Source organism: Chloroflexota bacterium (assembly GCA_020850535.1).
In the GTDB taxonomy this organism is placed as follows: domain Bacteria; phylum Chloroflexota; class UBA6077; order UBA6077; family JACCZL01; genus JADZEM01.
Genome location: JADZEM010000068.1, coordinates 56,214 through 113,884, shown reverse-complemented (window position 1 = coordinate 113,884; position 57,671 = coordinate 56,214). Strand labels below are relative to the sequence as shown.

Genomic DNA, 57,671 nt, shown 5'->3' with positions numbered 1-57,671 from the left:
CTGAGGGCGAGCAGGTCGGCGATGTGCTCCTCCTGCTGGCCCAGCCAGTCGGCGTAGTCGTCGAGGAAGTACCACCCCGCATGCTGGTCGCGCCCGAGCTCGTGGCGCACGAGGTACCGGCTGAGCACGACGCCTATCAACTCGCTGGCGCTCCGGCCGCGCTGCGCCGCGCGCAGGACGATGTCGCCGGAAACGTCGTTCGCGTCGCCGATGAACCGCTCCGCCAGGGCAGACAGCTCGGCGTCCGAGATGCCCAGGTGCAGATCTCGCAGGCGGCTCACCACCATCGACTTCAGCAGCCCGGTGGGGGCGCGCGAGGAGATGATCAGGTTGCGTCCCTGGGTACTGACCTGCTTGTAGCGGATGATCCGAACGCCCTGCTCGATCAACTGGCGCCGGTCGAGCAGCTCGTCGTAGTTGGTCACCCAATTCGCCAGGTTGTGCGTCTCCTCGAAGATCCGCGCGGTCGTCGCGTCGCGGAAGTCGAGTTGGCGCGCCGGGATCAGCCGCTGCTGCGCGGTGGGATCCCAGTCCGGTCTGAAGAAGGAAGCGATCGCCGTGAGGTAGGACCAGCCCTCCGCGCGCTGCACCGGGCAGGTGAGGTACACCACCGACTTCATGTCGCCCGCCGCAACGGGGCGCCGGCGCGACCACTGGGACGGGTTGAGCGTGTCGGGATCAGCTGGGCGTGCGTCCTCAGGGTACCACTCCAACCGTGCGTGGCGCGCGATCACGTCCTGGGAGAACACGATGTCGTCGGGGCAGCCGTCGCGCGGGTCCGGCGCCGGCGCCTGGTCGGCCGAGATGCCGATGCGCAGCCGGGCCATGAAGTCACGGGTCGTCTCGCTCGCGACGATCGCGTCACCGTCGGCGTCGGAGGCATCCACGATCTGCTCGTAGAGCCACGCCAGTTGCCTCGGGTCCCGGTGCCGCAGCACCACGTGGCAGCGGACGTCTTCCTCGTCTTGGTGCAGCGTCGCGAGCTTGCCGACGACGGCCAGCGGCAAGCGCGACGAATCGCAGTTGTAGAGCACCACCGACAGATTCGCCTGCTCGTGCGGGTGCAGCGCGAGGTACCGGCGGACGAGCTCGGCAACGCGGCCGGCCCCTTCGGCCGGATTCTCGTTGGTGTCGTCGGCGCCGGCATCGACGGCGAACGGCGACTCGTGGAGCGTGTAGTCGCCCGCAGTGTCGGTCAGAGCCAGGAGCTCCGGTTGGTCACCCTCCCAGCCGAGCGCCACCTCCGGATAGTGCGGGTGCGCCAGTTCGTCGCGCAGCTCCCGGAAGAACAGACGCGGGTCGCCAAACTCCAGTTGGGGTGTCTCGATGAGGTACCGCACCAACGCGGCGACGCGGCGGGCCTTGCGGCCCATGGCTGCCAAGCGCAGCGGGTGCCATGGAGGCACGATGGCCGTGGAGCGGCCACCCTGTACGGCGACGGTGCCGACCTGCAGGAGCGGGCGCAACAAGAGTTGCCGCGTCCGGTCGCTCGTGGCCTCGCGGCAGAGGGCATCGAGGAGTTCGCCGTACGCGCGCACCTGCCGATCGAGGAGGGCCGACGCCAGGCCATCGGCGACAAACCCCTGGATCGCCTCGCCGTAACTCTGCGCGAACCCGTCGAAGAGGTCTGCCAATCGCCGACCCGTGGCATCAGTGATCAGCGCTCTTTCGCGTGCCTGCCGCAGGTTGTCCCGCCAGAGGCGTGCGAGATCATTGGCCGGTCGGTACATCCCGACCAACGAGCCGCGGTCTTGGCCGTAGGCCGCCATGAGCGTGCGGACGTTCCACAGGTCGACGCTCTGCGCCGCGCCCTTGCTACTCGTCGGCTCACGGTCGGCGCGGCACACCACGAGCGGGTGGGCCGCCAGCCGCTCCCAGTCGTTCGCCAGCTCGCTCGCGACCCACTGCGGATTGAACCGCCAGATGAACTGCGCCGCGGACCGGTCTACGTCCCCCGCAGCCGTCTCGAATTCGAGGCTGACGATGAACTTGAGCTGCAAGGCCGCCCGCGCCTCCGAGTGATTCAGCGATCCCCGCCGCCTCCAGGTCTCCACCAACTCGGGGAAGTTGAAGAGCTCGCCGACGTTCCAGACCACCTTTTGGTCGAATAGCTCGGGCAGACCGCCGTAGCGCCGCGCGAAGTACAGACCCGCTTCGAAGTTCAGGTCGCGGAAGTCGCGCCGGAAGCGTCGCTCGCACGTGATCGTCAGCGTCCGGCGCGTGCTCGGCGTCTCCCAACTGAAGCCCTCCAGGCACGCCACGAAGCCGGCGAGGAAGTCATGCGTCTCCTTGGGCGTGCCGAAGATGAAGCGGTCCCACGCCGACTTTAGCTTGCGGTCCTCGCGGAGCTCGTCCCGGTGCGCGTCGTAGAAGTCGCGGTCGTCGTCGAGCGCCGCCTCCGTCGTCCGCCGCACGCTCAGACGCTCGAGGTACTCCCGCTCGGCGTCCGTGAGCAACTCGGGGTCGCGCTCGCCGTAAAACTCGAGCGTCGCCTTCCCGAGGTTGAAACGCTCGCGCCGGAGACCGTCGAACAGTGGCTTGATGTCCTCCCAGTCGCTCTCCGCCAGCCGCGCCGATGTTTCGGTCCAGCCACCCGGGGCGGCGATGAACTCGCCGACGACCTCGTGGCATTCCTCGGGGATGTCGTCCTTGACCCGCTCGAAGGCTGCACGCAGCTCGTCCTCCGTCAGGACGACGCCAGAGGGTGTCTGCTTGACCAGGAAGCACGCACGTTTGGCGTAGACTGTGGCGTACTGGGCCCGCCACTTTGCGGCTTGGCCACGGGCGCGCGGCGCGATGCGGCTGAACTCGCCCGCGTTCTTGGGCCAACCCAGCGCCGGCAGCGCGCGGTCGAGGGCGTCGGGCACGGTGAGGCCCTCCTCGTCGATCAGCGTGCGCGTCCTCAGCACGTAATCGGCGAAGCGGTCCAGCGACGCGAGGTGCAGATCCTCTAATCCACGCAGCGCCCGCTCCCACCACCTCGGCTCGTCATCGGTAAGGACGAGGCCGGCACCGGCCACCTGAACCCACAGGTCGGTATCGGCCCGCAGGTCGGGGGCACCCACTGGTGTCAGCTCGCGGAGGGATTGCTCCTCGTCGTCACCCGTATTGGCAAGCAGGAGCGCGGGCTTGGGGCAGGGTGCGTTCCGGAAATAGGTCGCCCGCTCGGTGGTCAGCACCTCGGGCGGCAGCCCGAAGCCGTCCACGAGCCCGACCGGCAGCTTGATGTCGCACTGGGCCGACAGGTCAGAGTCGGCCAGGACGGCTCGTGCAATCGCCGCCGTCTGTGCTCCGGTGAGGCAGTCGATGATGAAGCGCGCCGTGCCGCCGGTCGTTTCGGTTCCGTCAATCGCGCCCACGGATCCGGTTCCGCTGGGCGGACCGTTGCCTGCGGTGAGTCCGTCGGGGCGAGTCAACCTTTGCTGGAGGTGGAGCACTGCCACGCGGCCGATGAGGTCCTCGCGTGTCAAGCGGGAAGTGGCGGCCCCCGCCGGCGCCTGACTCCCGTCCGGCCCGTCCGGTCCGCGAGATACGCCCGCTGCCACCGTCGTTGTCATGCGCCCGCGCCTCCATAGGGGTTCTCGACGTAGGCGCACGCGTCGGAGAGCCGGCGCAGCAGTCCCAAGCTGCCCAGCCGCTGCTCCAGCCGCCGTCCGTTCGCCTGGAACGCCTTCCGATCGAATTCGTCGGCCGGGAGCACGCGCTCGGCCTCGCGATCGCCGATCACCAGACCGTACTTCTCGAACAGGCTCGCCAGGAACTCACCGAACTCCATGCGGCGTTCGACGGTCGCGAACAAGAGCGTCTTCATCAGTTGGTCGGTCGGGGCGTACCGGAAGCGAGTGGTGCCGCGGCGCGACACGAGCCCGATCTCCCGGCCGTAGGTGCGGTGCACCTGCGCCGCGTGCTGCTGGTGCCCCTTCCGCGCGACGCGCCTGAGCTCAGCCAGCAGCAGCTCCGGGTCGTTGGGACCGTCGTAGTCGTCCCCCCACCAGACCGCCTCCTGGAGCACCTGCCGGCACTGCGCGAACGCGCCCGACCCCTCTGCGCACCTCCACGCCTCCGATCGCTTGATGCGCTCCACGAACTGCTCGACGGCGTTGGTGGACTGGGCGTCGTTCTGGCCGTAGCTCCGGAGTGAGAGTTCGCGGACGAGCGTCTTTTTGGGCGCGACGATCTCGCAGATGAGACGGGGCGGCCTATGCTGACCCGCCCATGTCGCCCCGACTGACAGGTGGTAGCGCAGCAGGTGCAGCGTCCCCAGCGTCACCAGGTGCGGGTAGCCATCGAACGACGGCAGCCGCAGGCGGAAGATGGCCAGCCAGTCACGGGCCAGCGCGTCGAAGACCGGATGTCGGAGATACGGCAAGTAACAGCTCTTGCTCTCGCGCTCCTGGTCCTCTTCCCCTTCCGGCTGCAGCGCGGCCACCAAGCGATCCCAGCGGTTGTTCCCCGCGACCATCTCGCGGAGGTGCGGGACGAGCTCGTCCCGCAGCGTCGAGCGGGCCAGCATCAGGTACAGGAGTTCGCCACTGCGCCCGAAGTTGATGTACTCGCGGCTCGGCTGGCCGGTGGCCCTGGAGATGTTGAGATCGATGTACAGCGAGTGCGGGCCGAACGGGAACACGAAGCGCGACGACCAGCGCTTGTTGCTCTGTCGCTCGACGACCGCGCCGCGCACTAGACGCACCGCCTCGGCGAAGTCGTGGTAGGAGTGGAAGCGCGTGCGCAGGTAGCTGAAATCCCGCGGGGCCGGCACGCCGAGGGCTGCGTTGCGCATCCGAGCCAGCCAGTCCTCCCATGCGCGCCGGCTCTCGCCCTGCTCGTCGGCGATCTTCCCCACGTCGTCGCTGTTGAAGAGGATGTTGCGCAGGAACATGCGCTGGTGCGGCCGATACTTCAGGAGATACGGGTGGGTCTCGGCCAGGAGTCGATCCTGTCGCTGACAGGCCTCGGCGACGTTCAAGAACTCGAGGAAGATCAGCCACGGGCTCTGCGCGTCCCAAAGGCGGTGCCCCCAAAGCTGCTCGTCCAGCCACAGATCGATGCGGTGGTCCCGGTTTGGGTGCGGTTCGGCCGGCGGAGCGACGAACGGAAGGCCCGCCAGAACCCCAGGCCACACGCCCGGCGATAGAGGAATGGGGGCTACCGCCGCCTGGACTGACTGCCGGTCGGCGCCGCCGTTCGACGTCGGTGTGGCTGCCGTGCTCACCGTGTCGGTCGTGGTCGCCATGCCGTCACACCTCCCGCAATTCGAGATCGCGCACCGTCGCCCGGCCTGCCTCCTCGAGCTCCAGCAGGCGGAAGGCGAGCGTGTCGCGCTCCGGCTCCTCGCCGCCCGCCTCTCGACGCTCGGCCAGAGCACTCAGCAGCTGACTCTTGAAGGCGAGCAGATCCTCGTAGCACTCCTTGGAGAAGCTGCTCGGCAGCGCCCCTTCGGCGACGCGGCTGAGGAATTCGTACCGCGTGAGGTGCAGCGGCAACAGGCGGCGCACGTCTCGACTGAGCGTCACCTCGAGCGCGGGCATGCGGTCGCCGTCGTTGAGCACGACCTCGACCCGTTCGCCGAGGCGCGGCTCGACCGAGATGCGCTCTTCCAGCAGGCGGCTCACCCGACCCTGCGACAGAGCGAGGCTCGTCGCCAGCAGCAAATCCCGGTCGTCCGACACCAGCATGCCCGTGAAGATGCGGTTGAGTCCGCGAACCAAGCGCGACAGGATCGGGCGGTCGACTCGCCGGCCGGCCTCAAGGGCGGCGACGACCCGACCCAGGTACTCGCCGGCGTAGCGGAAGACGGTGAGCTCCCAGAGCCGCATGTCCTCCACGTCGTCATCCGTGACTTTGAAGAAGAAACCGCGGCGCTGGGCGACGAGCAAGCGCAGGAACCCGGCGCCGCGCTCTTCGCTCTCCTCCGCCCCCTTCACGTACTCCCGCTGGGCCGCCCGGTAGCTCGCGTCGGCGCCATAGAACGTGTCCGACGCCATGTAGCGGTCGAAGTACTCGCGCAGTGCCTCGTCCGCTTCGCCGAAGATGAGGATGTTATCGACCCGGTTCGACGTCTCGTGGCCGATGCCGAGTCGATCGAGGGCGTCGAAGACGAGGATCGACTCGCGCCGTGTCTCAGCCAGGTTGCCGCCGAAGATGTTGCTGTACAGGCTCGCCCGGGCGGTCGTGCCGTCGCGGATGATCGTCGGCACGTCGGCGGCGCTCATCAGGCGGTCCTTCACGCCCGGATGCCCCAGGACCGCGTTGACGAGCAGCAGCAGGAGTTGGCGGATCGGCAAGTGCAGCCGATTGTAGTCGCACAGTGCCAACAGGTCCTTGAGTCGGCGCCGGACAAGCGGCGTCTCGAGCAGCTCGACGTTATGGCGGATCGGGCACTCGGGGCCGAAGAACTCGGCCTGCCCAGCGTTGAGCGCCCGGCACGCATCCCAGCCGCTGTGCCCCAAGAACGCGTCGAGCGCACGGTCCAGGAGGTCCGCAGACCGATATCGGCTGAGGTTGAAGAAGCGCAAGCCGATGCCCTCGCGCTGCTGCCGGTCCTCCACCAGCAGGGTTTCAAGGAGGTCTTGGGTACGCTCAACGGCCTCGGAGCGGCCCAGGCGCCGCCAGGTCTCGATCAGCTGACCATCGTTGCCGGCGATGAGAAACACGTCGCCGGGGCCGCAGTCCGCGAAGAGCGAAGCGCTGAAGCTCTTCAGCAAGTCCTCCTTCGCGGGATCCCACGCCCCCCCACGCTGCGGCACCCACGCGCTTAGGTCGCGCAAAACGTGGAGCGTGCGTCCTGGCCCGTCGTGGCCTGACTGACCGTCGGCAGCCCCAGGCAGCCACGTGCGCACGTAGGGCTCGGGCGACTGCCAGGCGAGCGCGTCGCCGCCGACCGCCTCCCAGACCTGCCGGCACAGGTGCGTCTTGCCGTCGCCCGCCGTCCCGGTGAGCACCACGGAGACCGGCGCCGGTCCGGTGATAGACTCGAGCACCACAGCACCAGCGGGATGGTCGAAGTGGAGCGGCTCTACCCCAGCCCGCCGCGCCGACCGACGAATGAACTCGTCGTACATGTTCTCGTTCTGGGGCACGGGCCCATACTGGCGCAGGAAGCGAATCCAGTTGCGGGGGTCGGGGCTAGAGTCAGTCATCGCGTTCACCGCACGGCGCAACCGCCCACCTTCGGTGGCGGACTAGATCGAACAAATCAGGCACCCCTCACGCTCCAGGGGCTCATCGTCAACGACCAGGCCGCCGAGGGTTTCCACAAGCGGTAGGTTCTTGCGCTGCGCGCGCTTACGGGCCTGCGCCGCCTCCCAATTAGCCTTGATTTCGGCGACGCGCTCCGGGCGCTCCAGTTCCGCGAGCGACTCGCGCTGGTTCCAGTAGAACGCCTCGCCGTGGAGGACGCTCTGCTCCTCGTACCTCTTGGCTTCTTCGAAGAGGTCCGGGTGGGTTTCCTTGAGTCGCACCCACTCGATCTTTTGCTGGTAGAAGCAGAAGAAGCAGCCCGAGCGCGTGCGGCCCCAGGCCATGTAAGGCGGGAGGCCCAGGCCGGACTCTTCGAGGATGCGAATTATGTCCGCGCGGACGAGCCCATCCTCCTGGAATGGGTAGACAGTCGTGATGTTGGGCTTGGTGGAGATGTAACCCACTCGCTTCTCATCCGCCCTTAGCGCCACGTAGTTGATGACGGGGTCATCGCCGACGTAGGCCTCGAACGGCTTGAGCTTGAGCATCTTGGTGCACCACCGCCGGTGGTTGGATGGAAGCATCCCACCGTAGACCACGAGCCAATGGTCGAAGTTGTCGACCGTGGATGTCCGGGTGACCGGCTTGCCCAGGATCGCCTCGAGTCGCGCGAGGTAGTCGAGTGTCTCAGGCAACTCCTTATCGGTGTCGTGGAAGATGTACTCCATCTGCGGCACACGGTCCCGCATGTAGATAGCGAGCGCCGCGCTGTCCTTACCGCCGGAGAGGCTCAGGATGTGGCGGATGGTGTCTGTCATCTTCGACACTCCTCACTCCTCGGTCGTGCTGTGGTCCAGGCGAGGGCAGCGGGCGCGGGGCGTCCCGGATCAAGGCGGCTCATCGGTCTCCCTCCTGCAGGCTCACGGCCGCGATGACCTTGTCCGTGGGGCACTCGTGACCCACCGATTTGTTGCGAACGATCTGGATGTAGCCCCCCACGAACGGCCGCGCCCTTGTCTCCGTGGGCATGTCGATGGGCGACAGCAGCTTGGCCCAGTCGGTGTTGTTGGCGATCGTGCGGCGCAGGGCGTCCACCTGGGTCTGGAGTTGCTGCTCCAACCGCTTGTCTGAGGCGCCCCCACTCAACTGGTCCTCCAGTGAGGTGAGCCTTGCCTCCACCATTCGTCTGAGGCGCTGAACGAGCGGCAACGTGAGCACGCACTGCTGGACGATCTTATGCCCATCCCGCGACAGCACCAAGAACGCCGCCTCGGAGTCTCCTGGCGCCTCGTCCTGGTCGAATCGCTTGCCGGTGGCACGTAGGAGACGGACGTCGACTGCCTGGTAGATGGGCGGCGCGACCGGCATGCCCACGCGGGTCAGGTCGGCGGCAAACGCTCGCTGCACTTCGAGCGCGAACGGCAGGCGTAAGCGCGCCTTGCGTTCGTGCGGGGTGGCCCGCGTGCCGTCATGAGCATCTGCCCCGTCGTGCCAGCGGCGGAACTCTCCGTACGGGACAGTCTTCACCTCCTTGGTGTTCCAGAGGACGCGGTAGCTGCGACCTTCGTGTTCGTACAGCTCGGTGCGCGGGGCATCCTTGTACCGGTCGGGGACCGGCTCTCGAATCGGGTGCAGCGTGCCGGGCAGTAGCAGGATCGATCGGCCCCGTTCGATCGTGCGACCGCCCTCCGGCGCGAACGCCAGATCGCACTGCGCGTTGATGACCATCGCCAGGTCAGGCGGCCGATGTGCCTCACCGTGCTCAGCCGCGCCGGCCAGGTCCTCACCGGCCGGGCTTAGAGCATCGGCCCCAGCCCCCTCCTTCGCAACGGCCGGCGCCGCCCCGACAGGGACGAAGACGTCGCCCAGGCTCAACATCGGATCGCCCGCGTCCACGGCCTGTGCTATAGCGTCCCCATTGGGCGCGGGTACGACATCGCCCTGCATGGTGCCGGCAGGCGCGGCGGCAGCGCGTGGGTGGCTCGTCACCGGGCCGATGTCCACGTCGAACAGCGCATAGCGGTACATCTCTGCTAATTGGGGCGAGGGTACGGTCTTGCTCGGCAGAGGTGTGAACGTCAGCGCGTCCAATCCATCCCGCTGCTCGCGCAGCGCACGGCTGAAGAGGAGGTGCCCGAAGTAGGCGCTGAACAGCCACATCAGGTAATCCCCCAGCGGCTGGCCGTCCGCTTGCAGGCTGAGACTCTGGATGTAGGCGTAGTCGCTCAGTGTCAGGGCGCTGATGCGTTCGATGAACTCATCACCCACAGTCCTGACCTTCTCGCAAAGCGCCTCGACGAACTCCTGCACGCGATGACCCGCCGGCAAGGACATAGCCAGCGTCTGCAGGTGCATCTGGAGCGAGAACTCGTCGGTGAGCTCGGCTTTCGGCACGGCGTGGAACATCCCCGCCAGCAGCCGGGAGCGGCGACGGAACTCTTCGGCGCGGGCGGTGACGCCCGGCGCCGAAGACATGAGCACGATGAGCGGCCTCGGCTGTCCGGGCGGCCAGTGTTCGTGGATATCCTTGGCCTTCCGGACGGCGGCCTCGATCGCAGCCTCGTCGTCGTCGTCCCCGAGACGCCAGTCGAGGAGGAACAACTGCGCGCCGCCGCGGGCCATTTCCTCCACGGAGGCGTTGCTCCCGTAGGGTGCGACCCACAGCCCCAGCGCGCCTCGCAGGTGCCCTTCGATCCGCGTGAGCTGCGCCGACTGCTCTTCGCGCCGCTGCCCGGCGATCGACCGCTGCCACTGGGCGTCGAATGCCGGACACCGTTCCCGGTTGGCTAGAAACGACGAGAGTACCGGTCCGCTCAGGCTCTCGGGGCCGCTGACGGTGTGTCCCAGGGCCGCCAACTCGGCCTGCGCGTCGTCCTCGAATTCCAGCAGCCCCCATAGGTCGTCAGCGTCGCGAGGGCTAAGCTCGAGGTGCTCGGGCGGGTCGTAGTAGTCATCCACGACCACCACCTGCTGGAGCCCTTGGGCGCGCAGCAGCGCCGCGAGCGGATGCTGCCCTGCTTCGGAGGGGGTGCCGGCCGGGGTCGGCACTGCCGGGTCCGCCATCACTTCATCCCCTCGAGCGTGAGAACAAACGTGTGGTAGGTCCCCTGCGGGCCCGTGGGCGGCTCGGCAAGGAACAGCTCCACCCCGTGGTACTTGGCGATCTCGCGCGCGATGAACAGCCCCAACCCCTTGCCCATGCCGGCCGGCTTGGTCGTGAAGAAGGCCTCGAAGATGCGCCCCTTGAATTCGGGCGCGACGCCGGGCCCGTTGTCAGTGACGGAGAGGGTCTTCGCCTCCGTATCGACGACGATGCGTATCCAGGAGGGGTGGCTTGGGTCGAGCGTCCGCTGCTGCCGGAGCCAGTACACCGAGTTCGCGATCAGGTTCTCCAGGATCTGGACGACCATGCCCTTGACGGCGCGAATCGGCAGTCGCGGGCGCGATGTGTGGGGTTCGACGACGAGCCGCACGTCGATGTGCTCGCGCTCAAACCTATCGCGGTGCGCCTCGATGGTGTCGCGCACCAGCTCGACGACGTCGAAGAGCTCCTTGCGCTGCCGCCCGGTCGTGCTCAGTGGATCCAGAATGCGCAGCCGCTTCTGCAGGGTCTTCAACTGGGTCTCGAGGGTGCGGACGAGCGCCTCGACCTGCCGAGGCAGTCCCACGCCCGGCGCTTCGGCGAGGGTGTGGAGGGCGTGCTCGGTCGCACGGTTCAGCTCGTGAGCGAGCATCTCCACGGTGAGGCCAATGCCCGCCAGGTTGAGCAGTTGGCCGCGCCCCGCCTCGTACTGAGACGCCAGTTCCCGCACTTCATCCATGAGGGCGTGAAGCCGGTCAACGGCACCGCTGATGGCTTCGAGCAGCGGCTGCTGCTCGTGTAGCGCCGGCACGCGCTGCACGAGTTGGGCGAGGTTCTTCCGGATTTCCTGCTCCTCCTCCTCGACGCGCCCCCCAAGCTCTTCAACTGGGACCGGCTCGCGCGGGCGGTCAGCGGCGTCCGTCTGGTTGAGGAAGGTGCGGAACTCCGTCTGGATGACGTACCGTAAGAGCTGGATCAGGGCGCGCTTTTCGTCCGAGTCGCGCAAGCCCTCGCGATTCGTCTGATCGGTGAGCGCCGGGTTCCGCACGCTGGAAATGCTGACCCGTCCGATCAGCTGCGTGCGGTTCACCTTGTACCCGGGCGACCCCAGCGCGATCCTGTCGAGGCCCAGCCAGTCGTCCTCGGGGCCGCCGTACGGCAGTACGCGGAAGCCGTCGCGGAATACCATGAGGCCGCCGCCCCACTCGTTGACCAGCCGTAGCACCAGGCGCCGGTCGCCGATGCCCTCGAGTGCCGTGAGGATGCGGCGGTTGTACCAGTAGATTTCGATGTCGAAGGGGCCCAGCGATCGGAGGACACGCGGCGGGCTCCCTGCAACGGACGCTAGGTGGGTCCCGTCGAGCGCGAAGACGCGCTCCCGGCTGCGGTAGCGGATCGTCCCCGTGACGCGCATGCCCCCGACGCCGTCGCCGGCGGCGTCCGCGGGCGGCGCTTCCTCAAACGAGGCGCGCACGGTGGCGTGGGCATTCTCCAGCAGCAGCCGGTTGAAGCGCGGGATGGAGACGGGCTCGCCGTTGTACCGGAGCTGAATCGGGAATACCGGCGTCTCGGTGAACGGATCCGTCAGCTTGCTGAACTCGTACTTGGCGAGTTCGTCGAGCCGCTCTCTGGTCCACTCCGACGTGAGACCGGAGATACGGATGCGGGTGCCCGACTCCTGAGGGCGCTCCTTCGGCGCGCCACGTCGGGGCGCCACGTGGAATTCGTCGAGCAGGGCGTCCGACTCGTGTGAGAACACCGACCAATTGATGTCGAGCACGTTCCAGTGGGACTCCCCGGCCTTGCTGGACTCGACGTGCAGGCGCGTGCCCAACCGCATCGCCGACAGTCGGCCCACGCCCTTTTCGCCGAGGATGGGCCGCTGACCCCTGGCGAGCGGTCCGTCCGAGCGCTGCTGCAGGCGCGCGGCATGCCGCGATCGGGTGCCGATCGTCAGGAAGGCGCCCCGGAGATTCTCCAGTGACATGCCCTCGCCCATGTCCGCCACGACCAGGTAATTGGCTTCCGTGAGCGCGTCCCGCAGCGTCGCCCAGTCCGCCGCCTCAACGGCCTGCCGCACCAGCGCCTTCGCACCGGGAGCGGTGGGGTCCACTGCGTCCTGCAGCGCACGGCGCAGGTGTGGCAACGCCGCGCTGGAGGCCGCGCCGTCGTGGCCGTTGCGCCCGTGTTCCTCCTCTTGACGCAGCTGTTCGGCGAGCTCGCCCACCGTCGCGTAAAACACCCGGACGACGACGTCGACCGTGGCCCGCTTGGAGCCGGCGTCGAAGGCGTTCTTGATCAGCTCCTGGAGCGCGACCGCGTCGGAGCTGATCAGTTCGGCGCCGAGATGGAGCAGCGTGCGCGCCGCGACCTTGAACGTCATCGCCTGCCCCCGGTGTGGTACACGCCATTCGTAAGCCAGTCGCCGCGTGCGGGATGGGGCACCCGGTACCCACCCGAGCCCTCGCAGGCTGAAGGTTCCCACCCGACGGCCACCCAGCCACGCCCGCCGCCGTGGCCCCGCCGCACGAGGGTCAGGGCCGCACGTCGATCCGTCCGGACGGCATCGGGAGCGAACGTGCGTTCTATAGCCATGATGCCGTGTGGCAGCCGGCGGCGCAACCCCGCCGCGTCGATGCGGAGGCGGGTACCGGGCTGGGAGGTGGACCGCTGCAACACCACGTCGTCGCCCCTTCAACCGACCGCCGGTTCCGGCGCAAGGTTGTTCTTGAGCAGGCGGGCGAGCGCCGCGAGTCGGAGCTCGGTGCGCTCAGTACCCCCGAGCGCCGCCTCGAGACGCTCCACGAGAACACCCAGTGACGGTTCGTCCTCCGCGCGGAAGCGCACGACCCGCGCTGCTTCGTTGCCATCGGCCACCGTTACGGCAATCCGCACGGCCGTCACATCGGGGGCGTCCCAGCCGTTCCCGAAGGCCGTCGCCTCCAAGCGGCAGAAGGTCCCGCCCAAGAGATCGATCTCGTCGCCGGCGCGCACCTCGTCTGCGGCCGTCCAGTAGGCGGGAGGCTTCGCGATCACAAAGCTGCCGATCTTTTCGGCCCACGCGTCCTCGGACAGCGCCGTGTCCGCAATGGACCGCGCGAAGGCCACGAGTCGCGGCTCGCGCGCCACGAGCGAAACGTGCAGGGCCCGCCGGGCGATATCAGCGCGGTCCGGTGGCCCCGCCCCATCCTCTAGACCGCGCGTCACGCGGTCGCGGATACGCTCCAAGAGCCGTGGGTACGCGGCGCGGAGGTCATCCATTGCCGCCCGCAAGGTCGTGGCGTAGAACTGCGCGTGATCGGGGTTGGCCGGCCCATCTTCCACGAACGGCTCCAAGCCGCACGCCAGCGGCAGGTCCCGGAACAGGAGAGTCGCCGGCTCCCGTGCGACCAGGAGCGCGTCGCGCACGCTCTTTGCCAGTTCGGGGATGACGCTGGTCCGGCGGGTGTAGTCCGGGAAGCCGGCGGCGAAGACGGTCAGCGGCCGCACGACGTCCAGCAGGTCCGGGCGGCGGCCGCCGGGCTGTTTCGCGGCGAAGAGCTGCGCCAGCTGGGCAAACACCTCCGCGCGCACACCCGCGATACGACATAGCTGGAACTCAAAGGACGACGGATGCTTGATCAGGCGCAGGAAGTCGGGTGCGCCGCATCTCGGCAGGAACGTGCCGTGCTCGTACACCGCGATCTCATGGGCGTGCGCGGCGACCACGATCGCCAACAGAAGGGGCGCCATGCCCGCGCGTACGCCGTACGGCCGGCCTTGCACCACTCCAAAGATCTCGGGCGCCGGCACTCGGTGCCCATCCTGCTCCTCAAGCAGCGCGATGATGCGGGCGAGGGCAGGTCGGAGGCGTAGAGGGTCAGCGTGCTCGGGGGGCTCCGCGAGCACGAATTGCCCCGCCTGCTCGCGGTGCACGTTGCCGGCGCTCAGCACGGACAGGTACATCGATTTCTCCGGCGGCGCTTTCCCAGCCGGGATACCCAGGGCGGGCTGGTCGGCCGACGAGAAGATGCCCTCGATCAGGCGCAGGCGCGCCGCGGCCGCGGCGCTGCTCAAACTCCGCCGGTTGAGCAGCTCGTTACGGACGCGCGGCGCCTTGCGGTACAGCTCGTCGCAGATCTCGGACAGTGCTGCGGAGAGCCCGCCTCGCGCGGGCACCTCGAGTCGCCTACCACCCCGCCACCATTCCACGTCGGTGCTCGTGACCCGAAAGCCGAAGAGCGCCGCGAGCCTCCGCAATAGCGCCTGCCGCGACAAAGCGACCTGGCGCGCCACCTCGGCGGCCGCGTAGGTGTCGTGCGCGAGCTCCGGCGTGTTGTCGGCGACCCACTGCCAGCAGCGGGCATCCTGGAGCTCCGCCGCGAGGTTCTGGAGGGGCGGCGGAACCGCCAGGAGGACCTCCGCGCACGAGGCGATTACGGGGTCCACCGCCAGGGCGAGCGCTGCGCGGTGTTCCTCGGGCGACTCGCAGAGCGCGACGATGACCAAGCCGTCGGCGTCGGTCGGTCGTGCCACGGCCTCCCGCAGCCCGGCCGGCTCGGCGTGGCGCACCTCGAAGTGCCGTAAGGTGCCCGTCTCGATGTAGTGGCGCCGCGCCAGCACGGGAGTCTCGTCGAGATACGGCGTCAGCTGTGACGCGGCGCGGTCCACCGGTCCGAGCGTGCGCAGCGCTAGCTCGAACGCCGCCTCCAGATTGACGCTCGTGCTCGGCCAGAGACAGTAGCCACCAGCCGCACCGCGGTCAAACAGCAGGCCGCGGCGCTTCAGCGACGCCACCGCTTCGTTCACCGCACCCGCCGACTCGCAGTCCGAGATGGCGGCTGCCAGCACAACGTTGGTGGCGAGGAGATGCTCCGCGTCGAGCACGTTGAGCACGGCCACGGCCTTGAGGACCTGCAACTCGAGGGGGTTCAGGTCGGTGGTGGCCACCCGGTCCAACGTCCCGACGATGCGCAGCCAGTGGCTGCGGTAGCTCGCGCCAGCCAACCGGTGTCCGAACACGGCCCGGACGTAGTCGTAGAAGTCCGGCAGGCGATACCAGTCCTGCCGGCTCGCCCGACGACAGGCGAAGTACTGCAGCCCGAACGGCTCAGACGAGAGGAGGAAGCTGAACAGCGAGCGCTCGTGCTGCCCAAACCGAGCGAAGAACCGGACCAACACCGGCAGCACCATCGGGTGCAGCGGGTACAACTCCAGCGGCGCCGGGCAGTCGCCCAAGGCCCCGTACCAACCGGTCGCCGCGGTCGCGCTGCGCACCGCGTGGGCAGACGCCGCGACATCATCCGGCACCCGCTCCACGTCAACGCTCAGCGCACCAGCGACGAGCGCCGCCACGTGCGCCAGGGGCTGGTCGAACGTGACCTCCTCGTACCGGCCGGCCACCTTGTCCCACTCCAGGCGCGCCGTCGATGGCAGCCGCTCCGCATAGGCGTGGAAGCCTTGGTGGAGGAGCCCCACAACGACCAGGGGGCAGTCGCCGCTCCGGGCGGCTGCTTCCGCGAGGCGCTGGAGCACGTACACGTCCTCCCGGTCCGGGTGGAGGGCGGCGTACTCGAGGAACTTGCCCAGCTCATCGAGCACCAGCAGCACGCCGGAGCGGCCGCTGTGCGCGGCGTAGTGGCCGACGCCCTCCAGTAGCTTGAGTAACTGCGAGGCATCTCCGGTCGCGGAGACCGAGGCCGCGTGGCTCCGCAACTGCTCCAGGGTCCGGTTTGGCCGGCCGCGGCCCCGCAGCCGATCGAGGGTGTGACCAATCGCTCGGGCCACGTTGGGCACCAGCGCCTCGCGTGCGCCGGTGACCAGCACGGGCACCAGTCGAGTCGTCTCCAAGCCTAGCCGGTCGCGCTCGATCTCTCGCTCGATGACCCGGCGCAGCTCGGCGAGCGGAGGCGCCTCCGGCTCACGCAGCAGGTGGGCGAGCACGAGCGCAAGAGAGGACTTCCCCGTGCCGTAGTCCCCGGTGATGCGCCACGCGCGGCGACCTGACCCCGGCCGCAGACCCTCAATCATGCGGGCGAAGACCGCCACCATGGGCGGGGTGACGACGTAGTGGCGGAGGGAGGCCACGTCGTCGAAGTCGCGCTCCAGGTGCACTGACCGGAGGTAGCGCTCCGGCACGCGCAACAGCTCGACGATGCGCGGTGCCGTCGGGGTCCGGTCCGCGGGCGTCACCCCGTCGGTGGGGAGGGAGGATGGGACCGGCGCAAGCAGCTCACCCACCGTTGCCCTCCTCCAGGTACACGGCGGCCAAGAAGTCGCGTTCCCGGACATCGCGGCGAGACACGAGACCTTGGACGGCCGATGGCTGGTAGCGGAACGGCCGTGGTGAGTCGTTCAGCGCATAGGCGTCCAGGCGGCTGCGGATGTCGTCTTCAGGGAGCTTGAACACCTGGCCTATGCTGCCCGGGGCGGTGGCCACGTCACGGTAGGCACGCGTCGCTTCAACTGGCCGATGCTGCCGCCAGTAGTCGTCCAAGCAGAACTCGAAGAGCGCCGTCGCGACCTCGGGCTTGGCTTCCCGGCGGAAGGCGTAGACCGGCTCGCGGCGCCCGGAACCATCGGCGCGGCGCTCGCCCACCTGGTGGAGCAGTTCCAACTCGGCCAATGGGCAGTCCAGCGAGTCCTCGAACCCGCCTTTGGCCGTCCGCGTCGCGATGTACGTGTGGAGGAAGATGTCCAGGTGTTGGCCCAGCGTGACCTCGGAGTGGGACACGTTGCGCCGCCGCGCTTCGCGCATGAGCGCGGCGAGGGCTTCGGTTCGCGTCAGTTCAGCGTAAGGCCATTTGTATAGGAGAAAGTCCCAGGCGAAGAGCGGGTCCTCGACGCGGGTCGCGATGTTCCAGTGGAGCAGCCAGAGCGTCCGCGCGTCCTCGAGGAACGGGTCGAAGCCGTTGTCGGCGAAGACCGCCCGCCCGAAGCGGGTGGGCTCCAGGGTCCTGTCCGGTTGCGGGGCGGCTACCCCCGTGACCTCGACCCAGAAGCGGATCGATCGGACCATGTTCTTGCCGACGCCCAGGCGCACCATGGCCCGCTCCTCGTCCGCGAACGCGGCGGGATCCTCGTCGATCGCGCGGTACGCCTTGGGCAGCCACGCGTACCGGCACGCAAAGCTCTCGTGTCCGGAGAACCTCATGGCCTGCTCCTGCTTCGGGCGCCACCAGGCGCGCACCGGCTCATACCAAGGCTCCTCGCACGGCAGCGCGGGTACCAGCGACTGCCTTCGTGATATGTTCGGCCGCGCGCTCGATTTCCTCGTCAGCCGTGAACTTTCCGGTGCCGATACGCAGCGCACCCTCCTGCAAGGCCGCAGGGAGCCCCATCGCGTGGAGTACGTGGGAGGGTGTGTCGGCGCCGGACGAGCAAGCCGCTCCCGTCGAGAGCGCAACGTGGCGGCGTAGCCGCGCGACAACGGCGTCGTTCGGGACCCCAGGGATCGATACATGTAAGTTATTGCTGAGCCGATGCTCACAATCGCCGTTGATGACCAGCTCATCGATGCCCGCGAGCAAGAGCGCCTGGAGCCGGTCGCGCTGGGCAGCCATTCGCGATTCGTCCGCGCTCATTTCGAGCCGACGCAGCCGGCACGCCTCGCCGAGCCCCACGATGCCCGGCACGTTCGGTGTCCCGTCACCCGTGCCAGGCGTATGGCCGTGTACGGGACGGAGTTCCAGTTCACGCGGGGCCACCAGGGCGCCGACGCCCTTCGGCCCGTACATCTTGTGGGCGCTCATCGTGAGGTACGTGATCTCCCAGGCAGCAAGCTGGATCGGGATCCGGCCGGCCGCCTGGGTCGCGTCGACCAAGGTCAACGCCCCGGCCCGACCGGCGATCCGCGCGACCTCATCGATCGGATAAAGCGTGCCCACTTCGTTGTTGGCGGCCATGACGCAGACCAGATCAACACCATCGCGGCAGACCGCCTCGAGCGCCGCCAGGTCTAGCCTGGCCCGCCCATCAACCGGCAGCCAAAGGACCGAAACGTCGCCCCGCGCTTCGTGAGCGGCGACGGTGTCGAGGACTGCACGATGCTCGACTGCCATGAGCGCCAAGCGCAATGGTCGGTGCTGACAACTTGAGACCGCGTGTCCGACGGCGAGGCGGATGCTCTCACTGGATCCCGACGTGAAATGCACGCCCCTCGGCTCCGCACCGACCAACGCGGCCACCTCGCGGCGCGCATCGGCGACGAGATGGGCCGCTGCTTCACCGAAGAGGTGCTCCACACTGTTTGCATTACCGAAGTCGGTGGTCATGGCCCGCAGCACGGCGGTGGCCACGCGATGATCGACTGGCGTAGTCGCGTGGTGGTCCAGGTAGATGGGGGGTGGGGTGGGCAGCCTCACGATGCGCCTCGCCTGCTGTTGCGCGCGGGGGCCCGAGCCGGATTCCGTCCGCGCGGAAGCGCGCCCGCGTAATGCTCCGCGTAGAGCGCGGCAATCTCGTCGGCTGGATACAGGAGCCGGCCGCCGCCGAGGGTGCGCATATGAGGCAGTTCTCCTTTCGCAGCCCACAGACGGATTGCCCGCTCGCTCATTCGGAACAGCGCAGCTACATCCGCCGAGCTCAGTGGCAGGGTCTCCTGCAGTCCTGGCATCAGCTTGCCGTTGGGTGCAAAGAGGCGCGCCAATACTTCGCGCCGTCGTCGGTCAGTCTCGGAGGCCGTCGCCACAGCCACTTCCTCCAGTGCCGCGATTACCGCAGTTGCCCGCGTTGCCGCCTTTGCCTAGTATAGGGAGAGGGGGGAGAGAGCACAACTAGGTATGCCAAGATGCCTCAATGCCGCGCTTGATCGGTGCCCCACGGAGAAGGCCATGAGCATTCCGCGCCACCGCACGGCGATCAGTAGGGTCGCCCTATCGCGACCGGTCTCGCTGGCCCTAGCCGATGGCCTCATTCCGACGGGAGCGACGTTCTTCGACTATGGCAGCGGACGCGGCGGCGACGTGGAGCGTATGTCGGACCTCGGGTTCGCTGCGTCGGGCTGGGACCCCGTGCATTGGCCGCACGGGGAACTGCAATCTGCTTACCTCGTCAATCTGGGGTACGTCGTTAACGTCATAGAAGATCCGCGAGAGCGTGCTGACGCCCTACGGACAGCGTGGTCACTCGCCGAGGGCGTACTCGTGGTCGCCGCCAGGATGGAGTGGGAAGCGCAGAACTTGCCGGGGGTGGGCTGCGGCGATGGCATGCTCACGATGAAGGGCACGTTCCAGAAGTTCTTCAGCCAGGAGGAACTGCGCGCCTGGGTCGACGGTGTGTTGACGGTGCGCAGCGTGGCGGCCGCCCCTGGCGTCTTCTACGTCTTCCGCGACGAAGTTCAGGCTCAGCGCTACTTCGCCGCGCGCGTTCGCCACCGCCCCGTGGTGGTGCACCGCCGCACCCGGGAAGCGGTGTACGAGGCCAATCGCGCCATTCTGGACCCGCTTCTCACGTTCGTCCAGGCGCGCGGCCGGGAACCCGAAGCCTTTGAACTAGGTCAGGCCGCCGCGGCGATAGTGGAGCGGTTCGGAAGCATACAGCGCGCTCTCGCCCTTGTCCGCCGCGCCACGGGTGACGACGCTTGGGGTGGCGCGCAGACAGCGGCGACCGACGATCTTGCTGTGTATCTCGCCCTTGCTGCGTTCGGTGGGCGCCCCAAATTCACTGCACTCCCACGCGACATCCAACTCGACGTGCGGGCCTTCTTCGGTTCATACAAGGCAGCCTGCGAGAGGGCCGACACGCTGTTATTCGGGGCCGGCAACCTGGCGGCGCTCGACCGCGCGTGTCGAGAAGCGCCCGTCGGCAAGCTTACACCTGAGGCCCTGTACATCCACGTGAGTGCGCTGCCACGCCTTAGCCCACTGCTCCGGGTCTACGAGGGCTGCGGGCGTGCCCTTACGGGCACCGTCGATATGGCGAACGTTGTGAAGCTCCACCGGTTCGAGCCGAAAGTCTCGTACCTCGTATATCCCGCCTTCGACCGCGAGCCGCACCCAGCGCTCCATATGTCCGTGAGGGCAGATCTGAGGCATCTTGACGTCAGGATCAGGGACTTCCGCAGGTGGAAGAACCCTCCAATTCTCCATCGGAAGGAGACGTTCGTCGCAGCGGACTACCCTAGGCGACAGACATTCGCCCGCCTGACTGCACAGGAGGAGCAGGCTGGCTTGTTCGCAGGTCCTGCGAGTATCGGCACACAGGACCGATGGACGGCACTCGTCACGAGCAGAGGTTTGCGCTTCCGTGGGCACCGCCTAATGAGGATCCCGACATTAGGCAAGTAGGATCTCCGCGTGGCCACGGCCCGAGTACGTCAAGACGCGCCCCAGTATGGCAACACTTGGGAAACCGTCGCGGCGGAGACGCGCTCCTAGGCGGTTGCTGGCAGCACCTAGCGGAGCAGCGTCGCCAGCACGGCTCCCAGCGCCAATGACGGCACGTACGGAAAGACAACGCCGCGCCGACGCCCGGCCCGGCACCAGGCCACGAGCGCCCAGACGGCCCCCACCAGGCTCGCCGCGACCGCGGCCTGTAGGGCGAAGAGCGGGCCCTGCCAGGCTCCGACCGCGGCCAGGAGCAGGGCGTCGGCCGGGCCGAGCGCCTCGCCTCGTTCCACCCGAGGAAGGCCGGGTGGCTTGCCGCGGACCAGCACGAACGGGAGCAGCAGCCCCCCGCCGACGGCAACGCCCAGCAGACTGTGCCCGAGGGCGGAAGAGCCTCCGACCAGGGCCGCGAGAACCAGGCCGGTCAGCAGTCCACCGCCGAGCAGCAGGATCGGCACGTGGCGCGAGCGAAGGTCCGCCACTGCGGCCACGCCGAGCAGCAGGGCGAGGGCGGGCCAGGCCACGGCCGTCGGGACCGGCGGGGCAATGTCCATCAAGGTCGCCCCACCTTCAGGTGCATCGCAGGGTTCCTAACCTGCCGATCCCGGCCCACCAGGTGACCATCAGCGTCCCTTGCCGCTCGCGGCACCGGGCCCCACCTGCCGCTCGGCCTCGCCGAAGAGCGCCGCGACGTCCTCGTCGAGGATCTCCTCGTCCGGCGTCTTCCCGGCGGGCACCTCATCCTCCGCGACGCCGTAATACCCCGCCAGCCGGGCGACCAGCTGGCGGCGGTCCTGGCGGAGTCCCGCTCCGTCGCCGAGGGCCACGCGGGCCCGGCAGAGCCCGCGCACGGCCTCGATGGCCGTTGGCTCGCGGTTCAACACCGACCAGTAGACCTCAGCCGCCTCGGCCGGTCGCTCGGCTTGCAGGAGGAGCTGCCCGAGAGCGCGGGCGGCCCTAAGGAACGTCTCCCGGTACTGCTCTTCCAGCGTGACCCCGTCCGCCGCGCTCCGATCCGACACCCAGCCGTAGGTCGGCGCCTCGAGCAGCTCGCCGGCGTACAGCGCGCAGGCCTCGCGGAGCGCGGCCTCGGCCTCGGCCGGCTCAAGGCGGGGCGCGCGTCGCACCAGCTCGAGGAACCGGTGGACGTCGGATGTCATCGCACCCGGCGCGAACCGGTACACGCCGGCCGCGTCGGCCTGGAGGGCATCGCCGGGCAGGCCCGGGCGGAGCCCGGCCAGGAGCTTTCGGGCCCGCCAGAGGGCGTTGTGGACCCGCTTGTGCATCTCGCGGGTGCCCGGGGCGTCGGGGTAAAGCCCCGTCAGCAGCCGCTCGCCTGTCACCGTCCCGGGCGGGTGCGCGGCGATGAAGGCGAGCGCCTCCCAGACGCGGGCGCCGCCCTCGCCGCCGCTGCTCGGCAGGCTGCCAGGCTCCCACTCGCGCCCGTCCACGGCGAGCCGCAGCTTGCCGAAGCAGCGGATCTCGACCATCGCGGCGGCCGGCGCCGCCGGGGCAGGGGGCGCAGGCTCGCGAGCGACACCGTTCTCCGTCGGCGCTGCGACGGTCGCCACGGCGCCGTTCCGGGCAGTCGCGCCGATCCCGGCGGTCCCAGCGCGGGGGGGCCGCTCCGAAGGCACTTCCGGGCGGTCACCGCCACCCTCCACCATCGGACCGGACGTTGCGATACCGTCGGATGCCTCACCGTCGTCCTCCGCCGCCTCGTCCGACTCATCCAGGCCGTGAGCAGCCTCGAGGGAAGCTCCGTCGTCCGACGCGGCTGTACCTTCGTCGGGCTCACCCCTTGACCCGCCCTGATCCGAGGCGACCCATCCGGGCCGGTCGTCATCTGTGCCCGCGGGGACCTGCCCGTACAGGTCGCGGGTCAGGCGCACCAGCCGGGCCAGCTGGTCGGGCGCGATCCGGTACCCGCGGGCGCCGAATGGCCGGCGGCCTTCCAGGCGCACCAGCATGTCGCCACCGGCCCCGAGCTCGGCGGCGTCCTCCGTCCCGAGCAGCCGGACCGACAGCTCGGCGTCCAGCAGCCGCAGGACCAGCCGGGTCTGGAAGTGGGCCAGCAGCCCCTCGCTCAGCTCCTCGGCCCGGCTCGTGGCCGCGAGCAGGCGTACGCCGTACGCCGGGCCGTCGCGCCCGATCGCCTCGAGCGTCGTCCCGCCGTCGTCGAGGTCGGCCAGCTCGCCGACCACCACGACCACCTCCGGGCCGCGCTCGCCGGCCCGCCGGCGCTCCAGCAGGTCGCGCAGCTCGGCGCGCGCCCGCTCCCCATCCGGGCCGGCTGGATCGACCGGCAGGGCCAACTGGTGGGGCAGGTCGGCCAGCTCGGCCGGCAGCGCCCGCCGCGGCGCGAACGTCCACAGCCGCAGCTCGTCCGGACGGGAGCGGGCCGCCAGGCCGGCGACCAGGCTGACCAGGACAGTCTCGGCCCCGCCGCCGGGCAGGCCGGCCACTAGCACGTGCTCGAGCTCCTCCCAGTTGACGGAGACTCCCTGGCGATCCGGCCGGATCCCGAGCGGCACCAGCGGCGGGGCGGCCCCCGGGGCCGCGGCCGGCCAGGCCGCCATGCCGCCGATCGCCCGCACGCGCAGGAGGGCGTCGTGGTCGGGGGTGAGCTCGGCCTCGACATCGCCCCCGAGGTGGCGGCGGAGGGTGGGTGCGGCCTCGACCACGCGTGCCACGTCCGTCAGGTCGCCGCAGACCAGGAACTCGGCCCCGCGCCCGCCGCGGACCTCGGCCGCGGTCAGGATGTCGAGGTCGCGGAACCCTTCGGCGTCCAGCGCCCGCGCGAGGGCCGCCGCGGCCAGGACCGCCGGCTCGGCCTCCTCGCCGGCGTGGGCGCGGAAGGCCAGCGCGCGGTGGGGCTCGCCCTCGGCGAAACCCTCGCGGACCGGCACCTGCTCGTCGGGCGGGGGCGGGTCGTCCAGGCGCGTGCGCCGCCCGCGTCGGCGGCGGGCCAGCAGCCCGGCCGCCCCGAGCGCCAGCACCGCCCCGGCCGCCCCGGCCGCGAGCGCCGCCTGCCGGGCCAGCGCCCGAAGCTCGGCCGCCCGCGCCTCCGCCGCCGCGGCCTCCGCGCGGGCCCGCTGCTCGGCCTCGGCCGCCTCGGCGAGCGCGGCCTGACGGGCTCGCTCGCGCGCGGCAGCCGCCTCGGCCTCGGCGATCCGCGCCTCCTCGGCCCGGCGGGCAGCCTCGGCCAGCCGGGCCTCCTCGGTCCGGCGGGCCTCATCCGCCCGACGCGCCTGTTCGGCCCGCGCCTCCTCGGCCCGCCGGGATTCCTCCGCCTGACGCGCCTCTTCCGCTCGGCGCGCCTCCTCGGCGCGGCGGGCCTCCGCGGCACGGCGTTCCTGCTCGGCACGCTCGGCCGCTGCCGCCGCCTCGGCCGCCACCGGATCGGTACCAACGTCGGTCGGCGGCGCCAGGTCCGGAATCCGCAGTCGGTGGTCGGGGTAGATGAGGTCGGGGTGATGAAGCGGCATCCCGTTCGGGGCGATCGTGCCTCGGTTGGCCTCGAAGATGCGCGGCCAGGCCAGCTCGTCGCCATAGAGGCGCGCGGCGATGCCCCGCAGCGTGTCGTACTTCGCCACGGTGTAGTAGGCCGCCCCATCGACCCACTCGACCGGCCCGGCCGGCGGGACGACCAGCACCCAGCCCGGCCGGATGTAATCGGGACGGGTCAGCCTGCCGCCCTCCGGCTGGGGTTTGCCCAGGTTGGCCTCCGCCAGCCGCGGCCACTCGTCGGGAACGCCATAGTGTTGCCGGCTGATTTCGCGCAGGGTCTCGCCGGAACCGACGACGTGGCGCGTGGGCTCGCCCTCCTGCCGGAGGGGGCCAGCGGACGACAGCCGGGCCGTCGCGACGACCCCATTGGCTTGGCCGTTGCGGGCGATCGTTCCGGCGTCCGAGTCCACACTCTCGGTTCCGTGCGCGACCGCGCCCGAATTGGTCGGTCCGTCGAGCGCCAGGGCGACGGGAGCGGGAGGCGGTGCGGCCGCCGCGGCCGGCGCGGCCCGGCCGACGACGTTGGCGATCAGCATGACGAGCATGGAGCGACGGACGACCCCGCGAATGAGCGGCGCCGAGAGGCGGTCGACGACGGTTGCCAGGGACCCTACCCAGGCGGCCGGGCCGGCCACCCGCGCGGCGAGGGCGACCAGGACCTGGAGCACGAACGACAGCACCGCCCAGGCCCAGAGGGCCCAGGCGAGCAGCTCGGCCAGGCCGAGCAGATCCGCACCGCCGAGGGCCGTCGCGTCACCCCAGGTCGGTAGGGCAGCCGGCAGCCGGGGCGAGCCGACCAGGGCCAGCAGTCCCGTCGGCACGAGCGCCAACCCGACGATCACGAGCCAGAGCTGCCCGCGCGCGGAGCGTGACGACTGGGCGACGAGCGCGATCAGGAGCGCCAGCGCGGCCGGGCTGGCGACGACCCAGCCGGTACCGACGAGCGCCGCCCGTCCGACGGCGCCAGTGGGAAGCCCACCCGGTCCCGTCGAGGCCGCGAGCCAGGCCACTCGCCATGCCGACGTCCACTCGCTCGAGCGGGGGAATCCGTCCCAGGCCAGCAGCCCGACCGGCAGCACGAGCCCGAGCAGGAGCACGAGGATCCAGCCGCGTCGCCCGAGCACCGGACCGCGCGCCGCCGGTCCGTCCCAGGCCCACGCGGTGGCCTCGTCGTCGGCCGCCTCCTTGCCGATGTAGGTACGGTCGAGCATCGCCGTCCTCCTCGCTCGGCCCCTCGAGCGGGACCGTCATTCGCGACAGCCACCCGCCGTCGTCGCCGGTCTGCCCGCTAACGCAGGATCTGCTGAATCTCCCGAACTCGGTAGGCCAGGACGTAGTCGCGCGCGATCGGCGTCAGCGTCCCGCTCCCCTCGCCCCCAGTGGCCGTCCAGCGGCCGTTCCAGGTCACCCGGACGACGACCGGGAAGCCGGGGGGCTGGGCGTTCTCGTAGTGCCATGACGTGAAGTCGTAGACGTACCTGACGGTCGACCCGCTCGGCCCCGCGCCGGGCAGGGTCCGCCGGTCGCCACGGCCGGGGCCGACCTGGCCGCCCAGCCGGCCGAGGCCGTCGCCGAAATCCCAGTCGACCCGCCCGGCCCAGCCTCGGATCTGCACGCTGAAGTCGCCGCCGAAATCGGCCGGTCGCTGCACGCGCCCGCGCTCCGTGAACTCGCCGCCGTACCCGTCGACCCAGAAGTACGTCTCGATCCCGACCAGGCCCGGATTCTCTGGGCTCGTCCGGATCGTCAGCTGCGGGATCTGGAGCTCGAAGAGCCAGTTGGCGAAGCCGGCCGCCGTGATCGGTCCTCCGCCGCCGGCCCCGGGACCGGCGCCCGCGCCGGGGTTGCCACCGGGGCGCCCGCCAGCTCCGACACTGCCTGGACGGCCGGGGCCGCTCACGTTCCACCCACCGCCCCCGGGGCGGACGCCGGCGGTCGGCCGCTGGGGCGGCGGGCGAATGCCAATCGGATCGCCTGGTGCTGCCTGGGCAGTTGCTGGCCCAAGGAGGAGCGCCCCCAGTGCTGCGCCACTCAGCACGAGGGTGCGCCGTCGGGCATCAGGCGCTGTCCGTGACTTTCCACGCGGCATCGCTCCGCTCCAGGAGGTAGTAGGTGTCCAGGATCTCGCCCGCTTGCTCCGCCATGAGGGCCCCAGTCACGGCGTCGATCTCGCGATGCCACTGGCGATACTGGACGTAGATGATTGCTTCCGTACCGGTCAGCTCCACGTAGGCGACCGGCGCTATCGACTCCACCGTGACCTCGGCCAGGCGCCCGGAGGCCTGCAACTGGTTGATGTACGCCCGCGTCCGCTCGAGCCGTCGGCCGGCCGCAACCTCTTCCATGCGGCTCGCATCGGTGCGGGCTAGGGCATCGACCGTCACGGCAAGGTACTGCTCGTAGGCGGTCTGGATTGCTAGCTCCTCCGGCTGGCCCGTCCCGTAGGGCGCATCGACCGAGCCATCCGGGCGGCGCAGCTCGCGCAGCCGCTGCATCAGCGGCCCCTCGTCGTCGGCCGCCTGGGCGACGACGGCGCTCGCCCCGAGCACCAGCTGGCCGACGACCATCGCCGCCCCGAGCAGTGCCAGGACCAGTGCCCTCGGCAGTTTGCTCTTCATCGCCTCCTCCATGTCTCGCCACGAGCTGGCCCAGGTCGCGACCTCTTGCCGCGGTGCCACGCCCGTGGTGGTTCGAGAGCCCCCTCACTCCGCCTGCGTGATGCCGGGGAACGGCCGCGCCCTTGCCGATGCACGCACCTCAGCGGTCCTGATCCCGACGATGCGGATGAACGCGAGCCGGGCCCGCCCGCGCACGCTCACCGCGACCTCCGTTCGGCTCGCTCGGACGTCGCCAGCTGGAGGGCTTTCCAGCCGACGCGACTCGACCCGAGCGAGCGCCTGCTCGGCCCGCTGGCGCGCGGTCCCCTCGACCAGCTCCACCGTCCCCTGCTCGCGGTAGCGCTGCTCGTCGACCGCCGTCGCCCCGGCTCGCGCCGCGCCGTCGGCGATATCCTGGAGCTCGCGGCGCGCCCCCAGGACGACCACCCCGTCGACGGCCAGCCCGACCACGGCCAGGAACAGCGGCAGCATGATCGCCAGCCAGGCCACGGCCTGGCCCCGCACGCCGCGCCGCGCCGCCGCACGGTGCCTCACGGGACTCCCGCCCCCCCGATCCAGCGCGCTCGGTACGGCTCGATCGGCTCGACGTGCTCGGCCGAGACCGCGACCCGTCCCCACCGCAGGACCGACACGTCGGCGCGGACCGTCGCCCGGGCCTCGCCGGCCCCGGTGCGCGGCTGGTTCGGGCGCGGGAAGTCGCGCACCGTGACGTCGACCTGCGCGTTGGCGAGCCCGTAGCCTCTCGCTACCTCCTGGCCGCTCTGGCGGCCCCACGCGACCGCCTCGGCGGCGTCCTTCGCCGACGCCGCCGCCCGGGCCGCCTCGCGGGCTGAGGCCTCGGAGGCCATCTGGACGAGCCCCACCGTCGCGATCGCGGTCGCCCCGACGACGAGCATGACGACGACGGGCACGGCGAATGCCACCTCGACGAGGGCCTGGGCGCGCTCGAGGCGCCTCATCGCCCCGGCCCTCCCGGCGGGCCGCCGCGGAAGAACTCGCCGCTGACGCGCGCCTCGGCGCGGAGCGGCACCTCGATGCGGGTCAGCCCGACGTGGACCGGCCAGGTCCCGTCGGCGGACACGACCCAGGCCTCGCCGCCCGTAGCGCCGAGCTCGATGCGGGTGTTCACGAACAGCCGACGGCCGCTCGGGCCCAAGCCGGCCTGGAGCACCTCGCGCGCTCGCCCCATCCCGTCGCCGCCCGTCACGGCCGCCCGGGCGCCTTCCTGGACGGCGGCGACCACGACGGTCCGCGCGTGGACGTAGAGGACCACCTGGACCATCGCGTAGGCCGCCAAGACCAGGATCGGGAACGCCAGGGCCGTCTCAACCAGCGCCTGGCCCCGCTCGACCTGTCGTCGCAGCCGGCGGGGTCGCCGCTCCTCGCGGCCGGAGGGCCGGGGCCGCGGCACGGCGACGCCGGCGGTCGCCCCGTCCGCGTCGGCGCTCGCCCGGGCGCGCATCACTATCCCCCGCCCCCGCCGACGGCCCCGGTCACTCGACTGAGGATCGAGCTGAAGAGCTGACTGATCCCGTTGCCGAAGGCCGTCAGTCCGGCGATCGCCAGCAGGGCGATCACCCCGATCACCAGCGCGTACTCGACCAGCGACTGGCCGGCCAGCCCGGCCGTCGCCAACCGCCGCCCGGCCGGGAGCCGGGCCGCCACCATCAGCCAGACGCAGTCCATCCACCAGCGAAGCTCGGACACCTCTGCCTCCCGCGCTCTGCCCGCCGCGTCACTGACCTCGGCGCCGCCCCGGCGCCGCCCCCGCCTCGCGCTCGCCGTCCTGTCGTCCCCACCTCCCTATCCCCCGAACCCCAGCAGCGACACCGCCGCCGGGACGAGCAGGATGATGAACAGCACCGGGAGGATGAACACGGCGACCGGGATCACCATCCGGACGTTCGCCTTGCCGCCCTCCTCGAGCACCGCCAGCCGCCGTCGGTCGCGGAGCACCTCGGCCTGGGCCGCGAGCGCCGGCCCGAGCGGCAGGCCCTGCTCCTGGGCGGCCCGCAGCGTGGTCACCAGCTGCGAGAGCTCGGGTGCCCCGACCCGCCGCGCGGCCGCCTCGAGCGCCTCGACCAGCGGGGCCTGCCCGAGCGCCGCCTCGCGGGTCGCCCGCCGCAGCTCGCGAGCCGCCGCTCCCGTCCCCTCGCGGACGACCAGCTCCAGCCCCTGCTCGACGGCGTAGCCGGCCGAGGTCGCGATCGCGAGCAAGTCCACCAGGGCCGGCAGCTCGTGGGCGCAGGCGGCCCGCAGGGTCCGCAGCCGCCGCTCCAGCTCCCAGTCCGGTGCGGCAAAGCCGAGTCCCGCCACCAGCGCCGCGATCCACGGCGTCGCCCAGCCGAACGGGAGCACCCCGAGAGAGGCCCCGAGCGGGACGAACGCACCGGCCACCAGCGCGACCGCCAGCTTCTCGCCGTAGTGCTGGGAAGCCGTCACGCCCGGTCGGGCGACAGCCAGCCTGGCCTCCAGGTCGCGGCCGCCGGCCAGCCCGAGCCGGCCGAGCAGGCTCCGCAGCAGCGCCCCGACGTCGTCGAGGACCGGCCGCAGGAGGGCCTCGAGCAGCCGCGACCGGAACAGCGGCAGTCGCTCGGCCCCGAGCTCCCAGCGGACCCGCTCGTCCACGTCGAGCCGCCGCAGCCGCTCGACCAGGTCCGGCTTCGGCCGCCCGATCGGCTGGGCCACCAGCAGCAGGTACAACCCGAGCCCGACCAGGGCCGGCCAGAGCAGCCCGCCCGGCCGGACCGCCGTCGGGTCGAACCGGCCGAGCCGCTCGACCAGCACTGCCCAGGCCGCGGCCCGCGCGGCAGGGTCGGCCAGCCAGCCGAGGTCTGGGAGCCCGAAGGGGTCGTTCACGGGTGCGCCCTCATCGGAGCACCCGCGGCTGGCCCGGCGTGCGCGCCGTCCAGAGCATCGCACCGTAGCCGACCGCGACGCTCGCCGCGCACAGCGCGAGCACCGCCTGGCCCGCGGGCGCGTCGAACACGGCCAGGTACTCCGGATTGATCCAGCGGATGGCCACCAGCAGGACGACCGGCACGGCCGCCACGACCCGCGCCGAGAGCACCGTCCGCGCCCGGTAGGCCCGCAGCTCCTCCTGGACCCGCAGTTCGCCGCGGCTGGCCTGGGCCAGCCGATCGAGGACCGGCACGACCTGCCGGCCGCCCAGGCGGTCGTTCGTCTGGAGCGCGACCGCCGCCATATCGAAGACCGGGTCGGCCAGCCGCTCCCGCATCCGGCCCAACCCCGCCGCGAAGCCGTCGAGCCGCGCGTCCTGGGCCAGGCGGGCGAACTCGGCGCGCAGGGCCTGCGGCCCGCTCCGGGCGAGGGCCGCCACGCCCTCCTCGACACTCAGGCCCGCTCGCACCGTGTCGCGGAGCTGGGCCAGGGCGTCGACCAGCGCCGCCTGGACCCGGGCGCGACGGACCTCCTGGCGACGGAGGTAGTAGCCGAGCGGCACGGCGGTGCCCAGCACCCCGGCCAGCACCGAGACGGCCGTCCAGCCGAGGGCCACCTGGGCGGCGACTGCGGCCGCCAGTCCGGCCAGCGTCGAGACCAGCACGAACTCGCGCGGCGACACGTCGGCAAGTCCGGCCCGCGCCAGCAGCCGGGCAACCGGGCCCGGGCCGGGTCGCGGCGGGCGCGGGTCGACGAGCCCGCCGTAGAGCAGCCCCAGGCCGGCCCCGAACGACAGGGCCAGCAGCAGCGTGATCAGCGGCCGCTCCATCGTCGCGTCTCCTCCGCACGCCCCCTCGGACGTGACCACCGCTCCCACCTTATGAGCCCGTGCTCCCGGCCTGCTCCCGGATCACCCCGGGGGCACGGGCGACCGTTTGCCGATCCGACTCACCGGCCGCCCTCGCCGGCGCGCGCCCCGGCCGCCGCGCCACCTCGCCGGGGGCGGGCGACCGCCGGGGGCGGGGTGTAGTCGATTCCCCGCGCCGCGATCCGCTCCAGGCAGCGGGGCTGGCGGCCGGTCCACGCCAGGCGCCCCCCGTCGTCGATCGTCCACAGGTCCTGGCCGACGATCGTCGCGCCCTCGAGCCCGGTGACCTCGAACACGCCCGAGACCCGCCGCTCGCCGCTCCGGGGGTCCAGGCGGAGCTGGACGACCAACCCGACCGTCGAGGCGATCATCTCGCCGAGCGCCTCGGCCGGGACCCGCTCCTCGGCCCGCAGCGCCAGGACCCGCAGGCGGGCCAGCGCGTCTCTAGGGCTGTTGCCGTGGATCGTCGTCAGGCTGCCGTCGTGGCCGGTGTTCATCGCGTCGAGCATGTCGAGCGCCTCGGCCCCGCGGACCTCGCCGACGACGATCCGGGTCGGCCGCATCCGCAGCGCGTTGCGGACGAGATCCCGGATCGTGATCTCGCCGGCCCCCTCGACGTTCGCCGCGCGCCCCTGGAGCGAGACCGCGTTCGGCAGCTTCGAGAGCTTCAGCTCGGCCGTCTCCTCGACCACCACGATCCGCTCGTTCAGCCCGACGATGGCGGCCCCGAGGGCGTTGAGGAGGGTCGTCTTGCCGCTCCCGGTCGGCCCGCTCACCAGGATGTTGACGCCGCCCCGGACGGCCGCATCCAGGAACTGGGCGACGGCCGCCGGCAGCGTCCCGAGCCGCACCAGCTGGTCGAGCGACTGGGCTCGCAGCAGGAACTTGCGGATCGTGACCGCCGTGAACTCCGCGGCCGGCGGGATGACCGCGTTCAGGCGCGAGCCGTCCGGCAGACGGACGTCGACCATCGGCGAGGCCTCGTCCAGCCGCCGCCCGAGCGGCCCGACGATCCGCTTCACCAGCCGCCGCAGCTCCTCGTCGTCGTCGAAGTACAGCTCCGGCAGCAGCTCCGTCCGCCCGTCGCGGACGACGAACACCCGGCTCGGCCCGTTGACCTCGATCTCCTCGATCGACCCGTCGTCGAGCAGCGGCTGGAGGATGCCGAGCTTCAGCAGCGCGTCGACCAGCCGCGCCTCGGTCGCGGCCTCGTCGGCCAGGACGACGCCCCCGGAGGTGCGGGCCACTCGCTGGTGCTCGGCGATCAGCCGCCGGATCTCCTTGCGGACCTCGGCCTCCTCCTCGGGACCCGGCCGCAGCATGCGTCCCTCGTCGAGCGTCCCCTGGCGCACGCGCCCGTCCAGGGCCGCGCGGACCGCGTCGCGCAGCGCCCGCTCGGCCTCGCGCTCCGGGCCGACCGGCCGGCCACCCGCCACCCCGCCGCGCCGCTCAGCGACCATCTGATGCCCTCTCAGGCGCCGGAGCCGAGGCTGGAGCCGGGGCCGGCCGCGGGCGCCGCTTGGGCCAGCCCGGCCGGCGTGCCGCCCACGCCCACCGAGCCGGCCGCTCCGGATCCGGCGGCAGCCGCAGCCGCCGACCGTGGACCCGGCCGGCCAGCTCCAGCAGCGCCTGGGCGGCCCCGCCGCGACCCTCGAGCACGACCGGGCGCTGGGCGGCGGCCGCCCGCTGCACGCCGCCCCAGTCGTAGGGGATCATCGCCGCGGCCGGGGTCTCCAGCGCCCACTCGATCTCCCGCCGCGCGTGGTGACGCTTCGGGTCGTGGCGGTTGACGACGAGCGCCAGTCTATCGGGCCCCGGCCGAGCCCGGAGCGTCGCGAGCAGCCCGCGCGCACGATGCAGCCCGACCAGCTCGGCCCCTGTGACGACCAGGATCGCCTCGGCCCGGTCGAGCGTCGGCACACCGAGCGACCGTTCCGTCCCGAGCGGGTCCGGGCCGAGGTCCACTACCACATAGCGGTAGCGGCGGCCCAGCTCGTCGAGCAGTTGCGCGACGAAGGCCGGACGCAAGGCCCCGCGCATCTCCGGCTTCGGCACCCCGCACAGCACGACCGCGTGCGGGCTGCGGGCGCGGTCGAGCGGCTGGAGCTCCTGGGCCAGGGTCTCCTCCCAGTCCTGGGGCGTCACGGGGTCCGCGTGGGCCAGCATGAAGGCGTTGCGGGACGGGTCGAGGTCGAGGTACGCCGCGACGCTCGGGGCGGTCGCGTCCGCCTCGACGAGCACGGTCGGCGCGATCGTGCCCAGCCCCGCCGCCACGCCGAGGGCGACCGTCGTCCGGCCCGGGGCACCCGGCGGGCCGGCGACCGCGACCAGCCCGCTCACGCGAGTGTCGTCCACCTCGGAGCCCGGGGCGGGCGGCGGCTCCTCGCGCGAGGCGGGACCACGCGCCGCCGCGACCGAGACCACCGGGCCGCCGACGGCCAGGCGGAGCGCCTGGAGGACCTCGGCCGGCTCGGCCTCGGCCGGCACCACCAGGCCCGGCAGGTCCGGCGGCGCCCCGACCGGGGCGAGCACGACGAGCGACGGCCGATCGTTCGCCAGCTCGGCGAGCAGCTCCGACGTCAGGCGGTGCAGGTCGAGCGAGACGAGCACGGCGTCGATCGCGGGGTCGCGGGCGGCCGCCAGCAGCTCCTCAGCCCCCAGGCAGCGCGCCGCGACCTCCAGGTCGTCGGCGGCCGCCAGCAGCGGGAGCAGCGCCGCCTCGGCGGCCGGGTTGCCGAGCCCGATCGCGAGCCGAGCCGGTCGGAGCCGGAGCGTCGCGCTCACTGGTGCACCCTCATCGGGACCCGCCTCCCGCCTCGCCGGGTGGCTCGGCCTCCGGCGGCAGGAGCGCCAGGTCGAGCTGGCCGGTGTTCTTGGCCTGGGCGAGCCCCACCGCCTCGGCCTCGCCGAGCAGCAGCGTCGCCCAGGCGAGCGGCGGCCCGTCGCCTCGCCCCGTCGCTACCCCCGGCAGGGACTCGCGCCCCAGCTCGACGATCGTCGCCCGGGGCACGGCCACGACCGCCCGTCCGCCCGGCCCGTTCTCGGTCGCCAGCACCCGGACGAGGTCGCCCGGTCGGAGCTGGCCGCCGACGGCCCGCTCGGGCGGGACCGCGACCGTCATCAGCACCTGGCCCGGGGCCGGGGGCGGGCGGTCGACGACCTGGGCCCGCGCGAGGACCTGGCCGGCGTAAAGCGGCGTCGGCAGCGTCCGGCCGGCCAGCGACTCCAGCTCGTCGCCACGGATCGCCGCGGCGTAGATCGCGTCGTCGACCCGGACCCGGGCAACCGCCAGGTCGCCGGGCGCGAGCCGGGCGCCGGCCGGCCGGTCGCGGGCCGCGACGACGACCGCCCGCGTGTCGGCGGTGAGTCCGGCCACGGCCACGTACCCGACGATCCCGACGAGGACCAGCCCGGCCCCGAGCAGCGCCCGCGGATCGGCGCGCCACGGCCGGCGTACCGCCCGGGCCGGCGTCAGCACCCCGACACTCATCGGCCCACCCCCCCGGCGACCAGACGGCGGTCATGCAGCAGGGAGGTACGGGGGACGGTGCCGCGGCGGGACGAACCGGCCGGCCTTTCCCCCACCAACCACGTGCCCCGCGTCGCCGCCCAGAGCGGAGCCGACGCGGGGCCGCTGGCACGGGCCGTCCGCACGGCGTCGGCCCGGCCCAGCGCGCTCGGCGGTCGAGCGGGGGCGGTGGATCGACCGGCGCGGGACGCAGCCGGCCCCACCGCGATGCGGAGTACGCTCGCCGCCTCCCGCCTCCGTGGCGCCGCCCCGGCCATCGCTCCCCCTTGAGCTCTGCCGACGCACGATCCACACATGTGGATCACATGCTGGTCTTATACGCTTGCGTGGACGGTGTACGCAACCTCCGCCGTGAGCCGTCGGTCCACCCAGCCAATCCACTTGAGGGATCGCGGCTATGCGCTATACTCGCGCGGTCCGCTCGCGCGCCGGGCCTTCGAGTCACGGGCGACGTGCGAGCGCGGCGGCTGAGGGAGCGGAACATGCTGGATGGCGAGCCGGCGCCCGGGGAGACCCTGGCTGACCGTCTCGACCGTCTCTTCCGAACCGCGCGTTCCCCCCGCGGGCGCCCGTACACGACCGGCGAGGCAGCGCGGGCGATCGCGGCGGCCGGCGGCCCGACCATCTCCCCGACCTACCTCTGGGAGCTCCGGACGGGGCGGGCGACCGACCCGCGTCGCAGCCACCTCCAGGCCCTGGCCGCCTTCTTCGGCGTGCCGTGCGGCTACTTCTTCGACGACGAGCCCGCGTCGCCGACGAGCGAGGACCCGGCCATCGTGCTCGCGCTCCGCGACGATGCCGTCCGCCGTCTCGTCGGTCGGCTCGCCGGACTGTCGCCCGCGACGGTCGACGCGCTGGTGGGAATCGTCGAGCGGATCCGAGTCCTCGAGGGACTGACCGCGCCCGGGGCCAGCGTCGAGGAACAGTCTGGACGGCCAGGTGTGGACGGCCAGCTGGCTCCCCGTCCGCGCGCCGTGGATGGCGTCGCGACTGGGCCGGACGGCCTCGCAGCGCCAACGCTGACGCCCCGCAGATCGCCAGCTACCCCCAGTCAAATCCGTCGCGGTCCAGGGCGTCAGGTCAGGTAGGCCGCGGGGCGACAGCGGATCGGCGGGGGCGGCCATGGTCGAGCGGCCCTCGGCATCGGACGGCCCGGGGGCCGCGGTCCGGGTGCGGCGTGCGCAACCCGTTAACCCCCTATGATGCAGCCAGTTTCGGACCGCCCGGCGGCGGCCTACCAGGAGGGCCCCCGGCCGAGGGAGGGACGAATCGCACGACGAGTTATTCGTGCCCCCGGGGCCGCCAGCGCTGTCGGCCGACGCAGGTGCGGGGTGTCGCCGGGGGCAGTCCGATGCCGGAGCGCGGCAACGACGAGCGTCGTGTGACTGGCGCCGCGCGAGCGCGCGGTTCGCTCAGGATCGCCGATCGGCCCAGAGCTTGACGGATCCTGGACCCGAAGCCGTAGCCAGGAATGGCTGCGAGAACGGCAGCACGAACGCCGCGTCTAGTCGCTAGACTGCGCTCCGGGCGACGTGGGTTTCGCGCCGAGGCCGAGAAAGAGCACCAGACCCTCGTCCAGGGCGTCGACCTCGCTGCTGGAGATCACGCCGAAGACACGGCGGATGCGCCGCTTGTCCACGGAGCGTAGCTGGTCGATGAGCGCGTAGGACGGTTTGGCCAGCCCACTGCGACCCGGCTGGAGGCTGGGATAGAGCGCCCCTTGGCCAGGCGTTCCGGTGACAGGAACGACGGCGGTCAGCGGAAAGCGCTGGTCAGCGATCACGTCCGGGTCACTGACGACGATGCACGGGCGGACGCCCCGCTGCTCATGGCCGACGGTGGGATCGAGCTCCAACAGCACCACAGTGCCACGCTCGAGCCTCACCGCTAGACCTCGGTCCAACCCTCGCCGGGCACCCAGCGGACGGCCGTGCCCGCCTCGAGGTCGACCAGCCCGGCGGCATCCTCCTCCGGCAGGGAGGCGACCCAGGCGCCCAAGCCAACCTCGGCCAGGTCGGCGGCCTCGGCGTGGGGGGTGCGGAGGGAGAGCTCAAGCTGAGCACGCCGTCGCCGCTCGAGCTCGTGTCGGGCCGCCTCCTGGAGGAATTTGCTCCGATTCTTTTCCAGGCGGTCGATGTCTCGAACGAGCTCGGCGGGAAGCGTGATGGTGACGCGCTCGTGGACTGCCATCGCTCACCTCGGTGTGATCCTACTTCTGATCATACCGCGCGCCGACCCCGCGGGGAGCCCGCTGCTCGTCCTGTCACCGCGCGAGCCGGCTCGCGCGGTGACGACAACGCTCGCGTCGAGGCCGACGGTGGTCGGGGATCGCGACAAGCGTGCAGCATCGGCCGTCATCGCGCCATGATCGGGCGAGGATCGCCCCAACATTGCCCTGATGGCCAGGAGTACTGACCCGCGGGCCACAGGTGCCGCACGGCCGATCTCGAGCGCTCCGCCAGCGCGGCCAATGCGTTTGAGCGGGCCGGCTCCAGAAGCCAGGCACTCGCCGTCGACGTGCGCGGAGGCCAGTACCAGCGGGGGTCCCCAGTCTGCTCTCATGTCCGGGAGCGCCAGTCGCGAGCGATGGGCGCGGCGGGCGGCCCGGCTACATCCCGCGTCCGCGGGCCCATCGGCAGCCCGGCGGGCGGGCGCCGGCTGGAGTCCCGGGAGTGGGGCCCGGGAGCGGCAGGCCGGACTGATGGATACCCCATGATGCAGCCAGTTTCGCCGTGCCTGACCAGGAAGGCTCCCGAACTCAGTTGGGGCCAATGTCGCGACGAGTCGTTCGTGCCCCCGGGGCCGCTCGCGCCGCCATCCGGCGCCGGTCCCGGTGGCACCGCCGCGCGCGGTCCGGCGCCGGGCGCACTCCGCGCGGCGCCACCGTGCGGGAAGCGCTCGGAGTCCTCGGCTGCCTTCCGCGGCCGATGGCCGGCCCGACGCCTCGGCGCCGCCCTCCCCGGCCGCCTGCCGAGGCTCCGGAGGTAGGCTGCCGACCCGAGGACAGCCGGGCGGCTCAGCAGGGCCGTGCATGTCCGGGGTCCAATCCGGGGGCGGCCGCGGCTAAACTGGGGACGTCTTCGAGGTTCGGCGGCTTCGCCCGCAAAGCCGCCAGGGGTGGTGCCCCATCCCCACGCCCGACCGGGATGCGGCCGACGCACCGACGTTGGCCCGTGAGCCTGCTCTCCCGCTCGGCGTCAAAGAGGCGACCGGCACGCGACCCGGCCGGGTCCGGGCAGGCGCGGCGACACGCGCTCCTGCCGAGGGCGAACCGGGGACGAGCAGACCGACGCACCGGCCAGGTCGCCTGGATAGCTGGTGTGCGTCCGCATGCGGTCGTCCCGTCTCGGCGAGGAGCAGCAACCGTGTGCCCATCGCCTGCTGGTTTCGCGGTGACCGCGGCCCCGTGGTGCCCGGTGACGCGGCAGTCTGAGCCCCCGAGTCCACAACGGGGAGGAACCACGGCATGGAAGGGGGGCGCGGTCGGTCGTCGCTGCCCGGCGCGGAGGCGGCATTCATCGAGTCGGCCAGGCTCACCGACTACCTGCTGAACCCAGACCACCCCGTCGGGGGCGACAAGGCGGCGTTCCTCAAGTGCTTCGGTTTCCGTCGCGAGACATGGCCGGTCCTGGAGGCGGTCCTGCTCGCCCACGCCCGGTCGGGGCTGGTCGTGGGCGAGCGGCAGACGGCCTACGGCCATCATTACACCGTCGAGGACCCGCTGCCGACGCCGGACGGTCGGAACCCGGTCGTCCGGCCCGCCAGGTGCTAGCATGGGGAACGACGCGACCGCGATTCGCGACCGCCCATCCCGGGCGGAGGAGTGAAGGCCCACAGTGAGCGAGCTGCTCCCGGAGCACGCGATGGTCGTCCTCACCCGGGACGTGCCTGGCGATACCTTACGGGCGGGCGACGTCGCGGTGGTGCTGCTGGCGCACTCGGGCCGTGAGGGCGTCCCGCCGGGATACACCGTCGAGGTCACGACGGTCACCGGCGAGACGATGGCGGTCATCGACGTCGCCGCCGACGCCGTCCGTCCGGCGGCCGAGCATGACGTCCGCCACGCCCGGGCCGTGGCACCCCGCTCGTAGCGGTGCGCAGGCCGCCGTCCCCGACCCTCTGATCGACGAGGGATGACCCACAACATCGCCTCGGCGGGGTGACCCGGCGAACTACGTATAGACACTCGGGATATCCCGATTTGCAGCCCCGCCGCGACCGCCTCCGGTCGCGGCACGAACCGTCCACCGAGGGCCCCGCTCACCCGAGCGGGGCCTTTTCATGTGCCCAGCAATCGAAAGGAGGTTGGGACGGCCCGAGGACCGCCGCGGTCCAGAAACGACGCACGCACATGCGGCCCACGCCCCGGACGGTCGCCGCTCGGCCGGGCGGCATCGCCGTGTCGAGGGGCGGCAATGAAAGGAGGACGCCATGTCGATCGCGGACGAGCTCACCAGAGCCGTGGAGAAGATCGTCGCCGAGGTCGATCCCCGGGAGCAGCCGAGGGCCGACCGGGCGTGCTGCCGAGACCACCGTGTCATCGCGCGCCGGGGGATCGAGGCCGGGCTCACGCTCGCCGTTCGTCTCCTGCACGAGCAGGCCGGTCCTGGGTCGACGCACCCGACCCCATCGGGCGGTTGCACGACGTGACGCTACGGCCGAGGACACGCCTCAACCGAGGCGACAGCGCTCATGGGAGGAGACTCGTGCAGAGACGTGCCACAACGCGATGCGCCGGCTGGGTGCGGCGCCTGCGAGCCCTGGGGGGCCGGCTCGTCGGCGCCGCGCGCCGTGCCTGGCAGATCCTGCACCGCTGGCGACGGCCGATCCCGGTCGAGATCCTGGTCGCCGACCGGGCCCGGCACCGCCGCCTGCAGCGCGACCTCCGGCTCGGCCTGCGTCGGCTGGAGCGCGCGCTGGGCGGCTCGTTCCCCAGGGACGTCGCCATCGTCGTCCAGCAGGTGATCTGCACCGATCGCCAGCTGGCCGGCTGCTACCAGCTCGGGCTCCGGCCCGGGGGCGACGGATTCGCCCTGATCCGGCTGGCGTTGCAGGTCGACGGGCGTTGGCTCGAAACGGACGAGCTGCTCGCGGCCCTCGCCGAGCAGTGCATCGGCCTGGCGCTGCATGAGGGTGGCGGGACCGGCGTGCTTGTGCCGATCGAGCTCGAGCCGACCGGGCGGTCAGCGGACGGCAGCGTGAGCGCGCTGCGCCCGGACCCGCTCGCCCCCGCCCCCGGTGCTGCCACCGTCCGGCGAATCGGGCCCGCCGCCTGAGGCGACGACCACCCCGCCGCCATATCGAAGTCGAGGAGGACATCGACCATGTCGAGATCGATTGTCGTCAAGAGCTTCGCGGACCTCCCGCGCCTGCTCGACCTGGAGGAGCTGCCGACCGGCCCGGCCGAGGATGCCGTCGAGCCCCCGCCCGCCGAGAATGTCGCCCCGGACCGAACGCCCGACCTGTCCGAGCTGCTGGCCGAGCTGGAGGCGGCGAGCGCGACGCTCGCGGCCGTCGCCCGCCAGGACCAGGCGACCCGGGCGCTGGCCTTGCGCGACCTGGAGCAGTACGACGCGCTCGCCGCGACTCTCCAGGAGGCCGAGCGCGCCCGCGACGGCGCGTGCGACCTGAAGCTGCGGGCCGAGGAGCTGGCTGATGGTGCGTTCGCCGAGGAGGCGCGGACGACGGCCGCGCACGTGGCAGGGCTCGCCGCCCGGGCCGAGGAGGCCGCCGCCCGCCTCGCCGACGCGCGCTGCGCCGAGCTCAAGAACCTCGCGGCGCGGCTGGACGTCGGTCGGCTGCTCGCCGAGCGCCGGCGTCAGGAGGAGGCAGACAGACTGAGAGCCGCCGAGGCCGAGCGGGCCGGGCGACTCTCCGGGGCCCTGGCCGAAGCGTCGGAAGCGCTCCGAGCCGGGCGACTCGAGGAAGCGAAGGCATTGGCGGGCGTCGTTAGCACCGAAGACCCGAACAACGCCGAGGCCGCTTCTCTCGTGACTATCATCGCGCAGCGGGAGGCCGCCGTCAAGAGCGTCGCCGCCGAGGAGACCCTCTGGACGGTCCGCCGCGAGCTCCGGCGCAGCCCGGCCGAGGCCGTGGCGCGCCTGGAGGGGATCGACGTCGACGGCCTGCCGACCCCGTTGGCGGCGCAGGTCTTCGGCGAGTGGGCCCGGGCCTGTTCCCGCCTCTGCCGCGAGCGTGGGCTCGCCGAGCCGCTGCGCTACGCGCCCGATCCCGGGCGCGGCGCCATCCTGGCCCGCGAGAGCGGCGGGGAGTACGTGGTCGTGAGCGCCCTCGGGATGGGGCCGGCCTGGGAGGTCGGCTCGGTCGTCGGCGAGCGCCAGGTCCGGCGGGCCCGGCCGCTCCGCTGAGACCCGGCGAGCGGTCCCGGTTGGCTTTCCGACCGAGGCCGCTCGCCACACGCTCAAGAACACTACCCGAAAGGCGAAGGGAGCCTATCGATGGACTATTTGGCGCCATACGATCGGGCGACGGTGGCGCTCTGGCGTCGCGGCCACACCGAGGTCGCCCGCCTGACGTCGCTCGGCGCCTGCCCCATCCACGTGGCGGTCCACGCCGTGCTGGCCGGCCTGCGGCGCTGCTCGACGCCGGCGGCGCTGCTCGCGTGCTACGGGACCGATGCGGCGGCCGACCTGGCGTTGATCGGCAGCGTGTTGCCGGATGCCCTGGCCGAGCCGTGCTGGCGGGTGCGGGACGCCGCCTTCTACCTCCGCTGGCTCGAGCTCGGCGATGCGGCCCCGTAGCCGGTGCTGGACCTCTCGCGCCTCGGGCCGGAGCAGCGCCGGGCGGTGCTGGCCCCGGACGGGCCGCTGGTGATCGTGGCCGGCCCCGGCTCGGGCAAGACGACCGTGCTCGCGGCGCGGATCGCCTACCTGATCCTGGCTCGTGGGGTCCCGCCGACGAGCCTGCTCGCGCTGACCTTCGCCACCAAGGCCGCCCGCGAGCTCCGGGAGCGGCTCGTCGGGCTGCTCGGCGAGCAGGGCCGGCGCGTCGACGTGGCGACCTTCCACGCCTTCGGGCTGCGGATCGTCCGCGAGTGGAGCGAGGAGTTGGGCCTCGGACCCGGCCCGGTCGCCGTCTACGGCGCCGACGAGGCCCGCGTCCTCGTGCGCGCGGCGGCCCAGCGGTGCGGCGTCGATCTCGCGGAGCGCTCGGCGGCCGAGTGGGCGGCCGATCTCGCGCGCCATCGCCTAAGCGGGCGGAGCCCGGACGGTGAGCCGCTCCGAACCCTCGCCCGGGCCTATGAGGAGCTGCTCCACCGGCGCGGCGCCGCCGACTACCCGGCCATGCTCGCGCTGCCGCTCCGGCTCTTCGGCGAGCGTCCGGCGGCGCTCCGCCTCGTCCAGGACGCCTACCGCCACGTGCTGGTGGACGAGTTCCAGGACGTCTGCGCCACCCAGTACGCCCTGCTGCGGCGTATCGCCGAGCGACACCGCAACCTCGTCGTGGTTGGCGATCCCCGCCAGGCTCTCTACGGCTGGCGTGGCGCCGACGTGCGCTTGTTGCTCCGGGTGCGGACGGACTTTCCGGAGGCGCGGACGGTCAGCCTGGGCCAGAACTTCCGCTCGACCGGCCGGATCGTGGCGCTGGCGAACGCGCTCGGCGCCACGCTCGGCGACTACGGCCCGCTCTGGACCGACAACTCACCGGGTCGGCCGGCGCAGCTCGTCGTCGCCTCGGACGAGCGCGCCGAGGCCACCTACGTCGCGGCCGAGGTCGAGCGGCTGCGGGCCGAGGGGGCGATCGGCGGCCTGGGCGAGGTCGCAGTGCTGTACCGGACGAACCGCCAGGCTCGCGAGCTGGCCGTTGCCTTCCGCGCCCGGCGCCTGCCCTACCGCGTGCGCGGCGGCGACCTCCTCGCCTGCCGTGAGGTGCGCGACGCCGTCGCCTACCTCCGCCTCGCCCACAACCCGGCCGACGGGGCGGCCCTGGCCCGCATCGTCAACGTTCCGCCCCGCCGCCTCGGCCACCTGGCGGAACACCTGCACGTCGAGCCGGCGGCGGCCGACCGGCTCCCGCACCTGGCGCGCGGCTACGGGCCGGCGGCCCTCGTCCGGGCCGAAGCCCTGGCCGCGCTGATCGCGGACCTCCACGCGCAGAGCGGGCGGCTGCCGCCCGCCCGGCTGCTCGACCTGGCACTCGAGCGGAGCGGCTACCGCGCCTGGCTCGCCGACCAGCCGGAGAGTGCTGCCCGTCTCGACAACCTGGCCGAGCTGGGCGCCCTCGCCGAGCGGGCCGACGGGGGGCTGGGCGACTGGCTCGCCGAGCTGGAACTCGGCGACGAGGCGGCCGATCCCGGCCCCGACGACGGCGCACGGGTGGCCTTCACGACGATCCACGGCGCGAAGGGCGGCGAGTGGCGGGTGGCCTTCGTCGTCGGCGTCGAGGAGGGCCTCCTGCCGTACCTCGGCCCGGCCGCCCGCGGCGTCGGCGACCGGGCAGGGGGCCGCTCGGCGGACCCGGACGATGTCGTGGCGGAGCTCCGGGTCGCCTACGTGGCGGTCACCCGGCCGCGCGAGCGGCTCTACCTGACCTGCTGTCGGGAACGACGCCGAGGCGAGCGCGTCGAGCCGCGCCGACCCTCGCGGTTCCTCCGTGCCGTCCCGGACGACCTGCTGGCGCGGGCGGCCTGACGCGGGAAGGAGCTGCCGATGCAGGCGCGGATCGACACCGCGGCGCTGAAGCGCGACCGACCGATCGCCGAGGTCGTCGCCGGCTACGGCGTCGAGCTGCGTCCGAGCGGGCGCGCCCTGCTCGGGCGCTGCCCGTTCCACGCCGACGGTGGCCGCCCGAACTTCCACGTCTACCCGGCCACCGCGTCGTTCTACTGCTTCCGCTGCCGGGTCGGCGGGGACGCGATCGGCTTCGTCGAGCGGATCGAGGGCGTCGACTTCCGCGGGGCGGTCGCGCGCCTGCTCGAGGCCGCACCGCCGATCGGGAGAGCCAGATGGATGTCGTCTCCACCCAGGAGGCGACCGACACGCCGGGCCCGGCGCGGGCCCGAGGATCGGGCCTGCCTCGCCGCCGCCGTCGAGCTCTACCACAATCGTCTCCTGACCGATCCGGACGCCCTGGCCTACCTGGCCGGCCGCGGCCTCGAGCGCGCGATCCTCGAATGCTGCCGGGTCGGCTACGCCGCCGGGGACGAGCTGGCGGCGTACCTGCGCTGGCGGGGCGTCTCGCCACGCGCGGCGCTGCGGCTCGGGCTCCTCGGGCGCGGCGGCCGCGAGCTGATGGCCGGGCGGGTGGTGGTTCCGGAGATCCGCGCGGGACAGGTCGTCTGGCTCGTCGGCCGCACGATCCGGCCTGACGCCACCGCGCCGAAGTACCTGGCGCTGCCCGGGCCGAAGCCGCTCCTCGGCTGGGAGCCGGCCGCGCGCGAGCGGACGGTGTGCCTCGTCGAGGGCGTCTTCGACTGGCTGACCCTCCGGCAGTGGGCCGTGCCGGCCCTGGCCCTGGTCGGCACCCACGCCCGCCCGGCCGCGATCGAGGCGCTGCGCCGCTTCGACCGCGTCTACCTGGCGCTCGACGGCGACGAGCCGGGCCGGCAGGCCGCGGCCGAACTCCAGCGCGCGCTCGGCCCCGCGGCCGTGACCGTGTCGCTCGGCGACGTCAAGGACGTGGGGGAGCTTGCCACCCGGCCCGACGGCCCACGCCGGTTCGCGCGAGCGGTCCTCGAAGCCGCGCTCGGGCGGATGGCGCCGGCCACGGCCGCCTGATCCACTCCGGCGTCCGCGGCACCCCGGCCCGGTTCGCCCACGCGCCGCCCGCTACAGGGCGAGCGCGCCCCACCCTGCTCGCCCTGTGGCGAGCGTCCGCCGGCCGGCGTCTCGGCGCCGGCGCTCCACTCGCGCTCACGGAAGGAGAGAGCGATGTCGTTCAGCCTGAATCGCGTCGAGCTGATCGGTCGGCTCGGCCAGGACCCCGACACCCGCTTCACCGCCGGCGGCCAGGCGATCACCCGGCTCAGCCTGGCGACCGACCGGCCCGCCCGGCCGGGCACCCAGGCCGAGACCGACTGGCACCAGGTGATCTGCTGGGACAAGCTGGCCGAGCTCGCCGGCCAGTACCTCGCTAAGGGCCGGCTGGTGTTCGTCGCCGGCCGGCTGGGTTATCGCAGCTGGGAAGGCAAGAATGGCCAGCAGCGCCGCGCGGCCGAGGTGACCGCGACCGAGCTGATCCTGCTCGACCGGCGCCCCGCGCCCGAGCCACCCGAGGACGCAGCCGCCGTCGAGAGCTCGGTTGCCGAGGGGAGCGACCCCGACGACGAGCTGCCCTTCTGAGCCGATGCCGACGCTCAGGATCCGGTCACTCGCCGGCCGGTGGGTCTGTCTGCTCTCGCTGCCCCGGCTCCACGCACGTGCCGGGTACGTCCGCGAGCTGCTGGTCATCGCCAGCCCGACGTCGCCGCGCCTGCGGCACCTGACCGTCTACCGCCGGCTCGCCGGCCCGCCGCCGCACCCCCGCCTGCCGCGGGCGGTGTGAGAGAGGTCCTTCCGACCGCCGGGAGTGGGGGCCGCGCGGTCCCGCTCCCGGCCGCGCGGGGGTGCCGCATGCCCAGCCTCTCCGAGACCCTGCCGCCCGAGCGCCGGCTGGCACTGGCCGTCCGGACCAGGACGCCGTTCCAGCTGGCCCTGGCCTTCGCCTCCTTCGCCGGCCAGTTCTACGATCGCTGCGCCTTCGACGCGCTGGCCCGCCGGGCCAGCGACCTCTACGCAGTCGACGACGGTGAGCGGGCGTGTGAGTTCCGCGCCCGCCTGGACCGTCGGCTCTGCGACCGCCACCGCGAGCCCGTCCGGTGGGACGTCGCGCCCGTCGCCGAGGACGGCCCGGCGTGACGACCACGCCCGACGCTCGCCAGGTCAGCCTGCTGCCGCCCGAGGCGGCGACGCTGCTGCACCTGGTCCGCGAGAACCTTCGTCTGCTCGCGGAGCTGGCCCGACGCTACGAGGTCGAGGGCATCGTCCCCGCGTCGGACGGGCCGACCGTCCGCAACCCGGCCGACCTGGCCGCCTACCTCGGGCCGGAGCTGTCAGGGCTTCACCAGGAGCAGCTGCGCGCGGTGCTGCTCGACGCGAAGAACCACGTGATCGCCACCTGCCTCGTCTACCAGGGCGGGCTGAACGCGACCATCATCCGCCTGGCCGACTGCTACCGCGAGGCCGTCGCCCGCGGCGCGGCCGCGGTGATCCTGGTCCACAACCACCCCAGCGGCGACCCGACCCCGTCGCCCGACGACGTCCGCCTCACCGCCGAGGCGGCGCGGGCGGGCGACCTCCTCGGCGTGGAGCTGCTCGACCACCTCGTCATCGGCCGGTCGGGCCACGTCAGCCTCCGCGAGCGGGGACTCTACACCCCCGCCGCGCGCCGGTCCGCGTGAGCGGCACGGCCGGGCGGCATCCATCGCCCGGCCGACCGCTCCCCCAGAGGAGGTGCTGCCGATGGTCCAGACCGCACCCCGCCCGACCGCCGACCCGGCGGAGCTGCCCGTCGACGGCGTCGCGGCCCGCGCCGAGCGCGCCGCCGGGCGCCTCGGCGTCCAGGTCGCCGACGTCGAGCGGCTGCCGTTCGACCTGTCCGCGCTCGAAGACGAGGGCGCGTTCATCAACGTCGACGCGCGCGGCTTCGGGCTGCTCGACCGGCGGCTCGACTGGCACGCGCTCGGGGTGAGCCTGCCGCGCGGCTCCGGCCTGGCCTTCCGCCCGCCCCGCTGCGGGCTCCTGCCGGACCGCTACCGCCTGCCGCTGCTGCGCCCGGCCGCCCGGGCCCACGCGGCGCTCCACCGCTACTCCTACCGCTTCACGCTGACCGAGACGCTATTCGAGACGCCGTCCTACCGCTGGGTGCCCTGGGCGGCCTTCGAGGCGTTCGAACGGGACTTCCGCACGGCCCAGCAGGCGCTCGACGCGGCCAAGGCGTCCGTCCTCGACCGGTACGACGCCGTGCGGGAGGAGGTCGTCGAGACGATCCTCCAGCTGGCGCGCGACTCGGCCCGCCGGCTCGAGGCGACCGGCCACCTCGTCCCGGAGGGCTTCCAGGACGTCATCACAAAGGGCGTGCTGGCCGCCGTCCCCGCACCCGATGACCTCCAGGACCGGCTGACGCTGCGCTACCGCGTCGGGGTCGTGCTGCTCGGCAGCGAGATGCTGGCCGAGCAGCGGCGGGCCCGCGAGGAGCGCCGCCAGCTCGAGGCGGTCGAGGCAGCGGCGCAGCTCGAGCAGCGCCGGCAGCGGGCGCGCGAGAAGCTCGTGCAAGAGGAGCTCTGGGCCGAGGAGGAGCGCATCCGCCGCCGGCTTCAGGCAGAAGCGGAGGATCGGCGGAAGGAAGCCGAGGTGAAGGAGCGCCTGCGCCACCTCAAGCTCGAGGCCGCCCGAGAGCGCCTCCAGGAGTCGCTGAGCCCGCTGGAGGAGGGGGCGCGGCAGCTCCACGCGGCCGTCTACGAGTCGGCGACCGCCATCCGCGCCTCGCTCCAGAAGCACCGGGCGCTCCACGGGGCCTCGGCGAAGAAGGCGCGCGAGCTGGCGCGCTGGTTCCGCCTCATGAACTGGCAGTCCGACCAGCAGCTGGAGCTGCTGCTCGGCGAGCTGGAGGACCTCGCCAGCCGGCCGACCGGCCCGCGCAAGCGCGACCCCGGCCCGATCGACCAGGTGCTCGGGGACATCGTCGCGCTCTGCTACGCCGACGCCCGGTCGCTCGCCGAGCCGCACCGGATGGCCGCCCTCGAGCTCTGACCATCCGACCCGTTGCGCCGGAGGCCCGCCGCCCAGGTGGCGACGGGCCTCGCCCGCCCATCCATGACTGGAGGCAGAGACAATGATCGACACGTCCTCGCTCGCCGCGCTCGTCGGCGAGCTCGACGTCCTGATCCGCGCGCGCTACCCGCTCCTCGCCGTTGCCACCTTCGAGGAGCTCCGCTTCCGCCGCCTGATGCTCGCCGTGGCCAGGCTCGAGCGCCACGCCGCCAAGGGACTCTTCTGGTGGTCGCGCCCGGCCGGCCTGCGCCAGGTGGCCGGCCCCGGCCTCGGCCCGTGCGAGCGACCGATCCCGGGCACCGACGACCCGCTCTCGGTGCTGGAGCACGTCGAACAGGCCGAGCGGGGGCTCTACGTCCTGGCCGACTTCGGGCCGTACCTTGCGCCCTTCGGGCAAGCAGAGCCGCTGCTCGTCCGCCGGCTGCGCGAGCTCGCCTGGGCGATCAAGGCCCGCCCCGTCACCGTCCTCTTCGTCGGGCCATCCTTCCCGGAGCTCGCGGAGCTGGAGAAGGAGGTGAAGATCGTCGACCTGGTGCTGCCCGACGAGCGCGAGGTGGCCGGCATCCTCGATCTCCAACTCGCGCGCCTCGCCGACCACCCCGATGTGCGGCTGGCGGTCGACGCCCGCACCCGCGAGCAGCTCGCCCAGGCGCTGCTCGGGCTCACCGAGACCGAGATCGAGAACGCGCTGGCCAAGGCGGCGATCGCCCGGCGGGGGATCGGCCCGGAGGCGGTGCCGCTCATCCTCGACGAGAAGCGCGCGGTCATCCGCCGCAGTGGCGCGCTGGCCTACAGCCACCCGGAGCCGGCCGACCACCTCGGCGGCTACGCCAACCTGCGCCTGCTGCTCCAGCAGGCGGCCGTGACGTTCACCCCGGCCGCCCGGGCGTACGGCGTCGAGCCGGCCAAGGGCGTGCTGCTGGTGGGCCTGCCCGGCTGCGGCAAAGACCTGGCGAAGAAGATCGCGGCCGGCATCTTCGGCCGGCCCCTGCTCGACCTCGACATGGGCGCCGTGATGGGCGAGGGCGGCGGCGTCATCGGCAGCGCCGCCACGTCGATCCGCCGGGCGCTGGCGATCGCGACGACGCTCAAGGCGGTGCTGGGCCTCTCCGAGTTCGAGAAGGGCGTCGGCGGGCTCCAGTCGTCGGCCCGCTCGGACGCCGGCGAGACGGCCCGGACGATCGGCACCCTCCTGAACTGGATGCAGGAGCAGGCCGACGTGTTCGTCTTCGCCACCGCCAACGACGTGCGCCAGCTCGCCCCCGAGCAGATCCGCCAGGGCCGCTTCTCGCACGTCGTCTTCGTCGACCTGCCCACCCCCGAGGACCGCGTGGACATCTTCCGCGTCCACCTCGCCCGGCGGGGGCGCGAGCCCGGGGCGTTCGACCTGGAGGCGCTGGCCGGGGCGGCCGACGGCTTCTCCGGCGCCGAGATCGAGGCGGCCGTCAAGGGCGCGCTGGTGGACGCCTTCATGGACGGCGGCCGCGACCTCGTGACGGCCGACGTGCTGGCGCGGGTGCGGGCCATCCGGCCGACCAGCGAGGTCAAGCGCGAGGAGATCGAGGAGCTGCGCCGCTGGGCGCGCGAGCACCTGGCGATCGACGCCGTGCGCGGCCAGCCGACCGCGACGGGCGACCGCCTGATGGAGTTCTGAACGGAGGCAAATCGTGAGAAGGTCGATGCTGGTGCCGCCTCGCCTCCCCAGGAGCGTGGACCGATGGACACACGTGATGGTCCTGCCCAGCTGAAGCGCTGCTCCAAGTGCGGCGCCCTCAAAGCGGTCAACGAGTTCGGTCGCGATCGAAGTAAGCCTGACGGACACGCCAGGTGGTGCATACCGTGTATACGCGACTACTGGCGACGCAGGAGAGAAGACCCGGAACACCGGACCCGAGCCGCACTCGCGAATGGGCGCTGGCATGCCTCAACTCGGGAACAGCGGCGGGCGCACGACAAGGCCCGCAATGGGCAGCTACGCACGGAAGTGCTCGCAGCGTACGGCCACCGCTGCCAGTGCTGCGGCGAGACGACTCGCGAGTTCCTTGGCATTGACCACATCAATGGGGGTGGCAGGCACCATCGCCGCACCACAGCGGGCGAAGGACGGAGCTTCTACCTGTGGCTGAAACGTCAGGGATTCCCTCGCGATGAGTTCAGGTTGCTCTGCCACAACTGCAACCTGGCTCGCGGGCATTACGGGTACTGCCCGCATGAACGGCTGGGAGGTTCACCCGCATGAGCAAGTACTTGGTCTTTGAGGAAATCTGCTTCCCAGACCGGCGGCTGCTGCTGGCCGCGCTGGCCGACCTGGGCTACGCCGAGGTGGAGGAGGGGGAGGCCCTCCCGCTCCACGGCTACCAGGGCGACCGCCGGCCCGAGACGGCCGAGCTCGTCGTCCGCCGGCAGCACCTCGGCCCGGCCTCCAACGACCTGGGCTTCACCCGGACGCCGGCCGGCTACGTGCCGATCGTGAGCGAGTACGACCGGCGGGTGCTCCACGGCGGCCGTTTCCTTGTCGCGCTCCGCACGGCCTACAGCGAGCGCGTCGTGGAGGCGGTCACCCGCCGCCTCCGCGGCACCGCCCGCCGCACGGTCGAGGGCAGCGTGGTCAAGATCGCGGTCCGCTACTGAGCGAGGGGGCGCGCATGCCAGAGATCGAGTTCACCATCGACCCCGAGACGGGGGCGCTGACGCTGCACGTCACGGGCGTTCCCGGCCCGGCCTGCGACGACGTCGCCAGACTGGCGAAGGAGCTGCTGGGCGAGCCCGGCGTCGAGCGCCAGACGTCCGAGTACCACCTCCGACCGCGGGTGCAGCCACAGGTTCGGCCGAAGACGGGACGGTGACTGAGCTCGCCTGGACCCTCGATCCGGCGACGGGCGAGCTGGTCCTGGAAGGACTGACAATGGAGGAGGCGTCGGCGCTCGCCGGCGACCTCCTCCCACCGGCCCGCGAGGTCGACTGCGCCCGGCCGCTCGCCGCGGCCGCGTCGAATGACGGCGACCCGGCGCTGCGTGTCGCCCGCATCTACCACGGCTTGCTGCTCGACGGACCGGGTCGTCGGAGCGTGGCGCAGCTCCAGGGCTGCCCGATCCGCTGCCCGGGCGTCATCTCCCGTCTGGCCGATGCGGCCGGGGGAGCAGCGCGGCCCTCTGCTCGAGCTGCGCATCCCTGGCACCGGGATGGCGCCCGCCGACCGCAACGCGGAGAGCGCCGGCGCTGTGGAGGCGCTGAACGGACGCATCGTCTCGCTGGGTGGAACGCTCGGCCCGCGGCCGGCAGCACTCCCGCGCGACGAGCCAGCCATGGATGGAGACGACCGTGCCATACCTGACCGTCACGATCGACGAGCGTACCGGCGCGGTCCTCGTCGAGCACCCGGAGCGCCTGGGGCGGCCACCTCGTGAGGAGCTCGAGCACCTGCTCGGCCCCGGACAGGATCTGGGGTGTGCCCGCCCGACCGGCCTCCGGCACCTGCCGCCGGCGACGCACGCTGAGCTTGCTAGTCAGTCCTGCCTGCGAACATCCGGCTACTACCACGACTCGCTGGTCGAGGGGCCGGGCCGCCGGTCATCGGTCCTGCTCGGCGGCTGCGACCTGGCGTGCCACGGGTGCTGGGTCCCGCACCTGCACCCCGCCGAGGCGGGGGTCCTGGTGCCGGTCGAGCGCCTGGCCGACGCCTTGCTGGACGCCGCGTACCGGCGCGATGGCGTTAGCATCCTCGGGGGCGAACCATTCCTGCAGCCCGACGGCCTGCTCGCCCTCGTGCGAGCACTCCGAACCAGGGGCTGCCCGCACATCGTCTGCTACTCCGGACGCACCTACGAAGCGCTGCGCCGGCGGGCGCTCGCCCGGCCCGCGATTGGTCACATCCTGGACGAGATCGAGGTTCTGATCGACGGGCCCTACGTCGAAGCCCTGGCCGAGCGTGCCGGCGCCTGGACTGGCTCCGGGAACCAGCGCGTCATCGACCTGGTGGCCACCCGCGCGCGGGGCCTCGTCGTCCCCTGGCCGGGCGCGCATGACCGCGGCTAAGCTTCCCCAACTCTCGTGTTGTGGTGCTATGATTCCTCCGTTCGAGCCGTCGACCGGACTGCTGCCGGCCGGCATCCACGGGGCAACCTGGGAGGAGCTGGTGGCCCGCTTCGGGTGGACGCCGCATCGGCTGGCGCTGCTGGCCGGGCTCAAAGCGGCGCTGGATGCGCTACGGCTCGCCGGCTGCCAGCGGGCCTACGTCGACGGCAGCTTCGTGACGGCGAAGGAGACGCCAGGCGACTTCGACGGCTGCTGGGAGACGAACGGGGTGGACCCCGCCCGGCTCGACCCCGTCCTCCTGACGTTCGACCGGCAGCGCCGCGCGCAGAAGGCGACGTTCGGCGGCGTGCTGTTCTTCGCTGACGGGCCCGCCGACCCCGCCGGGACGGCCTTCGTCGACTTCTTCCAGCGCGACCGCTCGGGGCGACCCAAGGGCATCGTCGCGCTCGACCTGCGAGCCCTGCCATGATCGCCAATGAGCTGCAACGTCGGGTGACCCAGACCGCCATCCGCGAGTTCGAAGAGGCGCTAGCGCGCCTGGACGCGGATGCCGGGGACCGCCCGGAGTGGGTCCGCACGGGGCTCCGTGCGGGGATGGAGAGCCAGCTGGCCGACCTGCACCAGGAGCTGGCGGACTACGAGGCCCTCCGCTCCGGCCGGGTGCGTGTGCTGGAGCTCGACTCGCTCGTCCAGCTGCCCGAGGCCCTGATTCGCGCGCGGATCGCGGCCGGCCTGAGTCAGAAGGAGCTGGCTCGCCGCCTGGGGCTCAAGGAGCAGCAGGTCCAGCGGTACGAGGCGCGGCGCTATGCCGGGGCCAGTCTCGAGCGCATCCAGGCCGTCGCCGACGCGCTGGGCGTCGAGATCCACGAGCGCGTCCTGTTGCCTGGCGCGGCGGGGTCGGCTCCCGATCCAGAGGCAGGATCCTAACTCGGCGGCACCGCCAGCGTACTGGAGATAACGGACTGCTCCGTGCCCGAGACCTGCGATCCGGCCGGGGGGCCTCGGCATCGCCACCGCCGTCGCTGCCTTGCTCGATCGGGCCGCAGGCACGATTGTGCACGTTGGAGACGCTCACTTCCCTCCTTGCCCCAGCCGATCACGATGGCCCGCACGCTGAGCGTTGCCGGCGCCGCTCCGTGACCATCTGCAAGACCTGAGGTCCTGGGGCTGGGCCGCTGCGCGTGGCGCGATCCGAGCCAGGGGCGCCGAACCAGGACCACGTCGCCGCGGTGCTCGGACAGCGCCACGGCTCTGGCAGCGACGGCGATGCGGCTCTGGGTCGTCATCGTCCCGCCCCGCCGCGCGGTGATTGACCGCGTGCTGCTGTTCGCCGCCGCGGAGGCGGAACAGGCCGAGGCGCTGGCCGGCGCGTTCTACCGCGGGAACCGGACGACGCCGGAGCGGTATCGCTTCTCGGCCCGGCCGATCACGGAGATCGGCGGCCCGGCGGAAGCTCGGTAGCGGGTCGTCCTGCAACCCCTCGACGCCATCCCCTGAGAGCCTCCCGCCGCGACGGCGAGACGACCGTCGCGCGGTGCCACGCCGACCCGGCGTGCCGCTGGGGCCCCACGGCACGCCGGGCACCGCTCCGGTCGAGCGCGCCACTGGCGCGCTCGACCGCCGATGACCAGCAAGGAGATGCGCATGGACCTGACGCTTGACCAGGCCACGCTCAGCCGCGCGCTGCGACTCATCGCCCGCGTCGTCCCCACCCGGTCGACGCTGCCGATCCTCCAGACGGTCCTGCTCGCCGCCGAGGCGGGCCGCCTCCGCTTGACCGCCACCGACGGCGAGCTGGCCCTGGCCACCGCCGTGGCGGCGAACGTCACTACCCTGGGGCGGGCGGCGATCCCGGCCCGCTTACTCGGCGAGTACGTCGCCCAGCTACCGACCGAGCCGCTGCGGCTGGCCCTCGACGAGAGCGGCCGTCACCTCCGGGCCCGCTGCGGTCGGTTCGCGGCCACCCTCGCCGCTGCGAATCCTGAGGACTTCCCCGTCCTCCCGGCCGCCGACGAGTCCGCAACCGTCGACCTGGATGCCCGCCGGCTTCGGCGGGCGATCGACCGCGTCGCCTTCGCGGCGGCGCGCGACGCGAGTCGACCGGTCCTGACGGCCGTCCTCTTCGACTTCGGACCGGACGGCCTGACCCTCGCGGCGGCCGACGGCTTCCGGCTGGCCCGCGCGCGGCTGCCGGAGGCGGCGGGCGCCGGGCGGCAGCTGCTCGTGCCGGCCCGCGCCGTGGCCGAGCTCGGCCGGCTGCTGGCCGAGGCCGAGGTGGCGCGCCTCATCCTCACGCCCGACGAGCACGGCGCGTTCCTGAGCGTCGGCGAGACGACCCTGTTCGCCCGCCTGATCGACGGGGCGTTCCCGGACGTCGAGCGGGTCATCCCGCGCGACGCGCGGACTCGCGTCACGGTGGACGCGGTGAGCTTCCGCCAGGCCGTGCGCGTCGCCGGGTTGTTCGGCTCGGACGGCCAGGTCCGGCCGGTCGTGCTCGAGGCCGGGCCCGAGCGGCTCCACCTGCTCTCGCGCGGCGACGAGGTCGGCGAGGCCGAGAGCGAGCTGCCCGCGACGGTGGAGGGCGATCACCAGGCGGTCGCGCTCAACACCCGCCTGCTCATCGACCTCCTCGAGTCGACCGACGGATCGCGCCTGGAGTTGTCCTGGTCGAGCCCGCAGGCACCGGTCCTCGTGCGCGAGGCCGACGCGGCCGGGTCGGACGACGTCTGGGTGGTCATGCCGCTCCACGACCCGGCCCTCACGCGGCCGCAAGCCCAGGCCGCCTGAGTGGCGTCGGAGGCGGGCGACTTGCCGAGCCACCCGCCTCCCTCTTGCACCTGGAGCATCACCATGCAACGCGAGACGCTCGAGCCGGCCGGTGCTCGTTGGCCCCGGCCGGCGGATGCCTGCGGCTGTGCCCCGCCCACCTCACCGAAAGACGAACGGACCACAGCGTCCATCGAGCCGCTGGTGGGGTCCGAGACCGTCTCCGACGAGCCGGCGCCGGAGCCGGGGCCCACACCCGACGACTCGGTCCCGCGTCGGACGCTGAAGGTCGTCTTGACGCTCCAGCCGCTGGACGATCGCGAGTACCGCGCCCTGCTGGCGGTCGCGGCCGACGGCTGCGACCCGATCCTGCGGTCAGCCACGGTGGACGGCTTGCCGGCCGCGCTCGACCGGGTGCCGGCCTTGCTGGCCGAGGCCGAGGCGCACTGGCAGGCCCGACCGCGTAACCCGACGGTCGCCGGGCCGGCCGTTGGCCGGGCAGCCCCGAGCCGACGGCGCGCGAACCCGGTCGACGACCCGTCGCCCGAGACCACGTCGCCTGTCTGCCAGTCAGCGACCGCGCCGCCAACGGGCGCAGACGCCCCGCCCACCCCGGCCGGCCCCGTCCCGCCGCGGAAACGAGCGGCGGGCGACCAGCTCACCCTGTTCGGGTGATGAAGCTCGGATGATCGCGTAGGAGGCCTGCCATGCCACGCATCTTCGTCTACGATGGCCGCCAGTTCCCGGATCCGGACCCGGTCCTCTCGGTCGAGGACGTCCGCAAGCAGCTCGCCGACTTCTTCCCGGAGCTCGCCAACGCCGAGACGCGCGAGGAGCGGCGCGGCGAGGACGAGACCCGCTACACCTTCACCCGCCGGATCGGGACCAAGGGCCGGCGGCGCGCCACGGTGGTGGAGATCCTCCGCCGGGTGCCCGAAAAGCGGCTGGCCGTCTTCGCGCTGGCGGGCGAGCTGGTCGGCCCGGACGGCGAGCTCGACGTCGACGCCGCGGCGGCCCGCCAGCCGGAGGTGAACCTGGCGACCGCCGAGGCCGAGTCGTATTCTCGGGCCACCCAACAGGCGGTCCGGGCGCTCCGCGAGCTTCGCCCGCGGTGATCGTCCGCCCGAGTGCGCTCGGGCAGGCCCTGCGACGGGTGCCGGTGCGACCGGCGTCCGTCGCCGCCCTGCTCGACGGCTACGCCGCCCAGCTCGAGTTCCGCCGGATCGTCGCGAGCCTCTTCCCCGACGAGGCGGAGGGGATCCTGGCCGCCCGTCAGCCGGGCGCGACCCGCGAGCAGGCCCGCGTGGCGGCGTTCCTGGGCCGGGTGCAGGCCGAATGGCTTCCGGTCTACGAGCTCGAGGAGTACGCGCAGGTGGTGGCCGGCATCCCGTTCGTCCGCAACGGCTGGGGCTACGACCGCGTCCACGACCTGGACCTGCGCCCCGGCGAGCTGCTGCTGTCGGCGCTCTGCGCCTCGGCCTACGACGACGCCCTCCGCCTGCCGCTCCTCGACGCCGCCGAGGCCCACGTGCCCGCCGACCTGCTGGCCCGGATTCCGGCCGGGGGGCTGTCCCCAGCCGACCTGCACGCCCGACTCGACGGCACGCCGTACGTCGCGCTCGCCGAGTTCGCCGACTGGCAGTGGGGCCAGACCGAGACCGTGTTCCTCGACCTCGACGACGAGCTGGAGGTCGACGACGCCGCGTGGAGCCGCGAGAACATGGACGAGCTGGCCGTCCAGTGGCGTCGGGCCGAGGGCATCCTCGACCGCGTCGTCGCCCTGACGCGCTGGCTCGAGGCCGACCCGCCGGCCCGCTTCGCCGCGCTGCTCGACGCCGCCCTCGACGGAGACGCCCACCTCGACTACCGACGCGCACGGAGGTCCTATGCCTGCGAGATCACCCCGGACGGGCTCGTCCCGATCCGGCCCGACGAGCCCGAGCCCGTCGCCCTACCGATCGGCACTGCCGACTGACGTCGAGCTGGAGGAGGATCCCCTGCGGCTCCGCCTCGACTTCCACGACGAGACGGTGGTGCTCCACGACTACGCCGACGGCGTCGCCCGGACCCGGGTCGTCTCGGCCCTCGACGTGGCCCATGCCCTCGCCCGCGAGCTGGACCTGACGAGCGGCCTGCTCCCGCCGGAGGCGCTCTGGTGGGCGAAGACGGCCGGCGGGACCCGCGTCGCCCTCTGGCGGGAGCCGCGGGTCTGGACGGTGCGGCTGCGCGAGAGCTACGACGCGCCACCCCGACGCCTGCGACTGCCGATGCCGGGCCTCGTCTTCGTGTGCCTGCCGGCCCGCCAGGCGCCGTACGTCTTCGCGGCCGCGCGCCGCCCGCGGACGCCCGACGACCAGCTCTACCGCTGCCCGACCTACAACGTCTTCCCGAGCGGCCGGGTCTGCACCGGCTCGCACGCCTTCCCGGCCGACCCGGGGAAGGTGCCGGAGGAGTTCTTCCGCTCCTACTTCTCGGCGACCGGCGACACCGGCCGCGGCAAGTCGCGGCGCTTCCCCGACGACGTCGGCCAGTTGTGGGCGGAACTCCACCGCCGGCCGACCTTCCCGCTCGACGACCTGGTGCCGCAGCTCACCGTCGCCGACGCCCTCCGGATCGGGGACTAGCGATCGTGCTGGTCGACTACCTGGTCGCCCGCGACGGCCCGCCGCCTCGGCGGGGGCTGGCCTACGACTACGTCCTGGCCGGCGACGGGCTGTACCTCGTCGCCGAGAACGACGCCCTCGCCGTCCGCGTGCCGGTCGCCCGCTGCGCAGTGCGGGGGCTGCGGTCACTCTACCCGTCATGCACGCTGAAGCACGGTCGACTGCCCCAGGCGGCCTGGGAGACGATCGTGGCGATCGCCGAGGCCCGCCGCCTGGACGGTCGCGAGGTGCTGCTGGTTGCCACCCGCGACGAGCTCCTCGGGTACCGCCTCGTCCGCCCGCCCCAGCTGGCCGGCCCGACCGGGGTCGTCTACCGCCCGCCGAGCAACGCCGTCCTCGAGATCCATTCCCACTGCGAGTATCCCGCCCGCTTCAGCGCGACCGACGACCGCGACGAGCAGGGCCTGCGGGTGTACGGCGTGCTCGGCCGCCTCGGGACGGACCGCCCCGAGGTCGCCCTGCGGGTCGGCGCCTACGGCCACTTCCTGCCGCTGCCCTGGGAGGCGGTCTTCGCCGGCGACCGGGGTGCCTTCCGCGACGCCCAGTTCGCGCCGGCGGAGGAGGCGGAGGGGGCCGATGGGCTACCTGATTGATCCGCTCGGCGAGCCCGGGCCGCCGGGCCGCGGGGAGCGCGGGGCGACGGTCGTGCTGGTCGGGTGCGGCGGGACCGGCGGCTTCCTCGCCGAGGCCGTCTGCCGGCTGCTGATCGGCTTGCCCTCCTACGTCTACCTGGTCGACCCTGACCGGGTAGAGGACCACAACGTCGCCCGCCAGGCGTTCGACCGCCGCGACGTCGGCCGCTTCAAGGCCGAGGTGCTGGCCGAGCGGCTCGCCCACCGCTTCCGGCGGGAGGTCGGCTACTCGGTGCTGCCCTACGACCGCGAGCTCCACGCCCGCGTCTTCGCGGGGGCCGGCGGCCTCCGGCTCCTGATCGGCTGCGTCGACAACGCCGCTGCTCGCCGCGCGATCGCCGCGACGCTCGATCATCCTCAATGGGGTCCCGGCGGCTCTCGCTCGGTCTGGTGGCTGGATAGTGGGAATCTCCGCAACGCAGGGCAGGTGCTGCTCGGCAACGCGACGCGGGCCGACGAGCTACGCGGGGCCTTCCTGCCGGCGCTCGGAAACTGCCGGGCGTTGCCGGCGCCGAGCCTCCAGCGGCCGGACCTGCTCGACGCGCCGCCCGCGCCGCGACCCGCGCCGGACTGTGCCGAGGCGGTCGCCGAGGGCGAGCAGGGCGCGACGATCAACCAGGTCGTCGCGGCGATCGCGGCGGGCTACGTCGAAAAGTTGTTGGCCGGCACCTGCGCCTGGATGGCGTCGTACTTCGACCTCGACGACGGGACGCTCCGCTGCGTGCCCGCCGACCCGAAGGCGGTGGCCGAGATTGCCGGACTGCACCCGAACGCCGTCGCCCGGCCGGCGAGGCCGGCGAGGCCTGGTTGACAG

Annotated in this window: 53 protein-coding genes; 29 read left to right on the top strand and 24 right to left on the bottom strand. The window is 72.5% G+C overall.

Annotated elements, in window-relative coordinates:
* Positions 1-3,553: 3,553 nt before the first annotated feature.
* From IT306_10475 to IT306_10435, 9 genes are all read right to left on the bottom strand, one after another.
* Complete coding sequence (locus IT306_10475) at positions 3,554-5,107, bottom strand: hypothetical protein (protein MCC7368839.1); 1,554 nt, start codon at positions 5,105-5,107, stop codon at positions 3,554-3,556.
* A gap of 130 nt (positions 5,108-5,237) precedes the next feature.
* On the bottom strand, positions 5,238-7,061 hold the full coding sequence (locus tag IT306_10470; GenBank protein ID MCC7368838.1) for a hypothetical protein: 1,824 nt from the start codon (positions 7,059-7,061) through the stop codon (positions 5,238-5,240).
* A gap of 120 nt (positions 7,062-7,181) precedes the next feature.
* The gene (locus IT306_10465; GenBank protein MCC7368837.1) at positions 7,182-7,997 is read right to left on the bottom strand and encodes a phosphoadenosine phosphosulfate reductase family protein; all 816 of its coding nucleotides are present in this window, start codon (positions 7,995-7,997) and stop codon (positions 7,182-7,184) included.
* 79 nt (positions 7,998-8,076) lie between these two features.
* On the bottom strand, positions 8,077-10,242 hold the full coding sequence (locus tag IT306_10460) for a hypothetical protein (GenBank protein MCC7368836.1): 2,166 nt from the start codon (positions 10,240-10,242) through the stop codon (positions 8,077-8,079).
* On the bottom strand, positions 10,242-12,644 hold the full coding sequence (locus IT306_10455) for a sensor histidine kinase (protein ID MCC7368835.1): 2,403 nt from the start codon (positions 12,642-12,644) through the stop codon (positions 10,242-10,244). Before IT306_10455 ends, IT306_10460 begins: the two co-directional genes overlap by 1 nt.
* A gap of 311 nt (positions 12,645-12,955) precedes the next feature.
* A complete protein-coding gene (locus IT306_10450) occupies positions 12,956-16,480 on the bottom strand; it encodes a hypothetical protein (protein MCC7368834.1) in 3,525 nt (1,174 codons plus the stop codon).
* Positions 16,473-17,393, bottom strand: coding sequence for a DUF4007 family protein (locus IT306_10445; GenBank protein ID MCC7368833.1), 921 nt, complete (start codon positions 17,391-17,393; stop codon positions 16,473-16,475). The genes IT306_10450 and IT306_10445 overlap by 8 nt, the downstream gene beginning before the upstream one ends.
* Before the next feature lie 40 nt (positions 17,394-17,433).
* Positions 17,434-18,597, bottom strand: coding sequence for a cysteine desulfurase (locus IT306_10440; protein ID MCC7368832.1), 1,164 nt, complete (start codon positions 18,595-18,597; stop codon positions 17,434-17,436).
* Positions 18,598-18,599: 2 nt separating this feature from the next.
* Entirely contained in the window at positions 18,600-18,854 is a 255-nt protein-coding gene (locus IT306_10435) for a helix-turn-helix domain-containing protein (GenBank protein ID MCC7368831.1), read from the bottom strand.
* A 217-nt stretch (positions 18,855-19,071) separates the two neighbouring features.
* Here IT306_10435 and IT306_10430 point away from each other — a divergent pair, with 217 nt between their 5' ends.
* Complete coding sequence (locus tag IT306_10430; protein ID MCC7368830.1) at positions 19,072-20,526, top strand: DNA phosphorothioation-associated putative methyltransferase; 1,455 nt, start codon at positions 19,072-19,074, stop codon at positions 20,524-20,526.
* A gap of 107 nt (positions 20,527-20,633) precedes the next feature.
* On the opposite strand, the gene IT306_10425 is transcribed toward IT306_10430, so the two are convergent.
* From IT306_10425 to IT306_10365, 13 genes are all read right to left on the bottom strand, one after another.
* Complete coding sequence (locus tag IT306_10425; GenBank protein MCC7368829.1) at positions 20,634-21,119, bottom strand: prepilin peptidase; 486 nt, start codon at positions 21,117-21,119, stop codon at positions 20,634-20,636.
* Between the two features lie 69 nt (positions 21,120-21,188).
* Complete coding sequence (locus tag IT306_10420; protein ID MCC7368828.1) at positions 21,189-25,286, bottom strand: LysM peptidoglycan-binding domain-containing protein; 4,098 nt, start codon at positions 25,284-25,286, stop codon at positions 21,189-21,191.
* Positions 25,287-25,363: 77 nt separating this feature from the next.
* Positions 25,364-25,975, bottom strand: a complete 612-nt coding sequence (locus IT306_10415; protein MCC7368827.1) for a hypothetical protein — start codon at positions 25,973-25,975, stop codon at positions 25,364-25,366.
* 157 nt (positions 25,976-26,132) lie between these two features.
* On the bottom strand, positions 26,133-26,693 hold the full coding sequence (locus tag IT306_10410) for a hypothetical protein (GenBank protein ID MCC7368826.1): 561 nt from the start codon (positions 26,691-26,693) through the stop codon (positions 26,133-26,135).
* Between the two features lie 84 nt (positions 26,694-26,777).
* Complete coding sequence (locus IT306_10405) at positions 26,778-27,227, bottom strand: Tad domain-containing protein (GenBank protein MCC7368825.1); 450 nt, start codon at positions 27,225-27,227, stop codon at positions 26,778-26,780.
* Positions 27,224-27,652, bottom strand: coding sequence for a hypothetical protein (locus IT306_10400; protein ID MCC7368824.1), 429 nt, complete (start codon positions 27,650-27,652; stop codon positions 27,224-27,226). Before IT306_10400 ends, IT306_10405 begins: the two co-directional genes overlap by 4 nt.
* Positions 27,649-28,155 (bottom strand): pilus assembly protein, encoded by a 507-nt coding sequence (locus tag IT306_10395; protein ID MCC7368823.1) that lies wholly within the window; start codon positions 28,153-28,155, stop codon positions 27,649-27,651. Before IT306_10395 ends, IT306_10400 begins: the two co-directional genes overlap by 4 nt.
* A gap of 2 nt (positions 28,156-28,157) precedes the next feature.
* A complete protein-coding gene (locus IT306_10390) occupies positions 28,158-28,361 on the bottom strand; it encodes a hypothetical protein (GenBank protein ID MCC7368822.1) in 204 nt (67 codons plus the stop codon).
* A gap of 135 nt (positions 28,362-28,496) precedes the next feature.
* Entirely contained in the window at positions 28,497-29,552 is a 1,056-nt protein-coding gene (locus IT306_10385; protein MCC7368821.1) for a type II secretion system F family protein, read from the bottom strand.
* Positions 29,553-29,562: 10 nt separating this feature from the next.
* Positions 29,563-30,423, bottom strand: coding sequence for a type II secretion system F family protein (locus tag IT306_10380; protein MCC7368820.1), 861 nt, complete (start codon positions 30,421-30,423; stop codon positions 29,563-29,565).
* A 119-nt stretch (positions 30,424-30,542) separates the two neighbouring features.
* Entirely contained in the window at positions 30,543-31,922 is a 1,380-nt protein-coding gene (locus IT306_10375; protein ID MCC7368819.1) for a CpaF family protein, read from the bottom strand.
* Entirely contained in the window at positions 31,912-33,246 is a 1,335-nt protein-coding gene (locus IT306_10370; GenBank protein MCC7368818.1) for a hypothetical protein, read from the bottom strand. The genes IT306_10375 and IT306_10370 overlap by 11 nt, the downstream gene beginning before the upstream one ends.
* A gap of 10 nt (positions 33,247-33,256) precedes the next feature.
* Entirely contained in the window at positions 33,257-33,952 is a 696-nt protein-coding gene (locus IT306_10365) for a hypothetical protein (protein ID MCC7368817.1), read from the bottom strand.
* Between the two features lie 521 nt (positions 33,953-34,473).
* Here IT306_10365 and IT306_10360 point away from each other — a divergent pair.
* Positions 34,474-35,079, top strand: a complete 606-nt coding sequence (locus IT306_10360; GenBank protein MCC7368816.1) for a helix-turn-helix transcriptional regulator — start codon at positions 34,474-34,476, stop codon at positions 35,077-35,079.
* A 416-nt stretch (positions 35,080-35,495) separates the two neighbouring features.
* Here the strand turns inward: IT306_10360 and IT306_10355 are convergent, their stop codons facing one another.
* Together IT306_10355 and IT306_10350 are read right to left on the bottom strand one after the other, a co-directional pair.
* Complete coding sequence (locus IT306_10355; protein MCC7368815.1) at positions 35,496-35,855, bottom strand: type II toxin-antitoxin system PemK/MazF family toxin; 360 nt, start codon at positions 35,853-35,855, stop codon at positions 35,496-35,498.
* Positions 35,856-35,878: 23 nt separating this feature from the next.
* Positions 35,879-36,181: a hypothetical protein gene (locus tag IT306_10350; GenBank protein MCC7368814.1), complete on the bottom strand. Its 303-nt coding sequence runs from the start codon at positions 36,179-36,181 to the stop codon at positions 35,879-35,881.
* Between the two features lie 1,276 nt (positions 36,182-37,457).
* Between IT306_10350 and IT306_10345 the strand changes: the two genes are divergently transcribed.
* From IT306_10345 to IT306_10215, 27 genes are all read left to right on the top strand, one after another.
* Entirely contained in the window at positions 37,458-37,763 is a 306-nt protein-coding gene (locus IT306_10345; protein MCC7368813.1) for a hypothetical protein, read from the top strand.
* A 73-nt stretch (positions 37,764-37,836) separates the two neighbouring features.
* Positions 37,837-38,082, top strand: coding sequence for a DUF4926 domain-containing protein (locus IT306_10340; GenBank protein ID MCC7368812.1), 246 nt, complete (start codon positions 37,837-37,839; stop codon positions 38,080-38,082).
* A gap of 340 nt (positions 38,083-38,422) precedes the next feature.
* The gene (locus IT306_10335; GenBank protein MCC7368811.1) at positions 38,423-38,641 is read left to right on the top strand and encodes a hypothetical protein; all 219 of its coding nucleotides are present in this window, start codon (positions 38,423-38,425) and stop codon (positions 38,639-38,641) included.
* A 56-nt stretch (positions 38,642-38,697) separates the two neighbouring features.
* Complete coding sequence (locus IT306_10330; protein ID MCC7368810.1) at positions 38,698-39,267, top strand: hypothetical protein; 570 nt, start codon at positions 38,698-38,700, stop codon at positions 39,265-39,267.
* A gap of 48 nt (positions 39,268-39,315) precedes the next feature.
* Positions 39,316-40,359 (top strand): hypothetical protein, encoded by a 1,044-nt coding sequence (locus tag IT306_10325; GenBank protein ID MCC7368809.1) that lies wholly within the window; start codon positions 39,316-39,318, stop codon positions 40,357-40,359.
* A 90-nt stretch (positions 40,360-40,449) separates the two neighbouring features.
* Positions 40,450-40,752, top strand: coding sequence for a hypothetical protein (locus IT306_10320; GenBank protein ID MCC7368808.1), 303 nt, complete (start codon positions 40,450-40,452; stop codon positions 40,750-40,752).
* Positions 40,753-40,755: 3 nt separating this feature from the next.
* Positions 40,756-42,642, top strand: a complete 1,887-nt coding sequence (locus tag IT306_10315) for a UvrD-helicase domain-containing protein (GenBank protein ID MCC7368807.1) — start codon at positions 40,756-40,758, stop codon at positions 42,640-42,642.
* Between the two features lie 18 nt (positions 42,643-42,660).
* Positions 42,661-43,728: a toprim domain-containing protein gene (locus tag IT306_10310; protein ID MCC7368806.1), complete on the top strand. Its 1,068-nt coding sequence runs from the start codon at positions 42,661-42,663 to the stop codon at positions 43,726-43,728.
* A gap of 153 nt (positions 43,729-43,881) precedes the next feature.
* Entirely contained in the window at positions 43,882-44,292 is a 411-nt protein-coding gene (locus IT306_10305; protein MCC7368805.1) for a single-stranded DNA-binding protein, read from the top strand.
* A 4-nt stretch (positions 44,293-44,296) separates the two neighbouring features.
* Positions 44,297-44,494, top strand: a complete 198-nt coding sequence (locus tag IT306_10300) for a hypothetical protein (protein MCC7368804.1) — start codon at positions 44,297-44,299, stop codon at positions 44,492-44,494.
* A 68-nt stretch (positions 44,495-44,562) separates the two neighbouring features.
* The gene (locus tag IT306_10295) at positions 44,563-44,847 is read left to right on the top strand and encodes a hypothetical protein (GenBank protein ID MCC7368803.1); all 285 of its coding nucleotides are present in this window, start codon (positions 44,563-44,565) and stop codon (positions 44,845-44,847) included.
* Positions 44,844-45,389: a hypothetical protein gene (locus IT306_10290; protein MCC7368802.1), complete on the top strand. Its 546-nt coding sequence runs from the start codon at positions 44,844-44,846 to the stop codon at positions 45,387-45,389. Before IT306_10295 ends, IT306_10290 begins: the two co-directional genes overlap by 4 nt.
* Positions 45,390-45,450: 61 nt before the next feature.
* Positions 45,451-46,740, top strand: a complete 1,290-nt coding sequence (locus IT306_10285) for a hypothetical protein (GenBank protein MCC7368801.1) — start codon at positions 45,451-45,453, stop codon at positions 46,738-46,740.
* A gap of 82 nt (positions 46,741-46,822) precedes the next feature.
* On the top strand, positions 46,823-48,415 hold the full coding sequence (locus IT306_10280) for an AAA family ATPase (protein ID MCC7368800.1): 1,593 nt from the start codon (positions 46,823-46,825) through the stop codon (positions 48,413-48,415).
* A gap of 581 nt (positions 48,416-48,996) precedes the next feature.
* On the top strand, positions 48,997-49,392 hold the full coding sequence (locus IT306_10275; GenBank protein ID MCC7368799.1) for a DUF1257 domain-containing protein: 396 nt from the start codon (positions 48,997-48,999) through the stop codon (positions 49,390-49,392).
* A gap of 14 nt (positions 49,393-49,406) precedes the next feature.
* Complete coding sequence (locus IT306_10270) at positions 49,407-49,607, top strand: DUF2997 domain-containing protein (protein ID MCC7368798.1); 201 nt, start codon at positions 49,407-49,409, stop codon at positions 49,605-49,607.
* Between the two features lie 463 nt (positions 49,608-50,070).
* A complete protein-coding gene (locus tag IT306_10265; GenBank protein ID MCC7368797.1) occupies positions 50,071-50,796 on the top strand; it encodes a radical SAM protein in 726 nt (241 codons plus the stop codon).
* A gap of 28 nt (positions 50,797-50,824) precedes the next feature.
* Entirely contained in the window at positions 50,825-51,265 is a 441-nt protein-coding gene (locus tag IT306_10260; GenBank protein MCC7368796.1) for a hypothetical protein, read from the top strand.
* Positions 51,262-51,723, top strand: coding sequence for a helix-turn-helix domain-containing protein (locus tag IT306_10255; GenBank protein MCC7368795.1), 462 nt, complete (start codon positions 51,262-51,264; stop codon positions 51,721-51,723). The genes IT306_10260 and IT306_10255 overlap by 4 nt, the downstream gene beginning before the upstream one ends.
* A gap of 339 nt (positions 51,724-52,062) precedes the next feature.
* Entirely contained in the window at positions 52,063-52,257 is a 195-nt protein-coding gene (locus tag IT306_10250; GenBank protein MCC7368794.1) for a hypothetical protein, read from the top strand.
* A gap of 183 nt (positions 52,258-52,440) precedes the next feature.
* Positions 52,441-53,583, top strand: coding sequence for a DNA polymerase III subunit beta (gene dnaN, locus IT306_10245; GenBank protein MCC7368793.1), 1,143 nt, complete (start codon positions 52,441-52,443; stop codon positions 53,581-53,583).
* A 63-nt stretch (positions 53,584-53,646) separates the two neighbouring features.
* Positions 53,647-54,237, top strand: a complete 591-nt coding sequence (locus IT306_10240; GenBank protein ID MCC7368792.1) for a hypothetical protein — start codon at positions 53,647-53,649, stop codon at positions 54,235-54,237.
* A gap of 32 nt (positions 54,238-54,269) precedes the next feature.
* Positions 54,270-54,677 carry a PRTRC system protein C gene (locus IT306_10235; GenBank protein MCC7368791.1) on the top strand — a complete coding sequence of 136 codons (408 nt, stop codon included), beginning with the start codon at positions 54,270-54,272 and terminating at the stop codon, positions 54,675-54,677.
* Positions 54,674-55,537 (top strand): hypothetical protein, encoded by an 864-nt coding sequence (locus IT306_10230; protein ID MCC7368790.1) that lies wholly within the window; start codon positions 54,674-54,676, stop codon positions 55,535-55,537. Before IT306_10235 ends, IT306_10230 begins: the two co-directional genes overlap by 4 nt.
* A 58-nt stretch (positions 55,538-55,595) precedes the next feature.
* On the top strand, positions 55,596-56,186 hold the full coding sequence (locus IT306_10225; protein ID MCC7368789.1) for a hypothetical protein: 591 nt from the start codon (positions 55,596-55,598) through the stop codon (positions 56,184-56,186).
* 5 nt (positions 56,187-56,191) lie between these two features.
* Complete coding sequence (locus tag IT306_10220; GenBank protein MCC7368788.1) at positions 56,192-56,818, top strand: hypothetical protein; 627 nt, start codon at positions 56,192-56,194, stop codon at positions 56,816-56,818.
* Positions 56,802-57,668 (top strand): ThiF family adenylyltransferase, encoded by an 867-nt coding sequence (locus tag IT306_10215; protein ID MCC7368787.1) that lies wholly within the window; start codon positions 56,802-56,804, stop codon positions 57,666-57,668. Before IT306_10220 ends, IT306_10215 begins: the two co-directional genes overlap by 17 nt.
* The last annotated feature ends 3 nt before the right edge of the window (positions 57,669-57,671 follow it).

Coding starts and splice junctions, on each gene's coding strand:
- IT306_10470 (MCC7368838.1), bottom strand. CDS start 7,061: ATGTACGACGAGTTCATTCGTCGGTCGGCGCGGCGGGCTGGGGTAGAG.
- IT306_10465 (MCC7368837.1), bottom strand. CDS start 7,997: ATGACAGACACCATCCGCCACATCCTGAGCCTCTCCGGCGGTAAGGAC.
- IT306_10460 (MCC7368836.1), bottom strand. CDS start 10,242: ATGGCGGACCCGGCAGTGCCGACCCCGGCCGGCACCCCCTCCGAAGCA.
- IT306_10455 (MCC7368835.1), bottom strand. CDS start 12,644: ATGACGTTCAAGGTCGCGGCGCGCACGCTGCTCCATCTCGGCGCCGAA.
- IT306_10445 (MCC7368833.1), bottom strand. CDS start 17,393: ATGAGGTTCTCCGGACACGAGAGCTTTGCGTGCCGGTACGCGTGGCTG.
- IT306_10435 (MCC7368831.1), bottom strand. CDS start 18,854: ATGCCAGGACTGCAGGAGACCCTGCCACTGAGCTCGGCGGATGTAGCT.
- IT306_10430 (MCC7368830.1), top strand. CDS start 19,072: ATGAGCATTCCGCGCCACCGCACGGCGATCAGTAGGGTCGCCCTATCG.
- IT306_10425 (MCC7368829.1), bottom strand. CDS start 21,119: ATGGACATTGCCCCGCCGGTCCCGACGGCCGTGGCCTGGCCCGCCCTC.
- IT306_10420 (MCC7368828.1), bottom strand. CDS start 25,286: ATGCTCGACCGTACCTACATCGGCAAGGAGGCGGCCGACGACGAGGCC.
- IT306_10410 (MCC7368826.1), bottom strand. CDS start 26,693: ATGAAGAGCAAACTGCCGAGGGCACTGGTCCTGGCACTGCTCGGGGCG.
- IT306_10400 (MCC7368824.1), bottom strand. CDS start 27,652: ATGAGGCGCCTCGAGCGCGCCCAGGCCCTCGTCGAGGTGGCATTCGCC.
- IT306_10395 (MCC7368823.1), bottom strand. CDS start 28,155: ATGCGCGCCCGGGCGAGCGCCGACGCGGACGGGGCGACCGCCGGCGTC.
- IT306_10390 (MCC7368822.1), bottom strand. CDS start 28,361: ATGGTGGCGGCCCGGCTCCCGGCCGGGCGGCGGTTGGCGACGGCCGGG.
- IT306_10380 (MCC7368820.1), bottom strand. CDS start 30,423: ATGGAGCGGCCGCTGATCACGCTGCTGCTGGCCCTGTCGTTCGGGGCC.
- IT306_10375 (MCC7368819.1), bottom strand. CDS start 31,922: ATGGTCGCTGAGCGGCGCGGCGGGGTGGCGGGTGGCCGGCCGGTCGGC.
- IT306_10365 (MCC7368817.1), bottom strand. CDS start 33,952: ATGAGTGTCGGGGTGCTGACGCCGGCCCGGGCGGTACGCCGGCCGTGG.
- IT306_10360 (MCC7368816.1), top strand. CDS start 34,474: ATGCTGGATGGCGAGCCGGCGCCCGGGGAGACCCTGGCTGACCGTCTC.
- IT306_10350 (MCC7368814.1), bottom strand. CDS start 36,181: ATGGCAGTCCACGAGCGCGTCACCATCACGCTTCCCGCCGAGCTCGTT.
- IT306_10345 (MCC7368813.1), top strand. CDS start 37,458: ATGGAAGGGGGGCGCGGTCGGTCGTCGCTGCCCGGCGCGGAGGCGGCA.
- IT306_10335 (MCC7368811.1), top strand. CDS start 38,423: ATGTCGATCGCGGACGAGCTCACCAGAGCCGTGGAGAAGATCGTCGCC.
- IT306_10325 (MCC7368809.1), top strand. CDS start 39,316: ATGTCGAGATCGATTGTCGTCAAGAGCTTCGCGGACCTCCCGCGCCTG.
- IT306_10320 (MCC7368808.1), top strand. CDS start 40,450: ATGGACTATTTGGCGCCATACGATCGGGCGACGGTGGCGCTCTGGCGT.
- IT306_10310 (MCC7368806.1), top strand. CDS start 42,661: ATGCAGGCGCGGATCGACACCGCGGCGCTGAAGCGCGACCGACCGATC.
- IT306_10305 (MCC7368805.1), top strand. CDS start 43,882: ATGTCGTTCAGCCTGAATCGCGTCGAGCTGATCGGTCGGCTCGGCCAG.
- IT306_10300 (MCC7368804.1), top strand. CDS start 44,297: ATGCCGACGCTCAGGATCCGGTCACTCGCCGGCCGGTGGGTCTGTCTG.
- IT306_10295 (MCC7368803.1), top strand. CDS start 44,563: ATGCCCAGCCTCTCCGAGACCCTGCCGCCCGAGCGCCGGCTGGCACTG.
- IT306_10285 (MCC7368801.1), top strand. CDS start 45,451: ATGGTCCAGACCGCACCCCGCCCGACCGCCGACCCGGCGGAGCTGCCC.
- IT306_10280 (MCC7368800.1), top strand. CDS start 46,823: ATGATCGACACGTCCTCGCTCGCCGCGCTCGTCGGCGAGCTCGACGTC.
- IT306_10275 (MCC7368799.1), top strand. CDS start 48,997: ATGAGCAAGTACTTGGTCTTTGAGGAAATCTGCTTCCCAGACCGGCGG.
- IT306_10270 (MCC7368798.1), top strand. CDS start 49,407: ATGCCAGAGATCGAGTTCACCATCGACCCCGAGACGGGGGCGCTGACG.
- IT306_10265 (MCC7368797.1), top strand. CDS start 50,071: ATGGAGACGACCGTGCCATACCTGACCGTCACGATCGACGAGCGTACC.
- IT306_10260 (MCC7368796.1), top strand. CDS start 50,825: ATGATTCCTCCGTTCGAGCCGTCGACCGGACTGCTGCCGGCCGGCATC.
- IT306_10255 (MCC7368795.1), top strand. CDS start 51,262: ATGATCGCCAATGAGCTGCAACGTCGGGTGACCCAGACCGCCATCCGC.
- IT306_10250 (MCC7368794.1), top strand. CDS start 52,063: ATGCGGCTCTGGGTCGTCATCGTCCCGCCCCGCCGCGCGGTGATTGAC.
- dnaN (MCC7368793.1), top strand. CDS start 52,441: ATGGACCTGACGCTTGACCAGGCCACGCTCAGCCGCGCGCTGCGACTC.
- IT306_10240 (MCC7368792.1), top strand. CDS start 53,647: ATGCAACGCGAGACGCTCGAGCCGGCCGGTGCTCGTTGGCCCCGGCCG.
- IT306_10235 (MCC7368791.1), top strand. CDS start 54,270: ATGCCACGCATCTTCGTCTACGATGGCCGCCAGTTCCCGGATCCGGAC.
- IT306_10215 (MCC7368787.1), top strand. CDS start 56,802: ATGGGCTACCTGATTGATCCGCTCGGCGAGCCCGGGCCGCCGGGCCGC.